Here is a 50,412-nt window from a genome sequence, read left to right on the forward strand (position 1 = left end):
TCCATCGTTACCATTTCCAGTTCGTATTGTTGCGGAGTCGGTTCTTGAAGCATATCGGAGTATCCATATTTCGATACCCCTATTAGATCAAAGGTCTAGCTCGAAAGCTAGACCTTTGTCAGCAGTCTGAGGCCAGCTTAGCTGGCCTTTTTTAATCCCGTCTCAAAATTACCCATCATTCCATCTCCCCACAATTAAACACGATATACTGCAAAAGTTTACATGATGTTAACGAAGGTAGGATGAAAATTCGTAAGCCATGGGGTTTCACTTTGGTCGAGTTGGTCATAGTGATGATATTGCTGAGCATTGTTTCGCTCTACGCGACGAGTCGATATATCGGTGCGGGGAGTTTTTCAGCACTCGCCATTCAAGACTCGGTTATTTCGGTTGCTCGCCAAGTGCAGCTTAATCGTATGCAGTCAAATACCAGTATTAGTAGTGATAGCTTTGTTTTGTCGATCGACAGTGATTGTTTTGGCTCAGTTAAAGGGTGTGCTCACCCTGAAGGTCGCAGTGATTGGGTGGCAAACTCGGAGGTGCGTTTTTCAGCGCCTGTCACTCAAGTTAGTTTTGATTTGCTTGGCAACCCTTTAGGACTGGCAAGTGGCGGCATTAATATCATGATTGTGGGAGAGGCTAGCCAAGCGACAGTGTCCATTTGCGCCAATGGCTTGATCTCTCGCTCAGGATGCTTGTAATGAAACGCACGCGTGGTTTTACTTTAATTGAAAGCATTGTTGTTATCGTTGTGATGGCGGTAGCGATGATTACGCTCAGCAGCTTTTTATACCCACAAATTGCGCGCTCCGCCGACCCTCATTATCAAACAAGAGCGACCGCTTTGGGGCAAAGTGTGGTGACTAAAATGCTCGCCAGCAAGTTTGATCAACAAAGTGACGATATTGGCGGGGTAGAACGCTGTACCAATCTTAGCGCTGGAAATGCCAAAGCGTGTACCTTGGCAGATGATTTGGGGCCAGAGAGTGGCGAAACTCCATCTAATTATAACGATATCGATGACTTTATCGGTTGTTGGACGCCGAATGGCGTATCGGGTTGTAAAGACCTATATACGCTGGTTTCCTCTGGTGAGGTGAGCAATTATCAAAACTTTAATGTTGATATCAAGGTCGCCTATGCAGTTGTCAAATCAACACAGATGGTAAAACAACTGTCAGTCACTGTGAGTGCTGGACAACAGACACCGATCACTTTTGTGGGCTATCGAGGTAACTACTGATGTTTGCGCGTGGTTTTACACTGATTGAGATGGTTATCACCATGATTGTTGGCAGTCTATTGGTGCTCGGTATTACAGGATTCATTGAGCTTGGCAGTAAGGGTTTTGCTCAGGGGGTGGATAGGCAACGAATACAAACTCAAGCTCGCTTTGCGATTGAGAAGCTGACTCGAGAGGCAAGGCACGCAGTGCCAAATATATTTGTGTCAGATGGCAATTGTCTCTCTTTTTTTCCAATTATTGAGTCTGGATTTTACGCAGTCTCTGGTAGTGATATTAACTTTATTGTTGGTGATACAACGGCCAGCGTCAGCCGTTTACGTGACCAGCAGTTAGTGATTAACCCAACTCAACTTCTTAGGCCAGGTGAAGATTTAAATAGTCTAGATAACAGTTTTCCATTATCCAGCATTGAAGAGGTTTCCGATATCGCTATCTCAGGCGCTACTTTCGTTATTCCAGCTCAAGCAACGAATCTTCTGGGTGGTTCGGTTGCTAATCGTCACTACATTACCGCCAATGAACGTAGAGTTTCTTATTGTATTACCGCTCAGCGCATTACGCGCGCCGAAGGATTGTCCGGTTTAGCGTTGCCTCTGACTGATGCGGCGGATGTTTTGGTGGATGGGATGATTTCATACACTCCTGCTAGTGTTCAACATACAGGAGTTGTGCATATAGACCTGACCTTTTCACAAAATGGCGAGTCAACTCACTTCCGACAAGATGTGCAGGTGCTCAATGTCCCATAAGCAAAAAGGTGGATTGCTGGTTGTTGTGGTATTCGTACTCGTGGTTATGGGGTTACTTGCTACTACATTGACTCGTATTCATTGGTCAAATAGCGATGCTCACACCAAAGATGTACTTGGTACGCAAGCGTGGTTACTCGCTCAGTCTGTAAATGAAGAAGTACTGACGCGTTTTTACCCACTCAATTCATCGTCCTCAGACGTTGCCAATCAATGCGTATCATCAATGCCTTGGCCAAATTTTGTGTCGGTTTCTGGCCGATTTAGTCATAGCGTTATGAACTGCCAACTCGTAGGGCTGACGTGCTCTTCGGTAGGAACTTTAGATGAGATGAATTACTACAAGTTATTTGCTCGGGTGCGCTGTGGTTCAGTGGAGAATGTAGTAGAGCGTACTGAGGAAATATGGGTAAGGGAGTAGTGATAATGAAAAAGATAAATACCACGGTGACTCTATTTCTTGCGAGCTTGTCGCTTGCTATGGCGGGATCTGCCCAGGCAAAGCTTGAAAAGCTGGACCCATGTTTGCTTGTTCCTGGGGTGGCTCAAACCAATAGCTATAGTAACCTAAAACCCTATGGCTCATTACATGGTATACAAGGAAACCAAATAATACTGAATCGCAGCGATATTCTTTCATTTGGCTTCGATGTTCATGGGAAATATTGTTTCTATGATGGAGATACCAGCGCAAGCAAATGTGTTATCTCTAATGATGTTGCTTATGAGGGGTTTCCGCTTGATTTAGGTGAGTTTCCCCGCTCATCACGTAACTTCACTTGTGATGCCGATAGTCACTGTAAATTGAGTCCGGGGTCATATAAGAAGGTCGTCGTTGAAGACTCTGCAACAATTGAGATGTCAGGGGGGTATAGCATCAGTCAGTTCGACTTTAATCCCCACTCAAATTTGGTTTTGAACAATGATACTCAAGTACATTATCAATACATTAACCTCAAAGGAAATGACATAAAAGTTAACCAAGTCGATGAGCATTCACTGTTATTTGTCGGCCATGGTTCAGAAGCATTTTTTATCATCGGTAGTGATCGTGACTCCAATGCAAATTCTTATAGCGGTATCAGAATTAATGCGCACGTTTATGTTCATGAGAGTGCAACCTCACGAATGGGGTTTGATATGCAGGCTAGGGACAATACTTTTTCAGGTGGTGTTACGGCGAATGCAGTTAATATCACTGGTATTGACAACATACTGAATGGCAAACCTGCCAAATGTCTGATTCCAACCCCAGACGTTGCCCGAATCGTTATTGAACCCACTAATATGTACTTGCAATGTGCTGATAGTAACCAAGTCTATGTTTATGTCTATGATGAAGACAATCAGCTGATCACAGAGATAGGTGATAACCAAGTTGAGTTGTACACCACTACTAAAGATTTACTCACTTTTTCTTCGCCTATCTTCGATGCCAATTTAGGCAGGTTTGTCTTTGATATTGTGGACAAGAAGAACAATGATTATGGACCGATAGCCGTAAAAGCTCATCTTGTGGGGGCGGAAAAGAGTGTTTTTGATACAAGTGATGTGGTGTTCGCTCCAGTGGTGTTTGCGATTAATAATGGCTCAATAAAAGAACTGATCGCGGGTAAGCCTGATAGCTTAAATATTCAAGCATTGGCTTGTGATACGAGCGATAAACCGGTAGTGGGTAATTATCAGCAAATCTTAGATAAATCCCATTTAATTAATGAGCAGTTTTCGCCTGGAGAGTGGGGTAACAACGTTGATGAACTGGAGTTTTCTGCTGATTTTAAAAACGGTCAAGCTAACGCGAGCATTCAGTTTGATGAAGCGGGAGAGTTTGTCGCAACCCTAAAAGATACGGTTAAGTGCAGTGATTTTGGTGCGGATGTTCAAGATTGTCCAGCAGATAGAGAGCAAGCCGTTATTGGTGAGCTGAAGTTTAAAGCCCGTCCCTGGACATTTGCCTTGTGTCGCAGTGATCTTTCTTCTTTGCCGAGCGGTAATATCACCGCCTCAACCAGTGCTCAGTTTGTTGCCGCAGGCCAAGAGTTTGCTTTAACCGCTTTGCCGATACGTTGGCAGAGCGGAGGAAAAATCAGTGGTGATGTCACGACTCTAAATCGTTACTGTAATGCTTCGCTTATCACGGAAAACTTTGCCAAAGGTGGTGCGGGTTCGATTGATGTGACGATTACTCATGAATTAAGCCAGCCGAGTATTGCCAGTGGTGGACATGCGGGAAGTTTAAGTGGGGTTAAAAGTAAGCCTTATACGAGTAGTGCAACAAGCGGGCATTACTTGTTTGATCAATTGAGCTGGAACGAGGTTGGGCAACTTAAATTAAAAGTTGATAGTGATAACTACCTCGCGATGGATATTCAGGCTGGGACTAAGAAAGTAGGCCGCTTTTATCCTCATTACTTTGCGATAAACAAAACTGAGTGGGTTGCCCCTGATCATCAAGGAGGTGTGACTTATTTAAGTCAACCATTTAAGCACGCGGAGGTGAAAGTAGCTGCGCTGGCTGTAGATGGGACGTCGGTAAAAAACTACCATTACTTTGATGAATCCTTACAGGCAAATTTAACGCTTTGGTCTGAGAGTAGTGCAAGTAAGAGTAATGAACTGATTTTAGATGTCTCTTCTGGAGCATGGCGCGCTGACTCTGACAGCACCAGCGGTTACTCTTATTGGGAACTTGAGTCGTCGGATGCGAAGGTACTACGTCGCGAGATTTCAAGTACGGGGATACGGATAACGACCAAAGAGAACGGCCCATTTAATCTTGGTAGTGGCTTTGCGACTACGGATTATGGTCTACAGCTCTCAGGCATCGACCCGGTATTTTTTGATGTCGCCAATACGGAAGATCTTCAACTATTCATTCATCAACCTAAATTGCGTTATGGGCGCATGGTATTAAGTAGCCTTGGCGGGGTATCAGGTGCTGAAATGAAAGTCCCACTCAAAGTTGAATACTGGGATGGCAGCAGCTTTATCACCAGTTTTGATGATGACGCATCCAAATTCGTTGCAGAGGATGGTTATCAGTGTAAGAGAACTGTTTGGCCAACGCCTGTGGTGACATCGGATTCAAAACTATCTGGTCCTGTGGGGGAAACGGCCATATCTGCGGGTATTTCCGAGTTGCTTACTGCAACAGCAGATAGCAGCGATAGCTCACTACGAGAACAAGTGCAATTTTGGTTGCGGCTCGATGACACGAGTACGACGACACATACTTCACCACAGGTTGGGGATCCAGAGGTAAGCTGTGGTACGTCTGGTGTTGCACAGCCATGGCTTCAATATAACTGGCATGGTCAAGGTGACGAAGATCCTTCAGCCGTGGTGACATTTGGGATCTATCGAGGCAACGACAAGATCATTTTTCGTAGTGAATCGGGCTTAACGAGTCAATAAATTCTGCTTGTAAGGTGTGTTACGTAAGGAAACTGTTAGAAATTGCGTGTTTCACTCCATCTTTCTTAGACAATGCCTTGCTGTGATGGCGAGGCATTGGTACATTTAGAACAATTTTTTATCTTCTAATTCTTTCAGGACGAACGAAGAATATGTTCAAAAAACTTCGTGGCATCTTTTCGAATGACCTATCAATCGATTTAGGTACAGCCAACACCCTTATTTATGTCAAAGGTCAAGGCATCGTCCTTGACGAACCTTCAGTAGTCGCTATTCGACAAGATCGTAACCGAGCAGGTAAAAGCGTTGCGGCTGTAGGTCATGCAGCTAAGCAAATGCTAGGTCGTACACCTGGCAATATTTCTGCGATCCGTCCGATGAAAGATGGCGTTATCGCTGACTTCTACGTAACTGAAAAAATGTTGCAGCACTTTATCAAGCAAGTGCATGACAATAGTGTGCTAAAACCAAGCCCACGTGTACTAGTGTGTGTACCATGTGGTTCAACACAAGTAGAGCGTCGTGCGATTCGTGAGTCAGCACTGGGTGCGGGCGCTCGTGAAGTTTACCTAATTGATGAGCCAATGGCGGCAGCAATCGGTGCTGGCCTACGCGTATCTGAACCAACAGGTTCAATGGTAGTCGATATCGGTGGTGGTACCACTGAAGTTGCCGTTATCTCATTAAACGGCGTGGTTTATTCATCGTCTGTGCGCATTGGTGGTGACCGTTTTGACGAAGCGATTATCAACTATGTACGTCGTAACTACGGCAGCTTGATTGGTGAAGCAACAGCAGAAAAGATCAAACATGAGATTGGTTCTGCATACCCTGGTGATGAAGTTCAAGAAATTGAAGTTCGCGGTCGCAACCTTGCTGAAGGTGTGCCACGTAGCTTCAGCCTAAATTCAAATGAAATCCTAGAAGCGCTGCAAGAGCCGCTAACAGGTATCGTTTCAGCAGTAATGGTAGCACTAGAGCAGTGTCCACCAGAGCTGGCTTCAGATATCTCTGAAAATGGTATGGTGCTAACTGGTGGTGGTGCGCTACTGAAAGATCTAGACCGTCTACTAACAGAAGAGACGGGTATCCCAGTGGTTATTGCCGAAGATCCACTAACTTGTGTGGCTCGTGGTGGTGGTAAAGCACTAGAAATGATCGACATGCATGGTGGCGATCTATTTAGCGAAGAGTAATCGCTGTTGCCCAGCTAGATGGCTGGGCACACAATATAGAAACAAGGAACTCATATTCAATGAAGCCTATTTTTGGCCGAGGACCTTCACTTCAATTACGCCTATTTTTCGCCGTGATTTTATCAGCCAGCCTTATGCTGGCTGATAGTCGTTTAGGTGCTTTTGCTCAGGTGCGCTACTTATTAAATAGTGTTGTCGCGCCGATTCAATACTTGGCTGACGTACCACGAGAGATGTTTGATGGTGTGTATGAACGATTCAACACCAGCCAAGGAGCAATGGAAAGTAACCGTGCGCTCAAGCGAGAAGTGCTGAGTTTAAAAAATGATTTATTACTTCTTGATCAATATCGAGAAGAAAACCAACGTCTGCGTAAATTACTAGGTTCATCATTCGTCAGAGATGAACGTAAAGTCGTCGCAGAAGTAATGGCTGTCGATTCTTCGCCATATCGCCATCAGGTGGTGATTGATAAAGGGCATATTGATGGTGTCTACGTTGGCCAGCCAGTGGCAAACGAGAAAGGCATTGTCGGTCAGGTTACCTTTGTCTCGGCGCACAATAGCCGCGTTTTGCTACTAACGGATTCAAACAGCGCTATCCCTGTCCAAGTTATCCGTAATGATATTCGTGTTATTGCCTCGGGCAACAGCAAAGTAGACAAGATTCATCTTGATCATATCCCGATTAGTACTGATATTCAGGAAGGGGATCTTCTGGTTACCTCTGGCCTTGGTGGTGTTTATCCAGAAGGTTATCCGGTGGCTTATATCGATAAAGTTGAGCGCGACAGCCATCGAGAGTTTGCCTTGATTGAAGCCGATCCCGTGGTGGATTTTGAGCGTTTACGTTACTTGCTGTTGATCTGGCCAAGTGATTCACGTCAAGAGAAAGTCCAGTTGGCGGAGCCAAGTAAAATGGTAGAGGTAACAACTGATGGGCAATAGTGTCATGAAGGGTAAAATGGTCATTTTGACCTCATTTATTATTGCCTTAACTCTACAAACGATTCCTTGGCCTGGCGTGCTTGATGTATTGCGCCCATCTTGGTTGCTGTTAGTGACTTGTTATTGGGTACTTGCCTTACCAAACCGTGTCAATGTTGGAACCGCGTTGGTGTTAGGTCTACTGTGGGATCTTCTGCTCGGTTCGACGCTTGGTATCCGTGGCATGATGATGTCGATTTTGATCTATATTGTTGCCATGAACTTTTTGGTGCTACGTAATATGGCGCTTTGGCAGCAAGCTATTGTGATTGGCTTACTATCAATGGCATTAGAAGTGATGATCTTCTTTGGTGAATACTTAATCCAAGATATCACTTTCAATCCGATGTCGCTTTGGGCTGGTTTGATTAACTGTATTCTATGGCCTTGGATGTTCCTGCTTATGCGACGTGTTAGACGTCATTGGCATGTGAGGTAATATGCAATCTTCTATACTTTTGGCATCGGGCTCTCCGAGACGCAAAGAACTTTTAGAGCAACTGGGTTATCAGTTTGCGGTTATACGTACCGATGTTGAAGAGAAACGTAAGAACGACGAGAGTGCTTTAGAGTATGTCTCGCGCTTATCACAAGATAAAGCACTCGCTGGTGTAGCATTGGCGCCTGACTCCATTGTGATTGGTTCCGATACGATCGTGGTATGCGATCAAGCGGTGTTAGAGAAACCGTTAGACTACACTCATGCCAAACAGATGCTAATGTTGCTATCGGGGCGCGCTCATCAAGTGATGACAGCGGTGACGGTAGCAAATAAACAAAAACAAGAAACGGTAGTTGTGACTACCGACGTATGGTTTAAACCGTTGTCAGAGCAAGAAATCGAACAATACTGGCAATCTGGTGAACCATGCGATAAAGCTGGCAGTTATGCGATCCAAGGAATTGGTGGGCGCTTTGTCACCCGAATCGAGGGCAGTTATTACGCTGTCGTTGGCTTACCGCTATATGAAACTGACCAGCTCTTGCACAAATTTTTATAATTCAAATTTGAGGTGCGCTCATGAGTGCAGAGTTGTTGATCAATGTAACCCCAAGCGAAACGCGCGTGGCAATGATCGAAGAAGGCGTCCTACAAGAAGTTCATGTTGAGCGTGAAGCGAAACGTGGCATTGTGGGGAACATTTACAAAGGCAAAGTCAGCCGTGTCTTACCGGGAATGCAAGCTGCATTTGTTGATATCGGTTTGGATAAAGCCGCCTTTCTTCATGCTTCGGATATCGTTCCGCATACTGAGTGTGTGGCTGAGAATGAAAAGCAGCAGTTCCAAGTTCGTGATATTTCTGAGCTAGTACGTCAAGGGCAAGATATTGTCGTGCAGGTGGTGAAAGATCCGCTAGGTACTAAAGGCGCGCGTTTGACGACCGATATCACCTTACCTTCACGCTATTTAGTCTTTATGCCGGGAGCAAGCCATGTCGGTGTGTCTCAGCGTATTGAGAGCGAGAAAGAGCGTGAACGCTTGAAGAAAGTGGTGGCTCACTATTGTGATGAAGATGGTGGTTTCATCATTCGTACTGCTGCTGAAGGTGCTGATGAGCAAGAATTATCGCAAGATGCAGCTTTCTTGAAACGCCTTTGGTCGAAAGTGAATGAGCGTCGTTCAAAGTATAAAACGCGTTCAACGTTGTATGGTGAACTTGGTTTGTCACAACGTATTTTGCGTGACTTTGTTGGTACCGAGTTGACTAAAATATTAGTCGATTCGCGTTTAGAGTTTGAGAACTTAAAAGAGTTTACATCTGAGTACGTGCCAGAATTAACCGCCAAGCTAGAGTTGTATGAAGGTGATAAGCCAATCTTTGATATGTACGATACTGAGAACGAGATCCAACGTTCTTTAGATCGTAAAGTTGAGTTGAAGTCTGGTGGGTACTTGATTATTGACCAGACAGAAGCGATGACCACGATTGATATTAACACTGGTGCTTTTGTTGGACGTCGTAATCTAGAAGAAACGATCTTCAATACCAACGTAGAAGCGACTCAGGCAATTGCACGCCAATTACGTCTGCGCAATTTGGGAGGCATTATCATCATCGATTTTATCGATATGCTTTCTGAAGAGCATCGCAAGCGTGTGGTTAGCTCACTAGAAAATGCATTGAGTAAAGATCGCGTTAAAACCAATATCAACGGATTTACTAGCTTAGGTTTGGTGGAGATGACGCGTAAGCGTACCAGAGAAAGCATTGAGCACGTATTGTGTTCGACCTGTCCAACCTGTGAAGGGCGTGGGCGCGTGAAAACGGTTGAAACCGTATGCTTTGAAATCCTGCGTGAGATTACTCGTGTCAACCGCGCTTATGATGCCGATAACTTTGTTGTTTACGCTTCGCCAGCGGTAGCTGATACCTTACAAGGTGATGAGTCACATGCGTTGGCTGAGTTAGAAGTCTTTATTGGTAAACAAGTGAAAATTCAATCAGAACCGCTCTATATCCAAGAGCATTTCGATGTTGTCATGATGTAGCAGGCACGCGTGAGCTCGACATTTAATCGTATCGCACAAAGTCTATTATGGGTGTTTTTGACAGTGATGGTGTTACTTGCCATTGCTGTCACCACACTTCGTATTGCTTTACCACAACTGAACCACTTCCAAAAAGAAATCCAAACTTGGGTAAATCAAGGAACCGGTTTGGAGTTTGAAATCGGTGACATTAGTGGTTTCTGGCGAAATACTCATCCCTCTATCTCGCTCGTGGATGTGCGAGCAAATACACCAAAAGGAAGTGGTATTGGCTTTGCTGCGCAAACCGTTGAAGTGGAATTTGACCTTTTTCAGTCACTTGTCCAGCTTGAACCGGTCGTGGCAGATTTAAGTGTACATGGGCTCAATGTTGATATCCGCTCTATTCAATGGATTAAAGAGAGCGATAAAACCGCCAAGCTCGATCCGCAAGGTGAGCAACGCAGTGTTGTCGAGCAACTTGATAAGTTGTTATTGCGCCAATTAGATCACTTTTCCCTCAAAGATTCGACTGTCCAATTCATGGCGATTGATGGCGCAGAGCGTCGTCTTGAAATTGCTCAACTAAAGTGGAACAACCAAGGCCGCCATCATACCGCAGAAGGTGAGATCACCATCCCAGACGCCAAGCTGAATTCACTGGATGTGAAAGCAAACTTTGTCGATCACGGCTCGCTGGTGGATGTCTCCGGCGAATTTTATCTCTCGGTCGAAAATGTTCTGATTACGCCGTGGCTAACGGAGTATTTGCAAGTTGAGACAGGGATTGAGAAAGGGGAAATTAGCCTCAATGCTTGGCTGACCTTAAATCACACTAAGCCGGTGAATGCCTACGTTGAAGTATTACCTTCCGAGTTAATCTGGCAGGAAGGTGGTCGTCATGAACTGATGTTTGAATCTGGCGTATTTGTCCTTGAACCGAAAAATAAAGGCTGGCAAGTAAATGCTCACTCACTTAACTTGCGCACCGATGATGACCAGTGGCCAGAGTTAGATATTGCCTTTAACTGGCAACCAGAGCAATGGCAACTCAATGCTTCTCAACTTGACCTACAAGCGATTTCTCCTTTAGCGAAACTCGCGCCTGAATCGGACCAAATTAGCCAATTGCTACATCGCTTTGAGCTAGGAGGGAGCTTAGAAGATATTCGTATACAAATGGGCAGTGGTGTTGAGTCGATAAAGTACTCGGCTAATTTAGTCAAAGGCAAGATTGAGCAATGGGAGTTACTGCCAGGAGTTCATCATCTTGATGCCAAAGTGAGTGGTAACTATCATCAAGCGCACATTAAAGCGTCATTGATTGATGACGTTTTACCTTATGGTGACGTATTCCAAGCGCCATTACAGATTAAACAAGCGGAAGTCGACATTGTTTGGCAAAACTTAGGCGAGCAAGGTTGGCGTTTATGGGCTGATAAAGTCACGGCAGCGACGCCAGATTTACAAGTGTTGGGCGCGTTTCGCTTAGATTTTCCACGCGGGAAAAGTCCATTTCTCTCTTTTTATGCCGAAGCTGACTTGTTCAATGCTGCTGAAACTTGGCGTTATTTACCGACGTTGGCTCTCGATCAAGATCTCACTGATTACCTTTCGACAGCGATACAAGGCGGCAAAGCGGATACGGCTAAATTGTTATGGTATGGCGAGCTCGGTGATTTTCCGTATCAGAATAATCAGGGCATGTTCCAAGCTTGGGTTGGCTTAAAAGACGCAACCTTTAGTTTTGATACGACTTGGCCTTCTATTACTGACTTACAACTCAATTTGCTGTTTCAAAATGATGCGATGTATTTGGATTCACGCAGTGCGACATTGCGTGGTGTTAAAGCAAGTCGTATTACGGGCCGCATCCCAGAGCTTGCGGAAAATGGTCATATCGAAATTGAAGCTTCGGTCTCGGGGGATGGTGATAAAGTTCGCGATTATATGATGGCTTCGCCATTGGTCGATTCAGTTGGTGCAGCGCTAACCGCAGTACAAGTTGATGGCAGAGTCACCTCTGACTTCAAGCTTAAAGTACCATTTGATGATTTTGATACCCGAGCTTGGGGTTACGCTGAACTGAAAGGGAACGACGTAACCATTGATGCGCCACCAATGGAGCTGGATAACGTTTCTGGTCGGATTGAGTTTGATAATGATGTGGTTAAAGCGGCTGGTTTATCTGCCAATCTACTCAAGCAACCCGTTTCGATTGATTTTAATGGTGAAAGCTCGAAATCCGGCTACAACATTGGTGTCGATGTCGTCGGTGATTGGTCAGTCAAACCATTAGCTCCTTATGTGGGTGCGCAGTGGCTCAAGCCTGTCTCAGGGCATGTGCCTTGGCAAACCAATGTTGAAATTCAGTTGAATGATGTTGGCTTTACTTATCAGATTGATGCCAGCGCTGATATGCAGATGTTAGCGAGTACTTACCCTTATCCTTTAGAGTGGAAGGTTGGAAAGAAAGGCAAAGCGAAGTTACAAGCCTCCGGTAACCAAGAAACTGTTACGGCTCGTTTGCAGTTACCAGACTTTAAGTATCAAACCGAAATTGATATCCGCCCTCAAACGCCAGTGCTAACCGCGACAAACTTAGTGCTGGGTAAAGGGAGCTTCAAAATAAGCCCGATAGTGGGCCATGATTTACAGATTCGAGCGAAGCAGTTTGACTTAGATGCATGGCTAAGTGCACTTACTCATCCTCAAACGGCACAAACATCGGCTTTAGCCAATTTGAATACCCCAACTATTCCAACCCCAGAGCGCGTTAGTATTGATGTTGATGATCTGCAACTGGCGAGCATGGAATGGAATGATGTTAACTTTGATGCTAAGCGCAAGAACCTTGGTTGGCAAATGAGTTTAGATAGCCAACAAGCTCAAGGTGAAGCGAGTTATATTGCACCGTATGATTTGTCGGTGAAGTTGGATCATCTACACCTATTTCTCCCAGAGGTTGAACAACAAGAGGTTCAGCGACGTAGTCTATTTGAAGCCGAAGACCCAAGTCAGCCATTGGTGTCTGACTTTGATCGTAAGCTTCATCAACAGTTACCGAATCTTACGCTCGCGATTGATGATTTATGGGTGCAGGGTTATAAATTGGGTCAAGCGCATCTCGATTTGCAACGTCAAGGAAATCGCTTACAGTGGCGAGATTTGTCACTCAAGAGTGGTAGCAGCCAAGTGAAGGTTGATGGTAGTTGGTTGCTTGATGGTGATAAAAGCCAGACGGAGATGAACCTAGCCATTTCAGGTGATAACAACAGTGAAGTGATGGAACGTTTTGGCGTGACATCAGGAATTCAGAAAGCACCTTTTGATATTCGTGCCACACTTAAATGGGACGGCGCGCCTTGGGGAATGCGAGTCAGTAGCTTGGCTGGAACGGTCGACTCTAAGCTAGGCAAAGGTTTGATCTCAGATGTGAGCGGAGCGGCGAGATTGCTCGGTTTATTTAGTCTGGACTCTATCATTCGCAAGATGCAGCTCGACTTCAGTGATGTATTTGATAAAGGGATGGCATTCAACTCGATTACTGGCAGCGGTGAGATAAAAAATGGCATCTTCTTGACCAATGACATTCGTATGGATGCAGTAGCGGGTGAGATGAATATCAAAGGCTTGGCAAACCTCAATAATCGCACAGTTGATGCGGCGGTTAACTTTGTGCCTGATATTACTTCTGGAATCCCAGTGTTGAGTGCATTTGCAGTGACACCTCAGACCGCATTATACGTCCTAGCGATTACCACGGTGATTTCTCCTGTTGTTGAAGTATTCACTCAAGTTGACTATGAAGTGAAAGGACCACTGGATTCGCCAATCGTAACAGAAGTTTCGCGTAGCAAAGGTGAGTTTAAATTACCGAAGAAATTGCTAGACGCTGTGGAATAAAGGAGCGCGACTCATGGATAGAGTTGGTTTGATACAGATGACTTCAGGACCAAACCCTCAAGCTAATCTGGCTTATATCGAACAACAAGTTGCAGCACTTGCCGAGCAAGGTGCGACTTGGGTTATAACGCCGGAAAACTCGGTGGTATTTGGCTCTCGTGCTGACTACCACCATTATGCTGAGTTAATGGGTGATGGCGAAATGCAAGCTCAGTTGGCGCAGATGGCCGAGCGTTATAACGTGTGGTTGCTGGTTGGGAGTATGCCAATTAGGCGTGAGACTGGAGTAACGACAACTCTACTGGTCTATAACTGTGATGGCGAGTTGGTTGCTGATTATGACAAGCTGCACATGTTTGATGTTGATGTTGCAGATAGCCATCAACGTTATCGAGAGTCTGAAACCTTTACCCCAGGTAAAGAGATTGTGTCATTAGAGACGCCTTTCGCGCACTTAGGCTTAACGATTTGCTATGATGTACGTTTTCCGCAGCTATACAGTGAATTAGCTCGACGAGGCGCGAATGTAATTGTAGTGCCGGCCGCGTTTACCGCGGTAACAGGACAAGCTCATTGGCAACCTCTATTAACCGCAAGAGCAATTGAGACTCAGTCTTGGATTGTTGCGGTAAACCAGACTGGCGTTCATCAAGGTGGACGACAAACTTGGGGGCATTCTATGGTGATTTCACCATGGGGAGAAGTCTTCGCAAGTTTGGATGGCGCTGCGGGTAATCTATTGGTAGAGATAGATTTAAAAGCAGTGACAGAGATCAGAGCGACCATGCCAGTAATGCAGCACAACCGCTTTGATAATCGAATTAAAATTTAAGAGCAAAATATGACAATTAATCACGTAGAAGAAGCCCTACTAAAACCTGCTGGTTTAACTGAGCAGGACATCGCGAGCACGCTCGAGAGTATCGCGACTCGTCAGATTGACTACGCTGATATCTATTTCCAATCCAGTTGGCACGAATCACTGGTTTTAGAAGATAGCATCATTAAAGACGGCTCATTTAACATCGATTGTGGTCTTGGTGTACGCGCAGTGACGGGTGAAAAAACAGGTTTTGCTTACTCAGATCAGATTCAGCTTGAAGGGCTTAAGCAAAGCGCTATTGCAGCACGTGGTATCGCTCAGCAGGGTCAGAATGGCAAAGTACAAGCGTTCAAACGCTTTGACAACCAAGCCTATTACGCAGCAGTTAACCCATTAGAAACTTGGGAAAAACAGCAGAAAACTGCATTGTTGAAAGAGCTGGACGCATACATTCGTACCAAAGAGCCTCTGATTCAAGAAGTTTCAATTAGCCTAAGTGGCGTGCATGAGCAAATGCTGGTTGCGGCGACGGATGGCACCTACGCAGGCGATGTTCGTCCACTGGTACGCCTTTCAATTACGGTTCTTGCGCAGCGTGGTGATCGTCGTGAGCGTGGTAGTGCGGGCGGCGGTGGCCGTTATACTTACGATTACTTCCTAACGTCGCAGCAAGGCCAGCAAGTTGCGTATCAATTTGCTGATGAAGCAATTCGTATGGCGCTAGTTAACTTGGAAGCCGATGCAGCACCTGCTGGCACTATGCCTGTAGTTCTAGGTTCTGGCTGGCCGGGCGTTCTACTGCACGAAGCGGTGGGTCACGGTTTAGAAGGTGACTTCAACCGTAAAGAGTCTTCAGTATTTAGCGGCCGTATTGGCGAGCAAGTGACTTCTAAGCACTGCACCATCGTTGATGACGGCACCTTAACTGACCTGCGCGGCTCACTGAACGTTGATGACGAGGGTGTAGCAGGTCAATACAATACACTGATTGAAAACGGCGTGCTAAAAGGCTACATGCAAGATAAATTGAATGCGCGTCTAATGGGTGTTGCGCCAACGGGTAATGGTCGACGTGAGTCATACGCGCACCTACCAATGCCTCGTATGACCAACACTTACATGTTGCCGGGTGAGCACACACCAGAAGAGATCATCTCTACGGTGAAAAAAGGCCTCTATGCACCAAACTTTGGCGGCGGTCAGGTGGATATCACATCGGGTAAGTTTGTGTTCTCAACTTCAGAAGCTTACTTAATTGAAGATGGTAAGATCACTCGCCCAGTAAAAGGCGCAACCCTGATTGGCTCAGGCATTGAAGCGATGCAGCAAGTATCAATGGTGGGTAATGACTTAAGTATCGACCGCGGCGTTGGTGTATGTGGTAAAGCGGGTCAAAGTGTGCCTGTTGGTGTTGGTCAACCAACACTAAAACTTGACTCAATTACAGTGGGTGGTACGGAGTAGCGTAATAGATACTTAGAACGCTTACGCTACGGATAACGGAACGCTTCGCTGCGAGATTTGGGAGGCGAGCGTCTTAACTATCTCGCTCTGATTAATAAACAAGGCTGACGCTATGACGTCAGCCTTGTTGTTTTTCAAGAAAGTAAAAATAACTAATTATCTATTTTTCCTGCAGCACAGCAGATGTTGTGCGTTCCCGCATCAGTGAGCTTTGCGTTCCGCTATTTAGATCCCCTCACGCTCGATTGGGCAACTCATACAACGCGCACCGCCACGCCCACGTCCAAGCTCGTTACCTGGAATAGGTAAAACAGTAATGCCCGCTTTGTCATATTTCTCATTGGTATAGACGTTGCGTTCATAGCCAATCACTACACCTGGTTTGACGGTGAGGACGTTGTTAGCATCATTCCACTGTTCACGTTCAGCTTCATAACTATCACCACCCGTAGTGATGATTTTCAGTGCATCTAAACCGAGCGCTTTTTCTATTGACCCCACCAGATTATTGGTTTGTTCGATATGCATTTGGTGATCATTTTTCGGCGTGAGACACCAGGTGTTCATGTCCTTACGGACAATTTCTGGATAGAGCGAGAATGTATCGATATCCATATGGGTCATCACCGTATCTAAGTGCATGCAGGCACGGTTTTTTGGCAGCTCAGTGACGATGACTTGCGAGGCTTGACCATGTTTAAATAGTGATGCGGCTAAGTTTTCAATCCCTTGTGAGGTTGTGCGCTCAGACATACCGATTAACACCGCACCTTTACCAATCACTAATACATCTCCACCTTCTATGGTGGCGTTATCGTAGTGAAGATCTTCATTGCCAAAATATTTAATAAAATCTTGTCCGGCAAACGTTGGGTGCCAATGATAAATAGCGCGTAGGTGGTTGGTTTCACGTTGGCGAGCCGGCATCATCATCGGGTTGAGTGAGACTCCACCATAGACCCAACACGAGGTATCACGCGTGAATAAGTGGTTAGGCAGCGGCTCAATGGCAAAATCGAGCGCGCGATTAAGCTTAGGTAGAATTGAAGCTGACTTAAATGGCAGTTCAGAATAGGCTAAGCCGCCAAGCAGAACGCAAGCTAAATGTTCGTTGTCCATTTCTGACAAGTAGTGGCGGAAATCACGGGCAAACATTGGGCCGTAACGAAAATCAGAGATTTGGGTGTTGAGCAGCCATTCGCGCGCTTCTGGTACATCTAGCGTTTCGACTAATAAATCGTGAAGTAACAAAACTTCAACGTCTTGCCCTCTGAGGGTATTGGCAAAAATATCATGCTCTTCACCAGCCGCATCCACTGCGAGTACATCATCAAACAATAATTCGTGACAGTTTGAGGGGGTGAGGTGGGTGAGCGCACGCTCTGGACGGTGGAGTAATACACGCTTCAACTGACCAACTTCTGAGCCTACATACAACTTACTCATTTTGTATCCTTACATTAAGTTCTACTACATTTATGACAATGTTAATGAAAAGATGCAAGCTTGTTTTGTGGTTTTAACTTCTGAGTGCTGTTGATTTAGTAACTTTTTAATCTGCTATATTGGCTATTTTGGCGGATAAAACTTAATGGCGCTTTTTGTAACATTTTACTTTCGCGAGTTTATATTCGTCTGTTAAGCCCATCGATACTGCATCGTTCGGCATTCAATAAGGTATAGATATGCATGAATTAAGTTAAAGCCGCTGACTAAGTCAATCTTTATGCACAATCTAGTGAGCGTTTAGTTATGCGTCCATAATTGATAAACACTCGCTTTGACTGAAATTGGTCTAATTGTGCAGGCGATACTTTATTCTGAAGTCGGCTTGGCGAGGATAAAGTAGTTAAATCAGAGCATTTGCATTCAAGATCGCCCATTTAAGGCTAAGATCGCAAGAAAGATCATCGCCAGCAGCGATTCTGGGTAGTATTTTTTGTTGAACCGTGCGATATTTCGTCGCGAGAAATCGTCAATATTGTTATCACACTCTGGAGCACAACTATGTCTCACGAAGATGAATATCTATCAGTAGAAGAATTAATTGAGATTCAAAAGGAAGAGACTCGCGATATTATCCAAGCATTGCTTGAAGATGGCAGTGATCCAGATGCGCTATACGAGATCGAGCATCATCTATTCGCTGAAGATTTCGACACGCTAGAAAAAGCGGTAGTTGAAGCATTCAAGATGGGTTTCGAAGTGTTAGAAGCTGAAGAAACTGAAGATGAAGATGGCAAAAAGCTACTTTGTTGTGACGCGACGATGGAATCTGTACTGAATGCAGAAGCGATCGATGCTCAAGTTGAAAAACTTGTCCACTTAGCTGAAAAATACGACATCATCTACGATGGTTGGGGTACTTACTACGAAGGCGAAGACGCTCTGTACTCTGAAGAAGATGAAGACGATGAAGATTACTAATCTGCGCGATTAGTATCGGAAACTGTTTTGCAAATACCAGCTTATCAAGCTGGTATTTTTGTATTTAAGCGGTATCTATACTCACTTGTATTCACTATAATCTAGCGAATATTGATCTAGCGCAAGTTTGTATAACATGGAATTCTCTCTCGCCGGACTGTGGCAATTATCTCCGCTTACCGATCTCTCTATCCCACAAGACGATCTCTCTTTTCCTGCGCCGCTTAGTGAGGTATTGCCAAATATGCTCTCTGAAGCCGCCATTACGGAGCAAGAGTGGCATTTAATGCATGACATTGAAGTTGATGAAGCGATGTTGGCATTTCCTGCGGTGGATCTTGTGATTGGTGGGGTCGATTATTATGCCGAGGTGCGGGTTAATGGCGTGGCGGTGTTTGACTGTGATGGCACACAAGCGATCTATAAGAAAGACGTGCGCCCCTATCTGCAATTAGGACGAAACCGCTTTGAAATCCTTTTTCTTCACCAAGATGACGACTGGCTGATTGATGAAGATGAAGTAGAGCAAGTATGCAGCTTGTGCGCTGGTGGGGAGTCAAAGCATGATGAGCGCATTGGTGTTTGGCAAGCGCCATATTTACAGTTTATTCGCCATGTACGTTTAGATTACGTCGCGACGGAGCAAATTTGGCATCATGGGGGAGGCTGCGAGTTTAAGGTCGATCTCTATTACACCACTTATGCTGCAGGTCTTGTATCGGCGTCAGTGAAATTCAATGGTATGACTTACCATCTGCCGATAGATGTACGAAATAACCATACCAGTGCACTGTTTCAAGTCGAAGCGCCGATCTACTTTGATGTTAATCAGCCCAACCCACAACATTTGTATCAATTGCAAGTGAGTTTGGATGGTCAAACTCGAGAGTATCAAGTGGGGCTGAGCGAAGATCTTTGCGCTCAGCACTATCCGGTGTAGCTCTAAGATTAATGAGCACAAGCGATATTGAATTCACGCTCTTGTTTTCGTAACCATACTTTTTCATGGAAGTAGTACGCACACGTATTTATGGTTGGCTCAATCGCAGCCATGATACCACCAACAAAAGCATCTCCGGTTAGCAGATAAACCACACCAAATGCGACACTGAAGTGAACGACAGCAAAGCTGGTTGTTTTGATTTTTGGATTACGAGCTAAGTTCTGCAGAGCGTGAGTCTTATTCCAAACTAATTCATGGAAGTAGAAGGCGACCGTGTTTACGCTTGGCTCAAGCATTGCAATCATACTACCAATCAAAATGTCACCAGTTAGTAGGTATGCAACGGTAAAAGCGATAGTAAAGTGAATGCTGGCAAAAGTAAGTGTCTTCTTCATAATCAATGTCATTAGTGGGTGACCATGATTTGATTATTGTCGATTTGTTTTGATAAAGATAATTGCTTAATTGTATTTATTTAATAGCTATTACCTATCAAAAAGGCGCTCAATGAGCGCCTTTTGTGTTTTAAATAAGTAGTTATTCACTACTAGATTAACCCTGTGGTTTGATCACCAACACGTTGACCGGTGACGCTTGAACTACTTTACTTGCCACAGAACCTAACACGGCTTTATCCAATTTGGATCGCTTATGGCTTGGCATAACGATCAAGTCTGCCGCGAGTTTGTCGGCATACTTTAAAATAGTCTTGTAAGCTTTACCTTCAGCGATATGGACTTTATACGCCACTTGGTCGCCAATTTGCTGCTTGGCAAACTGGTTAAGCTGCTTCTCGACATCTTTTCTCATCACCTCGGCAGCATCTTTAGGGAAGTAGCTCGCCACCATAGGCATATGAATTCCAGGCAACACCGTCAGTAAGTGCAATTGAGCATTGGATTGCTTGGCATGCCAAATCGCAGTTTCAATTGCGCGATCAGAAAAACCATTTTCGTTTAAATCGACAGGTACAAGAATCTGTTTATACATCACTTTCTCTCTTTAAGGCTCCATCCTTGGAGCCTATCGGTTTAAGCGCTCAGCGATTCCTTACGAGCACGACGTTTCTGGTTGGCACCAAGTGCGATGACAATCAATAGACATGGTAAGAATACCCACTCCTTCATCGGGCGATCGGCATCTTGTACGACATATTTAATTTGCCAATCGAAGTCAATTCCGGAAGCTTCAGCAGGACTACCAAACTCGACCATATCGACAATCATCTTGCCTTCATTTTCAGTCAGCATCAGACCCATTGAGCTAATGCGTTCTTCTGCGCTAGCTGCATCATCTTCAAATGGTAGGCGAACGGTTTTCTCTACCATATCGCCCGCTAAAGTTTCTCCGGCAACGCGTAGTTCAAGTGTTTGACCCACATCGAGTTGCTCGGCAATCTGTGCAATCTCGGTACCCGGCGAATAAACTTTTGCTGGATAGATCATGTCCCACCAGAATCCTGGACGGAAAAATGAGAAGGTCAGTACTAATAGCAGGATGGTTTCCCACCACTTAGTGCGTGTAAACCACCAACCTTGTGTTGCTGCTGAGAAAAGCAGCATTGCAATGATCGAAGAGATGACGGTGAGTAATAAGTGCCACCAACTGTCAATCCCCATCATTAACAACTGAGTATTGAAGATAAACATAAACGGCAGAATCGCAGTACGGATATCGTAGGTAAAGCCTTGGATACCTGTACGAATCGGGTCGGATTTAGCAATCGCAGCCGCTGCAAAGGCCGCAAGCCCAACCGGTGGCGTGTCATCAGCCAATATGCCAAAGTAAAATACAAACAGATGTACGGCGATAAGTGGAATGATCAAACCATGTTGAGCCCCTAGTGTTACGATTACCGGAGCCATTAGGGTTGAAACTACGATGTAGTTCGCTGTAGTAGGTAATCCCATACCGAGGATCAAACTGATCAGTGCGGTAAACAGCAGCATGAGAATCACGTTACCACCAGAGATAAACTCCACGAATTCAGTCATCACTAAACCGATACCCGTCAGAGTTACCACGCCAACAACCGTACCAGCTGCCGCGGTTGCGACACCAATACCGATCATATTACGTGCACCGGTAACTAAGCTTTCGGCTAAATCGATAAAGCCTTGTTTGGTTTGTTCACCGACATCACCGGTTTTTTCCATCATCGCCATGAGTGGGCGTTGAGTGATCAAAATAAAGATCATAAACACCGTAGCCCAGAATGCAGATAGACCTGGCGAGAAGCGTTCAACGGTTAGACACCAAACTAAAACCACAATTGGCAGTAGGTAGTGCAGGCCCGATTTTACTGTTGGACCGGGATCGGGTACTTCAGTAAGCTCGGCATCAATCTCAATGTTGCCCGCATCTGCGTATTTAGCAGACACTCGCAGCAGAGCAAGGTAGGCGACAAATAGTGCAACAGTCACTATTGGTGTTGCCGCATCGCCAAACACATCTTTCGTCCAGCCAATACCGTAGTAAACCACCGCACTGATCACGACTAGTCCTAAAATGGTGCCAGTAAATGAGAGTAAGTTTTGCAGTAGAGTCGGGTTATGACGGCGAGGTAAGCCAGTCATACCGGCTTTACAAGCTTCAAGGTGAACAATATAAATCAGTGCAATGTAAGAGATAAGCGCAGGTAAAAGTGCAGCTTTAATCACTTCAACATAGGAAATGCCGACATATTCGACCATTAAGAAAGCCGCCGCTCCCATAATTGGTGGGGTAAGCTGTCCATTGGTCGATGCTGCCACTTCAACAGCACCAGCTTTAGTTCCTGGGAAGCCAACGCGTTTCATCAATGGAATGGTGAAAGTACCGGTCGTCACCACGTTGGCAATTGAAGAGCCAGAAACTAAACCAGATAGTCCCGATGCCACAACCGCAGCTTTTGCTGGCCCCCCTTTCATATGACCCAGCATAGAAAAGGCAACTTTTATAAAGTACGCACCAGCACCCGCTCGCTCAAGCATCGCTCCGAAGAGGACAAATAAGAATACAAACGAAGTGGAAACACCAAGTGCAACGCCAAATACCCCTTCGGTGGTTAACCATAGGTGAGACATCGCTTTATTAAGACTCGCGCCTTTGTGTGCAATCACATCCGGCATGTGAGGGCCGGCAAAGGTATACAGCAGGAATACTGCCGCAACCACCATTAGCGGTGGGCCTAACGCACGGCGTGTTGCTTCAAGTAGCAGGAGCATGCCTATCACTGCGACCACAATATCAGGTTGCGTAGGGGCGCCAGAACGTTCGGCTAATTGGGTATAGAAAATATAAATATAGGCCGCAGAGAAACTACCTGCGAGTGCTAATACCCAATCAATAAGAGGGATACGATCACGCGGTGAGTTTTTCATTGCAGGGTAAGCGGTAAACGCTAAAAACACCGCAAACATCAGGTGAATCGAACGCGCTTCAGTGTCGTTAAGTACGCCAAAATTAAAAATAAACGGAAGTGGTGATGCGTACCAAAGTTGGAATAGAGACCAACATAGCGGAACAAACCATAGAATACGCCCTGAAATTCCCTTCGGTGAACGTGCCCCTGTATCGGCTTGGGCTACCATATCCTGCACATCTTGCGACGGTGTAGTAGTCTGCGTCATGGAGGTTATCCTTGTTATATTGGGTTCGTTTTTATTTATATAGAGCCTTACGCTTTTATCAGTGTAGCGACTGAGTCAGTGAAGCGCGGCAAAATTTGAATGTAAAAGGTCGGAGTTTCAGTTGTGAAACTCTAAAAGTATCTGGTGTAAATATCAGAGAGTAGTGGGCAAGGAGGGCGAACCTCCTTGCCGGTGTCGGTTACTTGATTAGACCAACTTCTTTGTAGTATTTCTCTGCACCTGGGTGTAGAGGAATTGAAAGACCAGCTTGCACCATGTCTTCTTTTTTAAGATTTGCGAACGCAGGGTGTAGACGTTTGAACGTGTCGAAGTTTTCAAACACGGCTTTAGCTACGTTATATGCAATCTCGTCGGAAACTTTTGCTGTTGTTACCATCGTTGCCGCAACACCAAAGCTGTTTACGTCTTTATCTGTGCCACGGTACATGCCTGCAGGTACTGTGCTAAATGCGTAGTAAGGATTGTCTCCAACGATCTTGTCAATGGCTTCGCCAGTTGCAGGGATCAGTTTTGCATCACATGACGTGGTCGCTTCTTTGATTGATCCATTTGGGTGGCCAACCACATAAACAAACGCATCAATCTTATTGTCACAAAGTGCTTGTGAACGCTCAGAGCCTTTTAGCTCAGAGGCAAGTTTAAAGCTGTCATTTGTCCAACCAAGAGCATCCATTACAACGCCCATAGTCGCACGGTCGCCCGAACCAGGGTTACCAATATTGACACGTTTACCTGCTAGATCTGAAACGTTTTCAATGCCTGAGTCAGAGCGAGCGATAATATTGAACGGTTCGGTATGTAGGGAGAACACTGCACGCAGGTCTTTGTATGGACCTTGATCAGCAAACTTGCTCGTACCGTTGTAACCGTGGTACTGCCAATCAGACTGAACGATACCGAAGTCCAACTCACCAGCACGAATGGTATTAACGTTATAGATAGAACCGCCAGTGGATTCTACTGAACAGCGAATGTTGTGTTCTTTACGACCTTTGTTAACAAGCTTACAAATTGCACCGCCAGTAGGGTAGTAAACACCAGTTACCGAACCAGTACCGATGGTAATAAACTCTTGCGCGTTTACTGCACCCGCACCCATAACTGCTGCTGCGATTGCGCCAGCTTGAATAAGTTTGTTAAATGCCATGAATGTTCCTTCCTTTATTCATTATTAGTCCTTCAGCAAGTATATCTGCTAAAAGAGTTTCCTATTTGGGAAACGGCATCTTTTTCAATCCTTTTGTTGAAAAAGTTGATAAATGATATCAAAAAACCGCAGATAATTACATGATTGTTAAAAAAAATAGCAAAAATAGCTAGTCGTTGCGGAGGGTGTATATTCTGCCATAGCAGGAAAAGTTCTTTTTACTCAGTCAGTTAAAATAATTGAGAGTTAGATCGGGGTTTTGACTAAGTTGTGAAATAAATCACACCTAAAAATAGATGTGATTAATCGTTTATGCTGCCGAGAGTCTATTCTAGCCTGCGTATTCAAATAGCTCACAGACGGATTTAAATAGTTGCTCGGTAGAAATAGAGAGGGTTGGGGTAATGAATATAGTATCGTCACCCGCAACAACACCCAGAATACCCTCAGATTTACCGAGAGAGTCGAGTAGGCGAGCGATAAGTTGTGCAGCCCCTGGACCAGTATGAATGACTACTAATGCAGCGTTGTAATCAACATCTAATACTAACTCGCGTAGTGAGCTTGAAACTGTTGGTACGCCAAGTTCTGCCGGTAAGCAGTAAACCATTTCCATTTTGGCATTACGCGTGCGTACTGCGCCGAATTTGGTCAACATACGAGAGACTTTAGATTGGTTAATATTCTCAAATCCTTCGTTTTTCAACGCTTCAACGATGTCGCCTTGTGAGCCAAAGCGCTCTTCTTTTAATAAGGCTTTAAAAGCACGTACGAGGTTATCTTGTTTTTCGGTATGACGCATAGTTCTCTATTTAACTCGCAACACTAAATTAAGTGCATAGTTTCGCATAATCATGCATTTTTCGCTAGTTAGTGGCGGAAAATAAGTTGAGAGTGTGACGGGAATAATGGCTGTGTTTGTTGACACTACTATTAGTTAAAACCTTGCTATTTAAAGGGATTGTCATGATATTATCGGTTTCCTTTTGTAGCACGAAAAACGCGAGTTGCGTGGCGTCGCAAAGCTGAAGTTAAATAATTGTAATTGGAAGTTAAATACTATAGCTTGAACGACAGAACTGTTTACAAATTACCCTACCAAAATATAGAAGAGACTACCTCTCAAGGAGAACTACGATGAAAGTAGCCGTAATTGGTGCCGCTGGTGGCATCGGTCAAGCCCTAGCCCTACTACTTAAAAATCGCCTTCCTGCAGGCTCAGATTTAGCTCTTTATGATATTGCGCCAGTAACACCAGGTGTTGCTGCGGATCTTAGTCATATACCAACACCAGTTTCGATCAAAGGTTATGCCGGTGAAGATCCTACGCCAGCACTTGAAGGTGCTGACGTAGTACTTATCTCTGCGGGTGTTGCTCGTAAACCAGGTATGGATCGTGCGGATCTTTTCAATGTCAATGCGGGTATCGTGAAAGCATTGGCAGAAAAAATTGCGGTTGTATGTCCAACAGCATGTATCGGTATCATTACGAACCCTGTAAACACCACAGTGCCAATCGCTGCTGAAGTGTTGAAAAAGGCAGGTGTTTATGACAAGCGCAAACTATTCGGCGTGACAACCCTTGATGTCATTCGTTCTGAAACTTTTGTTGCTGAGCTAAAAGATAAAGATCCAGGCGATGTGCGTGTGCCTGTGATTGGTGGTCACTCTGGTGTGACAATTCTGCCACTACTTTCTCAAGTTGAAGGTGTTGAGTTTACGGCTGAAGAAGTAGAAGCGCTAACGAAACGTATTCAAAACGCAGGTACTGAAGTGGTTGAAGCGAAAGCGGGCGGCGGTTCTGCAACGCTATCTATGGGTCAAGCCGCTTGTCGCTTTGGCCTAGCACTGGTTCGCGCGCTTCAAGGTGAAGAAGGCGTAGTTGAGTGTGCTTACGTAGAAGGTGCTGGTGAACATGCGCCATTCTTCGCTCAACCAGTGAAACTAGGTAAAGACGGTGTTGAAGAAGTACTGAGTTACGGTGAACTGAGTGCTTACGAAAAAGCGGCACTGGATGGCATGCTAGAAACCCTAAGCGGTGATATTCAAGTTGGCGTCGATTTCGCTAAGTAATTTGACCTCGCTTAACTGATAGTAAAAAGCCGATAGAGATATCGGCTTTTTTGATCTTTGCCCAAATACGTGCCGTACTTAAACCGAGGTTTCACAGGAGATGCGATATGGAACTTTCTGAGTTAAGACAAGGTATGCTTATTGAGAGCGCTCAAGGTAGTGGCAAAGTGTTGGTGATTGATGAGGTGACTCAATCGGTGTTGATTGAAAATCAGCAGAGTCACGAGCAATTCGCGGTGGGTGTTGAGGAAATTGTTGATGATCCTCAATTGCACTTAGGGTGCGATAAATATTACTAAGCGTATGAGATAGAGAAAAGGCAAGCCAAGTGGCTTGCCTTTTTTTAGTGATTTGAATGAGAGCTTACTTGCTACGATGAACTGACAAGTGGGCTAGCGTAATCAATGCTTGTTTGTATTCAGAATCAGGCAAGATAGCGAGTTCAGCGATGGCTTTATCTGCTTCTTCCACTGCTTTCGCGCGGGTGTACTCTAAAGATCCTGTTTGATCCATAGTTTGCAAAATCTCTTCTAAACGATCCATGCCGTTGGCTTTTTCGATCGCTTCGCGGATCATTGCAGCCTGTTCTGCGTTGCCATGTTGCATCGCATGCAGTAACGGCAAGGTTGGTTTGCCTTCAGCAAGGTCATCACCAACGTTTTTACCCATCTCTTCGCCGTCAGCAGTGTAGTCCATCACATCATCAATCAACTGGAAGGCAGTGCCAAGGTATTTACCGTAGTTCTGCATTGCCAATTCAACTTCGGCTGAAGAGTCAGTTAGGATCGCTCCAATTTGCGTCGCCGCTTCAAATAGACGTGCAGTCTTAGAGTAGATCACCTGCATGTAGCTTTCTTCGGTAGTATCGGGGTCGTTGCAGTTCATTAACTGCAATACTTCACCTTCAGCGATCACGTTTACCGCATCACTCATCAACTTAAGAATTTTTAGCGAGCCGAGCTCGGTCATCATTTGAAATGAGCGGGTGTAGATAAAGTCACCAACTAGCACGCTGGCCGCATTGCCAAACGCAGCGTTAGCGGTTGCTTTACCACGGCGCATATCAGATTCATCCACAACATCATCGTGCAACAGCGTTGCGGTGTGGATGAACTCAATAAAGGCCGCCGCAGTCGTGTGTGCATTGCCTTGATAACCAAGCGCACGAGCTGTCAGTACCGCTAAGAGTGGGCGTATGCGTTTGCCGCCACCACTGACGATATAGAAACCAAGTTGGTTAATTAGTGATACATCAGAGTTTAGCTGGGCTTGAATAGTTTCGTTCACTTTTGCCATGTCGTCGGCAGTAAGCGCTTGGATAGCTTTAAAATCCATTGTAATTCCGGCTGAGGTTAGAACCTGTCTGGTATTTATATCTAAATTGTTAACTGAATAATACACTAAAAAACGTTGATAAATACATGCTTTAAGGGCATGATCTCGGCACTTTTAATTGGCGACTAGCTTTTCGCCAATTTTTTCAAAATATGGCTTGTCATAGTGGCATTCATTCTGTAGAATCTGCGCCCTATTGATGATTAGTTTAGCGCACACCCTAGCTCATTATGTATGCAGGCTGTGCGGAAAAAGCGGAGTAAAATATGTACGCTGTTTTCCAATCTGGTGGTAAACAACACCGTGTAAGCGAAGGTCAAACTCTTCGTTTAGAAAAATTAGACGTTGAAACTGGCGCAACTGTAGAATTTGATAAAGTTCTTCTTGTTGCTAACGGTGAAAACATTCACGTTGGTGCACCTCTTGTTGAGGGTGGCAAAGTTGTAGCTGAAGTTGTACAACACGGTCGTGGCGATAAAGTTAAAATCGTTAAGTTCCGTCGTCGTAAGCACTCTCGTAAGCAGCAAGGTCACCGTCAGTGGTTCACTGAAGTGAAAATCACTGCAATCAACGCTTAATCGAATTAGGAGAGCTTAACAATGGCACACAAAAAAGCTGGTGGTTCTACTCGTAACGGCCGCGATTCAGAAAGCAAACGCCTAGGTGTTAAACGTTTCGGTGGCGAATCTGTTCTTGCAGGTAACATCATCGTTCGTCAACGTGGTACTAAGTTCCACGCTGGTAACAATGTAGGCCTTGGTAAAGACCACACTCTATTCGCTCTAACTGACGGTAAAGTTAAGTTTGAAGTGAAAGGTCCTAAAAACCGTAAATTCGTAAGCATCGAATCTGCTGAATAATCAGATTCTTAGCTTAGAACTAGGTTTCTAGCTGAATTTAAAAGCCCTGCCGATTCGGCGGGGTTTTTTATTTTTAGCAAGGGCAAATAACCAGAGGCTTTTAGTTTTTATAGCTGAACAGAGAAAACCTCTCGTTATTTGGTCCAAAGTAGGCGACCCAAGATCTCAGGTGATCGATCTATATATGGGATCTGCTAGAATTTATATCATTGTCAATTAGCTCAAATGAGCCTTGTAAGTGATATTGCAACGCACACAATGCGGAGTAACAAATGAAATTCGTTGATGAAGCGGTAGTTAAAGTTCAAGCCGGTGATGGCGGTAGTGGTGTAGTAAGTTTCTGGCGTGAGAAATTTATTACCAAAGGTGGTCCTGACGGCGGTGATGGTGGTGACGGCGGTGATGTTTACATCGTGGCTGACGAGAACCTAAACACGTTGATCGATTACCGTTTCCAACGCTTCTATGAAGCGGAGCGCGGCGAGAATGGTCGCGGCGGTAACTGTACTGGTAAACGCGGTAAAGACAAAGTGCTACGCGTGCCTGTTGGTACACGTGCGGTTGATATCCACACTAATGAAGTGGTAGCGGAAGTTGCGGAACACGGCAAGAAAATGATGGTTGCGAAAGGCGGCTGGCATGGTCTTGGTAACACGCGTTTTAAATCTTCAGTAAACCGCGCGCCACGTCAAAAAACACTAGGTACTAAAGGTGAGATTCGCGAACTGCGTCTTGAACTATTATTGTTAGCTGACGTTGGCATGCTTGGTCTGCCTAATGCTGGTAAATCAACTTTCATTCGCGCAGTCTCTGCAGCGAAGCCGAAAGTAGCGGATTACCCGTTCACAACATTAATCCCAAGTCTTGGCGTAGTAAGTGTTGTTCCTGAGAAGAGCTTTGTTGTTGCTGACATCCCTGGTCTAATCGAAGGTGCTGCTGACGGTGCAGGCCTAGGTATTCGCTTCTTGAAGCACCTAGAGCGTTGTCGCGTACTGCTACACATGATCGATATTATGCCGATTGATCAATCTGATCCGATCCAAAATGCATTAACGATCATTGATGAGCTAGAGCAATACAGCGAGAAACTGGCTGATAAACCTCGTTGGCTTGTGTTCAACAAAGTGGATCTAATGCCTGAAGAAGAAGCTAATGAAGTGATTCAAGGTATTTTGGATGCGCTAGGTTGGGAAGAAGAGTACTTCAAGATCTCAGCAGTGAACAAACAAGGCACGAAAGAGCTTTGTTACAAGCTAGCTGACTTTATGGAAACTCTACCTCGTGGTGAAGAAGAGATCAGCGAAGAAGATAAAGTTGATTTCATGTGGGATGATTACCACAAAGACGCGATGTCTGGTAAAGACGTTATTACTGAAGGTGATGACGACTGGGACGATGACGATTGGGATGACGAAGAAGATGACGGTCACGTTGTCTACGTTCGCGACTAATCCTCAAATAGAATTGAAAGCCGCAATTATTTGCGGCTTTTTTACGTCTTAAATCTGGTATCAAATCAAAGTTATTTGCGTTATTTTTGGTCACAATGTCATCCCGTCAAGGACGTGTTTGATTTTGGGAGTAGTAAAATCAGTATGGATACAAAGCAAAGAGCGGTTTCCCGCTTAATTGCACAAGCTGGCCAAATGCTGCTTGCTCATGGGGCGGAAAGTGCATTGGTTGGCAGCATCATGGAACGAATTGGTCTTGCCTGTGGCATGGATGAAGTTGAAGTTTCGCTTTCTGCAAGCTCGTTGGTCGTGACGACCGTTAATCGTGGACATTGCATTACTACGGCGAGACGCTGTGCAGATCGCGGTATCAACATGCGCGTGGTTACTCAAGTACAGCGGATCTGTATTATGCTAGAGCGCGGGATCATTGATGAATATCTTGCCCAGCATAAGATCAATCAGATCAGTCCAGAGCGTTATAATCGCTGGTTAGTGGTGGTGATGATCGGTTTGTCTTGTGCTGCATTTGCTCGCCTCGCGGGCGGCGACTGGGCAGTTTTTGCCATGACTTTTCTGGCCTCTTCAGTGGGGATGATTGTTCGCCAAGAATTTGGTCATCGCCATTTCAATCCTCTGCTTAATTTCGCTGTTACCGCTTTTGTCACTACAGCGATTTCTGTACAAGCCTATATCTACAATATTGGTAATTTACCTACGCTGGTAATGGCATCGTCAGTTTTGATGTTGGTACCGGGGGTACCTTTGATTAACTGTGTCGCTGACATGCTAAAAGGCTACGTTAATATGGGGATTGCCCGCTTTGTTATGGCGAGCCTGCTTACGCTTGCGACTTGTCTTGGCATTATTGCTGCCATGAGTGTTTTCGATGTGTGGGGGTGGCTATTATGAGTTTCTTCGAACTGCTGTTTGGTTTACTCAATGACATGTTCTTTGCGGCGATTCCTGCGGTCGGCTTTGCGTTGGTGTTTAATGTGCCAGTTAAAGCTTTAAAATATTGTGCATTAGGCGGAGCGATCGGTCACGGTTCGCGTTATCTGATGATGCACTTTGGAGTCCCGATTGAATGGGCCACCTTCTTTGCCGCGACCTTTGTTGGCATGATCGGTGTTCATTGGTCTCATAAACTATTGGCTCACCCGAAAGTCTTTACCGTGGCGTCACTGATTCCCATGGTACCGGGAGTGTTTGCCTTTAAAGCCATGATCGCGCTAGTTGAGCTCAACCACCGTGGCTTTGAGCCACAGTTATTAGAGATGCTGGCGACTAACTTTTTGAAAGCGATGTTTATTATCGCTGGACTTGCGGTTGGCTTAGCAATGCCAGGCTTGTTATTCTATCGCCGGCGCCCGATTGTTTAAACACATAGGCAACGCCCCCCTTTTACAGAAAGTTAGGCTCAATAAATAGGATAACGGAATGATTATTAGCATGATTGCCGCGATGGCAGACGAGCGTATTATTGGTAAAGACAATCAAATGCCATGGCATCTCCCAGCCGACTTTGCTTGGTTTAAGCGTTGCACACTAGGTAAGCCGGTTATTATGGGCCGTAAGACCTATGAATCAATTGGTCGTCCGCTGCCTGGTCGTCAGAATATCGTGATCAGCCGTGATGACACGCTTCTCATTGAAGGCGTTGAAACTGCAACGTCGATTGAGCAGGCGTTAGAGGTTGCTGGAGAGGTAGAAGAAGTGATGATCATTGGCGGTGGTGCAATTTACGCGGCATGCTTACCGATGGCTACGCGTCTCTACATCACCCACATTGATGCAAAGATTGAGGGTGACACCCAATTTCCAGCGTGGGATGAAAGCTTTATTGAGAGCTACTCAGAGAGCTACAGCGCTGATGAGAAGAATGTTCACGATATGCGCTTTACGGTTTTGGATAGAGAGTAGGGCGCGAAGCGTAGCTTCGCTTTGTATGGACGCTTCGCTGACGGATGAGAGAACACTGCGTTTACGGAAAGTAAATCGGAGCTTCACTATTAGATACGGGACAGTTTAGTTACTCAGAAACTGTGAGATGTTGATATCGCGAGTTCCCTCGCGATTCCGTCGTCCGTAGCATTGCGTTCCGTAATCCATGCGTTAACTATGCTAACGCAGGTTGAGTGAAAAACTGTTTGTCTTCCCAGCGCAGCATCGTGAGTGAGCCCCCCCAGACGCAGCCAGTATCTAGGCCAATTTCTTTGTCGCTTTGGTGCCCTTCAAGTGCCGCCCAGTGACCAAATATCACCGCTTTATCTAATCGGATTCGACTTGGTAGCTCAAACCAAGGTACAAGCTCATCACTGGTGACTTCTTGTGGTGGCAATTTGCAATCCATATCGAGCCTAGCATCGGCAAAACAAAAACGCATACGGGTAAAAGCGTTGATAATGTAGCGGTAGCGCTCAATGCCTTGCAGCTCGCTATCCCACCAGTCCGGTTGATTGGCATACATGTTTTCAATTAACCAAGTCCAATCTTGGCTTTGTAAGATTTGTTCCACTTCTTTAGCGTTTGCTCTAGCCGTGGCTAAATCCCATTGAGGGGAAATACCAGCGTGACTCATCACGAACTCTTCATGTTCCGCCATTAGCGGCTGGTGACGTAGCCATGTCAGAAGCTCATCTTTATCTTCAGCGGCAAAAATCGGCGCGGTTTGATCTTTGTCTTTAACGCGATGAATCCCCAGAGACACGGCGAGTAAGTGTAAGTCATGGTTGCCCAGTACGACTTTCGCACAATCACCGAGTTGTTTAACAAAACGGAGTGTTTCTAGTGATTTAGGTCCTCGAGCGACCAAATCACCTGCGAGCCAGAGTTGATCGTGAGCTGGATTGAATTGCACAGTGTTAAGTAGCTGCCTGAGCTCATCAAAGCAGCCTTGTATATCGCCAACGATATATGTTGCCACAGAATTTTCCTAGTTTAAGACATTGGGAATCGCGAGACGAAACGGCTCTATTTCAGCATGGAACTGCTGACCTTTTGCATCCAGCATGATGTACTGGCCTTGCATAACACCGACAGGTGTTTCAATCGCTGTACCGCTGGTATACGTATACTCGTCATTGCCTTCAATAAAAGGCTGTTGCCCAACCACACCTTCGCCTTCAACCGTGACTTGTTTGCCGTTGGCATCAGTAATCAGCCAGCGACGAGCAATCAGTTGTACCGTTTCAGTACTGAGATTTTTGACGGTGATAATATAAGCGAAGATATAGCGTTTTTCTGCTGGATCGGACTGTTCCGCAATATAGCGGGTATGAACTTGGACTTTAATACAAGGTTGAGAGATATCCATATAAACTCCTCGTAAAGCCAAACAAAAAGGGCGCGAGTGCGCCCTTAAAGATTATGCTTGATGGCTGCTGTTTGCATCCAACCAGTTAGCCATAGCAACAAATTGCTCTAACGTTAGGTTCTCTGGACGCATGGCTGGGTTTACACCTAGCTCTTCCAAAGTTTCTGTACTCATTAATGCTTTGTAGCAGTTGCGTACTGTCTTACGGCGTTGGTTGAAACCTTCACGACATACACGCTCAAGCCATTTTAGGCTTGTTGCTGGGTGCGGAAGTGTTTCGTAAGGCACTAGACGTACAACTGCCGAGTCCACTTTCGGTGGCGGAACAAACGCCGTTGGCGGTACTTCAAGTACTGGAACTACTTTACAGTAATACTGCGCCATAACCGTTAGACGGCCATAAGCTTTACTGCCCGGACCTGCTGCTAGACGGTTTACCACTTCTTTTTGCAGCATAAAGTGCATGTCTGAAATATCCGCATGGAATTCAAACAGGTGGAACATCAACGGTGTTGAAATGTTATATGGTAGGTTACCGAAAATGCGCAGCTTATTGTTTGGTTTCACCAATTGAGTGAAGTCGAAGCGCATTGCATCGCCTTCGTGGATAGTCAATTTATCAGCAAGTTCTGGGTGATTACGCAGACGCTCTGCAAGGTCGCGGTCAAGTTCGATAACAGTAAACTTATCCACTTCGCGGCCGACAGGCTCGGTAATTGCGCCTAAACCAGGACCGATCTCAACTAGGTTTTGACCTGGTCTTGGGTTGATAGCTGAAACAATACCATCAATGATATATGGATCGTTTAGGAAGTTTTGACCAAAACGTTTACGCGCTTTGTGCCCTAGATGGACATCATTTCTCATTGTTTCTTCTCTACTAAATCTATTGCGTGCGCCAATGCTGTTCGGAAGCTCCCTGTATCTGCTGAACCCGTGCCAGCAAGATCAAGTGCTGTACCGTGGTCCACCGATGTCCGAATAAATGGTAGGCCGAGTGTGATATTCACTGAGCGACCAAATCCTTTGTATTTTAGCACGGGAAGTACTTGGTCGTGATACATGCCAAGAACCGCATCCGCATCTTGTAAATACTTTTCGTTAAAGATGGTGTCAGCTGGAAGTGGACCAATCAGGTTAATGCTTTTTTCCTGTTTGATACGCTCTAAAGTTGGCGTAATTGTCTCTATTTCTTCTCTGCCTAAACAGCCATCTTCCCCTGCGTGAGGATTAAGCCCGCAAACATAGATGTTTGGCTGACGAATAGCAAATTTTTCTACTAAATCGGTATGCAAAATCTCGATGATTTTTTCTAAGCGCTCAGCTGTTACCGCTTTTGATACGCAAGCCAGTGGTATATGAGTAGTGACTAGTGCAACGCGTAAACCTTCAGTGGCGAGCATCATTACCACAAGTGGTGTATTTGATTTTTCAGCGAAAAATTCAGTATGCCCACTAAAAGCAACCCCGGCACGGTTGATCACACCTTTATGTACTGGACCTGTTACAACCGCATCGAATTCACCAGCCATACAACCATTAGCAGCACGCTCAAGAGTTTGTAGTACATAATGACCATTCGCTTCATCAAGTTGACCTGCGATAACACTAGTCGCCAAGGGAATATGATCAATAATGAGCGAGCCAGCTTGCTGTTTGGTTGCTGGTTGAGATGCATCGTAATCATGCAGAGTGACGTCTATACCAAGCAGTTCAGCACGCTGGGCTAACATTGTTTTGTCAGCACAGACCACAATTTGATGATCCCAACCCTCTTTAGAGAGGGCGAGGACTAAATCTGGACCGATACCCGCAGGTTCACCTGCGGTTACCACGATTCGCTTAATTGCCATTTTGCTGATCCTTTACCATCTCAACATAGGCACCAGCACGGATTTCTTGTAGCCATGCGCTGGCTTCTTCGTTGAACTTACGGTTAAACAGAATACGATAGGCTTTGTTCTTCATTGCTGAATCAGTACGGTCAACTTCACGGCGATCGAGAACTTCGACAATGTGCCAACCATGAACAGTTTTGAATGGCGCGCTAATTTGACCAATCGCTAACGTATCTACTTGGTGTTTAAATTCAGGGACGTAAATATCCGATGTTTGGTAACCTAGCTCACCATTTTGTGCAGCAGAGCCAGGGTCTTGGCTGTATTGCTGCGCTAGTTCACCAAATGTTGCTTCGCCAGCGTTGATTTGACGAATGATTTCGTTAAGTTGCTTTTGTACGCCTTCATCACTCAAAATGACGGTTGGCTTGATAAGAATATGGCGTGCATTAATTTCGGTTACAGCAACGGTTTCTAAGCCTTTCACATCTTCGATTTTTAGAATGTGGTAGCCCACACCGCTCGAGAATGGCCCAATAATACTACCTTTGTTTTGTAGCTTGATTTGATCGGCAAAGATGGTTGGCATTTCTTCTTTACGCATCCAACCCCAATCACCGCCTTGCAGTGCCTTAGGGCCTTTTGAGTAGGTGTAAGCTAATTTCTCAAAGTCTTCACCGTTCTTGATGCGTTTCACTAATTCTTCAGCTTGCGCCTGAACTTTGGCTTTGTCGTCACCGTCGTTCACACGCAGTTGGATGTGACCGATTTTATACTGTACGGTTGCGTTGGTTTCATTGGCTAATGCTTCGGCCAAATTATCCACTTCGGCTGGTAAGATATTGATACGGCGGCGAACTAAAGTATTACGTGCTTCACTCGCTGCAATTTCATTGCGTACTTGCTCACGAAACTCTGCATAAGAGATACCTTCTTCATTAATTGAAGCAATGAGCTGTTCAACTGTCTGTCCGTTGTTTTTGGCAATATCTGCGATCGCTGCATTTAGGCGATTGTCATCAATACGGATGCCGATACGTTCAGCTTCTTGTTGTTGAATGGTTTCAAGGATCAACTTTTCTTCAACTTGCTCAATCAACGCGCTTTTGTCTGGTAGAGATTGACCATTCTTTTTGGCATTGATCGTGAGTGTTTTGAGTGCGGTGTCGATATCACTTTGTAGTACCACACCGTCATTGACAATAATTGCCACTTTGTCCATTTCAACCATATCAGCATTGGCTGCACCGATATGACATGCCGCTACAAGGGTAAGCAGCGCCGTTTTCCAAGTTTTCATCAATAACCCTTAAATATTTGCTAGCCTAAAGAGGCTGGCTTGAAAAATTAATTATTTAGGAAGAATGGGCGACCATAGCCCAACGAGTTGCCTGAGCTGTCTGCTCCTGCGAGTCCTGAACCTGCGCCGATATTCGTACCAAAACCAACGATACCAAAGTTGATACTAAAGTTGTTTTCATACTCTGCATCTGCCTCTGGATAGCTAGCAAAACTCGGATCCCAACTGCGCAGTTGGTTGCTGTAAGTGAAACCGATATACCAGCAATCATCAATGTAGTTAAGACGAGCTAGCCATTCGATAGATTGCTCAGTGGTTAAATCATAAAAATACTGTGCGCTCGCATTCCAGTTTGGTGAGAAAGTGTAACCGGTTAATATGCCCGCTTGTGAGATACCATCACGGGTAATTGAGTTGATACTACAATTTGGATCCGCATCTTTATCACAAGAAACAATGCTATCAAGATCAACCGTTTGTGCAATGTACTCTTTGGTTACATAGCGGTAGTTACCTTGGATATAGCCGTTGCCAGAGCGATATTCAAGCGTACTGTTAGCCACTTGCATCTCGCTAGAGTCCACGTCGTATTGAACGCCACCATGATAGAAGAGGTAATCGTTAAAGTTGAAATCCATTTCAACTGCCCATGCTGAGTAGTTGGTAGAATCATCTTCACTGGTAATTGAGTTAGTTGTTTTAGACGATTTGTCTAAATAGAAAATCTGACCGAACGAGATATTCAAGCGCTCTTTGTACATGTCATCAAAGAAGCGAGTTGAAGCACCATAGCTAAACTGGTTTGCACTCGCAATTCTATCTACGCCACTGAACTTACGACTGCGAAATAGTCCATAGTAGTCAGTTTGTAGCAGCGTTGTATCGTACAGGTAGATATCGGATTGATCTTCTTTCGGTACATATAGGTACTGAACTTGTGGTTCTAATGTTTGTGTATAGCCACCAAATACATAGCTATCACGTTCAAGCACAATGCCTGCATGTGAGCGGAATTCAGGAATAATTCGCGTCACATTCTCTTTTAGGTTGTACTGCTCGAACTGTTGATCATTAAGATCCAAACCGTTTAAGTCTTGTTGATAGTAGGTACCTAGCATACGGGCTTCGGTCGTCCAAGAGCCCCAGGTCGTGTGGATTGGAATAGTAATACCAGGTTCAACGTGCACACGGGTTGCCGATGGCTTAGTGGTATCGTCAGTATCAAAACGTGATACGTGGCTAACGACATCGAAGTCTAAGAACGGCGCAATCTGTGGTGAATAGTAGTTAAACGATAGTTGTGGTAGTAAGCGATAAGGCAAATTACCTTCTTCGGTCAACACTTGGAAATCACGCGCTAAAAGCTTAGCGTCCCAATTTTGGGTACGGTACTGGACTTCACCTTCTTGAATCAGTTGGCCATCTTCTCGCTTACCAATGTTCGAATCGACATCGGAGAAATAGTCGATATCGCTTACTTTTGAGTAATCAATATCAAACTTCCAGTTTTGCGCGTAGATACCATCGTGGGTGTATTGGAAGCCCCAGCGATCGCCTTTGTCCAAATATTTTTTATCATCAGGCAAATATTCAGACTCGATTTGGCCATGACCAAAGTCGGTTAAATAGCGGAAGGTACTATTAAGTTGAGTCCCGCGTTTTTCCATGTACTTTAGAGTGGTTTCCAAATCATAGTTTGGTGCTAAGTTCCAATAGATAGGCACTTCAAACTCGACACCATCGCTTGAACCATAAGAGGCGGTTGGGTATAGAAAACCGGTCTTACGCGTATCACCAATGGGTACGGTTAGATATGGCAAATAGAATACGGGTACTTGTTGGATCTCGAAGCGAGGGTTAAAAAAGGTCGCCTCTTCTTCATTTTGGTCGATCTCGATACTCGATGCCTTCATGCGCCAAGAATTATCGCCTTCAGGGCATGAGGTAATTGAGCCATCTTCGATTTCGTACATGGCTTTGCCAGTTTTAGAGACGTAAACAGCTTCACCACGACCAGGTTCACAGAGGAACTGATATTTCGTGTTGTTTAGCTCAACATACTCAGTGTTGAGGTTATTAACCGCTTTATCTGAAATCGTTTTAACTTGGCCATCACTAAACGTTACATTACCTTCCGCCACAACGACATTATCTTGCTGGTGTAGCGTCACGCTGTCGGCTAGCATCCGCTTTTTGCCTTGTACAACAACGACATTACCGCTATAAGTGGCTTTGTCACCATTAACGCCTTCAAGGCTATCGGCTTCTACGTTAATTGGTAGCTGATTTGGATTTTCTGCGTCAGGTTGGTCGATCAAGCATTGATCTATAGCAGGTAGTTCCTGCACACTATCATCGGTTAGGGCTTCATTGGCTTGAATCTGCGGTGCAAATAGTGCGGCACTGATTGAAGCGGCTAGTAACGTACGTGGAAAACGTGACATCGAGTTTTACTATCCTGTTGAACTTGATAAATTCGGTGAATAGACAACCGAACAAAGAATAAAACGGTCTTTATCATAAAGGAATTTAAACCATCCGGCACTATCAGACCGCTTAACGATGAAAAAATTCATAGATTGAGAGCACATAATGCATAATTTGGGCAAAATTTTAGGTGCCATATTTGGTTTTTTGTTTGGCCACATTCCTGGCGCCATATTTGGTTTGTTTATCGGACATCAATTCGATAAAGCACGCCGATTAAGACAAGCTGGCTTCAACTCATCACCATTTAGTAGTGGTCCAAGCCAAGCACAAAAACAAGACGAGTTTTTTAAAGCCGCGTTTGCTGTGATGGGGCATGTAGCGAAAGCTAAAGGACAAGTGACTCGAGAAGAAATTCAACTCGCAAGTGCCATGATGGATCGTATGAATTTACATGGTGAGCAGCGCACAGCGGCACAAAATGCGTTTCGCGATGGTAAATCAACGGATTTCCCTCTCGATTCAGTATTGGCGCGAGTGAAGATTTCCTCAGGTGGTCGTTTTGATTTATTGCAGTTTTTCTTAGAGCTTCAGATTTCGGCAGCTTTTGCCGATGGTGATATCCATCCAAGCGAGCGTGAGGTATTGCATCGCGTGGCTGAAGGCTTAGGTTTCTCTACTCAGCAACTAGAACAGCGCCTGCGGATGCAGGAAGCTGCATTTAGATTTCAACGTGGTGGCTTTGATGGTCATGCAGGTAGTGGCCACCAACAATCAGGTAGTTGGCAACAAGCAACTTCTGCAAGCCAACTAAGCGATGCCTACAAGGTGCTTGGTGTGGATGAAGATGCGGATTCAAAAAGTGTTAAACGCGCTTACCGCAAATTGATGAATGAGCATCATCCAGATAAGTTGATGGCGAAAGGTTTACCGCCAGAAATGATGAATGTAGCCAAAGAGAAGTCGCAAGAAATCCAAAATGCGTATGATTTGATTAAGAAGATCAAAGGCTTTAAATAGCATTCCGTTTTATCGGCATGATTGAACGACAAAGGCGAGCTAATGCTCGCCTTTGTTATATGTTGACTGCGATTATTTACGTACCGCAATCGCTTCGATTTCAATACCAACATCTTTTGGTAGGCGAGCCACTTCTACGCAAGAACGCGCTGGGTAGTTGGCAACATTGTGCTCATCAAAGAAAGCACCGTAAACTTCGTTTACCGCGCCAAAGTCATTGAGATCTTTGACAAATACCGTCATTTTCACGATATCAGCAACGCTAAGGCCTGATGCTTCAACTACCGCTTTAACATTTTCAAGTGATTGGCGAGCTTGCACAGTGATCTCTGCTGAGACTTCACCTGTTACTGGGTTTACTGGAATTTGGCCTGAAGTCAGCACCATGTTACCTAGGTCAACACCTTGAACGTAAGGACCAATAGCGGCAGGAGCCGATTCTGTGTGAAGTACTTTAGTCATGTGAGGTTTCTCATTTATCTGATCTCATTAAGATAGTCAGTGTGCCTTTTATAAAACGCTAGGTAAAGATCAAAATACCCCGCGAGTGCGGGGTATGAATGTAGACAATATCGTGCTTGAGGCGATATTTAGCTTAACGCTCGGTAACAATTTCACGTGAGAACACTTTCTCACAGTATTTACACTTTAAGCGCACATCATTGTTTTTCTCGAACACTTTAAAACTACTTTCCACTGGTTCACCGTGAGTAATACAGTTGGTGTTTGGACAAGCAAAGACGTTGTTGACTTGCTCTGGTAGCTCTAACGCTAGCTTTCTGACGACTTGGTAGTTTTCAATTTGGTTTACGGTCGCATGCGGTGCATACAGCGCCAGCTTGCTTGCTTGCTCTTCACTGATAAATACGTTTTCAATTTTCAGCAAGTCTTTGTGTCCCAATGCAGACGAAGGCAGGTTTAAGCCGACAGTCACACGCTGGTTACTCTTATGCATGCTAAATAGTTTGAGTACTTTAATGCCTACTTGCGCTGGGATGTGGTCGATAACCGTACCGTTTTTAATTGCTTCAACCTGCAATTGAGTTTCTTTAGCCATGATGATTTTCCTCGATTACAGTGATGGGTTTAATACAAGTGCTAACAAGGCTTGGCGCGCATAAACGCCATTTTCTGCTTGCTGGAAGTAGTAGGCGTGCGGGGTTTTATCTACATCAGTAGTGATTTCATCGACGCGCGGCAGTGGGTGCAGAACCTTTAGGTTCTCGCGCGCACCTTCTAGCATTGATGCCGTTAAGATGTACGCCGACTTGATATGGGCGTATTCAGACTCATCGAAACGCTCTTTTTGTACACGAGTCATGTAGAGAATATCCAATTCAGGAATCACGCTTTCCATGTCGGTGTGCAGGCTGTATTCAATGCCTGCTTCATCAAGTTCTTCACAGATGTAGTCTGGCATCGCAAGCGCCTCAGGAGCGACGAAGAAGAAACGAATGTTGTTAAACTTCGCTAGAGCCTGAGTCAATGAATGCACAGTACGGCCATATTTTAGGTCGCCGACAAACGCAACGTTGAGGTTATCTAGGCGTCCTTGAGTTTCTGAAATGGTGTAGAGATCCAGTAAGGTTTGCGTTGGATGTTGGTTAGCCCCATCGCCTGCGTTGATTACAGGAACGCCATTGGAAAACTCTGCCGCAAGACGCGCAGCGCCTTCTTGTGGATGACGCATCACAAATGCATCGACATACGTTGAGATCACTTGTACAGAGTCAGCCAGCGTCTCACCTTTTTTCGCTAGCGAAGTATTTCCGCCATTATCGAAACCAATCACATTGCCGCCAATACGTTGAATCGCCGTTTCGAAAGAGAGACGCGTACGGGTTGATGGCTCGAAGAAACAGCTTGCGACGACTTTGTTTTTAATCAGATCTGGGTTTGGTTCAGCTTTTAGCTGACCAGCGGTTTGAACTATTAATTCGAGCTCTGCACGTGATAGCTCTGGAATCGAAATGATGTGCTTGTTGTAAAGCGTGTTGGTCATAATCGTCATCCCTACCTGACTAGAAGAATAAAATTTAGGCAATAAAAAAGCCTCCCAATAGGGAGGCTTTAAAAATCGGTGGAAACTGTAAAATAAACAGCCAGTAAGCAAATTAGCTTACCTTGAGTAAAGCGCATTGTAGAACACGAATTACGTGGCATTATTTACAACCTCCAGACAAATTGTCGTGCATTATACGCAGAAGATTGTCGAGCGCAAGCGATTACTTGGCGCTTTTTGAATCAGAATTTGTTGATTTTAGCGACCAAGTGTTGCAACCATCACCGCTTTAATGGTGTGCATGCGGTTTTCTGCCTCATCAAATACAATCGAGTAGTCAGACTCAAAGACATCTTCCGTTACTTCTAACCCTTGCATGCCGTATTTTTCCGCTACCTCTTTACCAATAGTGGTTTCGTCATTGTGAAATGCAGGTAGGCAGTGCATAAACTTCACCTGTGGGTTACCGGTTTTTTGAATCACATCCATATTGATTTGATATGGGGTCATGAGTGCGACACGTTCATCCCAAGCTTCGGCTGCTTCTCCCATCGAGACCCAAACATCGGTGTAGAGGAAGTCGCAACCTTGCACGCCTTCATCGACGTTTTCAGTTAGGGTGATTTTCGCTCCAGTCTGTTTGGCTATCGCTTGGCACGTGGCAACGAGATTTTCTTCTGGCCAAAATTGTTGTGGCGCGACAAGACGAATGTCCATGCCCATTTTCGCAGCGCCAACCATAAGAGAATTGCCCATATTGTTGCGCGCATCGCCTAGGTAGGCAAAGCTCATTTCTGACAGTTGCTTGCCTTGACCGTGCTCGAGCATGGTTAAGAAGTCGGCCAAGATTTGCGTCGGGTGGAACTCGTCTGTGAGACCATTCCAGACTGGAACGCCAGCGTGTTCTGCCAGCTCTTCCACAATCGCTTGGCCAAAACCACGGTATTCAATACCGTCATACATACGCCCAAGCACACGAGCAGTATCTTTCATCGACTCTTTGTGGCCAATTTGCGAGCCAGACGGACCGATATAGGAAACTTGTGCACCTTGGTCGAATGCTGCCACTTCAAACGCGCAACGAGTTCGAGTAGAGGCTTTTTCAAAGATCAGAGCGATGTTTTTTCCTTGCAGTTTTGGCTGCTCAGTACCGGAATACTTAGCGATTTTTAGATCCGCAGAGAGATCGAGTAAGAACTGGATCTCTTTAGGCGTGAAGTCGAGTAACTTAACGAAATTACGGTTGCGAAGATTGAAAGCCATACTCTAATCCTTGAGTTTGAATAAAACATAGACTTAGTTAAACATAAAAACGCATCGCTTGTGAATAATTATTTTAAATAAATGGCGAATATAGAATACTAATTCGCCATTTGTGGTTATATAGTCGATTGTTGGGGTTATAAATTTTCCTCCGCAAACTCCGCTAAGCGACTGCGTACCACACCATTGAGATGAATATTGGCGCTGCCTTCGAAATTTTTAAATCGCTCTACCATGTAGGTTAAACCGGACGTGACAGGAGTGAGGTAATGAGAGTCGATTTGCGCGAGGTTGCCCGAACAAACGATTTTGGTTCCTTCACCACAACGAGTGATGATGGTTTTAATCTGTGATGCGGTTAGGTTTTGGCACTCATCGAGTAAAACGAAGGCGTTTTGAATTGAGCGACCACGCATAAAGTTAATCGATTTAAATTGGATATTGGCTTTGTCGCAGATGTACTTTAGCGAGCCTTCAGTGCAGTGATCGTTTTTATGTAACGCTTCTAGAGTATCAGTAACGGCAGCAAGCCATGGCAACATTTTCTCTTCTTCGCTACCGGGTAGAAAGCCGATCGATTCGCCAATATCTGGGGTGTTACGGGTCACGATGATCTTATCGAACATGTGCTTTTCGATATTCTGTTCCAGTGCGGAAGCAAGTGCCAATAAGGTTTTGCCACTCCCTGCAGCCCCAGTGAGGATCACTAAATCAATTCCAGGGTCGAGTAGGGCATCGAGCGCCATCGCTTGGTAAATGTTTTTCGGTGTAATGTCCCAAGCGCGTCGGTGCATTAAGCGCTCTCGACTGAGATCTTGCAGGGTTATGGAATCGGTATCGATTTGCGCCACACGACCGACAAAGTCACTTTCATTATCAATCACATATTGATTGAGATAAGTGGGTTCAAAAGGTTCTCTGGCGAGAGTGTGATAAGTGCGGCCGGCGAGGTTTTTACTCTCTACCTGATCGACGTTAGACCAGAAGTCGCCGTCGATTTGTTGAAAACCTTTGGTGAGGTACTGAACATCATCGATGAGCTGGTCGCTGCGATAATCTTCCACAAAGCGCACGCCAGCGCCTTTGGCTCGAAGGCGCATGTTGATGTCTTTGGTGACTAAGATGACTTCACGTGGTGCCCGTTTATTTTGTAAATAAATCGTCGCATTGAGGATGCGGTTATCACCGGCTTTGTCGGCAAAGGCTTTGACGGTTTCTTGTAGTTCAAAGTCGGCAAGGATTGCGATATGTCCGGTGCCATCTTTGTCACGATTGATAGGGATACCCTCGGAAATTTCATCTGGAGTGGCGTCTTTGAATAGGGCTTCTAAAGCGCGAATTGCGACGCGCGCATCGCGAGCAACGTCGCGTTTACTGTCTTTGATTCGGTCAAGCTCTTCTAACACGGTCATGGGAATAACCACGTCGTGTTCTTGGAAAGAAAAAATGGCGAGAGGTTCGTGAAGCAGAATATTGGTATCGAGAACGAAGAGTTTTCTGTCCGTATCACCCATAAGCGTCTCCTGCCGCGAGGCGGCGTAGTGCTCACTGTTGTGAGGCTGACTAACTGCCTGCTAGCTTTTCGCTTTCACCACAACTTCGTTCTATTCTGTCGGTTGCGATGATAGTGACTCTACGCTCTGTTGTCTGACCGAGCGGGAGAGCCTACTAGCAAACCCGTGTTGATCGTCTTTTATACGCATGAGGGACGCAAAGAGTGAAAAACTAATCGCTACTCATGCGTTAATAAAAGTATATAGCTGATTTTATTAAAGTTGCAGTAATTGCAGTAAATTTCGCAAACTTTCTAACCTCTCGATGAGTGTTATCTGTACACAAACGATGTCTAATTGTGCGGCTTTGGTATATGCAACCAGCACGTTTATTTGTGCCACGGCTTTTTTGCACTTTGATGTCATTCATAAATGAAGCGAAAATTGTTTGGAAATGCGCGCTAGGCACGTGACCAATGTCACAGCTTCGAGTAATATTAGCGACCTTTTTTCGTGCCAATGCTGATCAATAAATTCCCCGTCAGCCGCCTTTGAAATGGCGCGAGAGCAGCTAAAATATATCCTAGTAACTTCAATACGACTTTATCGTGTCAGTGTTTTCATTAGATGAAATCGGTGACAAGACTTCGCACTTTTTAGCTTGAAGTCACGTGGGTATAAACAATAAATTGATTAAATGAGGTAGTCGATTCATGACATTTGCTTTGGGCCAACGCTGGATTAGCGATACGGAAAGTGAGCTAGGTTTAGGAACCGTCGTTGCATTGGATGCTCGTACAGTAACACTGATGTTTGCCGCATCAGAAGAGAACCGTGTATATGCCCGTAGCGATGCGCCCGTAACTCGAGTGACATTTAATGTTGGTGATGTAATTGAGAGCCAACAAGGCTGGTCACTGAAAGTAGAGCAAGTGGTCGAAGAACAAGGACTGCTTTCATACATTGGTTCGCGTGAAGATAACGAAGAAGAAGTGGTCTTACGTGAAATCATGCTCAGCAACCAAATTCGTTTTAACAAACCTCAAGACAAGTTATACGCTGGTCAAATTGATCGTATGGATAACTTTGTGCTGCGTTACCGTGCGTTAAAGAACCAGTACGAACAACATAAGAGCCCGATGCGTGGTTTATGTGGTATGCGTGCTGGCCTTATCCCTCATCAGTTATACATTGCTCATGAAGTCGGTCGTCGTCACGCGCCACGTGTGCTGTTGGCTGATGAAGTAGGCCTAGGTAAGACAATCGAAGCGGGCATGATCATTCACCAACAAGTGTTGGCGGGTCGTGCCGAGCGTATTCTTATCGTGGTACCAGAAACACTGCAACACCAGTGGCTGGTCGAAATGATGCGTCGTTTCAATCTACACTTCTCAATTTTTGATGAAGAGCGCTGCATTGAAGCGTTTGCAGAATCAGATAACCCATTTGATACCCAGCAATATGTGTTGTGTTCACTTGATTTCCTGCGTAAGAGCCGTAAACGTTACGAGCAAGCATTAGAAGGTGAGTGGGATCTACTGGTTGTCGATGAAGCGCACCACTTAGAGTGGAGTCAAGAGAAGCCAAGTCGTGAATATCAAGTAGTGGAAGGTTTAGCCGAACGCACAGCAGGCGTTCTACTTCTAACTGCGACCCCAGAACAATTGGGGCGTGAGAGTCACTTTGCTCGTCTACGTTTGCTAGATTCAGATCGATTCTACGATTACGAAGCATTTGTTAAAGAAGAAGAGCAGTACGCACCGGTAGCGGACTCTGTCAGTATGCTGTTCTCAGGGCAAGCGTTGCCAGATGACGCGAAAAATCAAATTACTGAGCTATTGTCAGAGCAAGATGTAGAGCCTCTGTTCCGCATTATTGAAAGCAATAGTGATGATGCTGAGAAAGCGTCAGCGCGCCAAGAATTGATTGATAACCTGATGGATCGTCATGGTACTGGTCGCGTTTTGTTCCGTAACACTCGTGCGGCAATCAAAGGCTTCCCAACCCGTAACGTACACCTACTGCCGATGGCTATTCCGCAACAGTACACCACCTCAATGCGTGTCGCGGGTATGATCGGCGGTAAGATGAGCCCAGAAGCGCGTGCACTGAAAAATCTATACCCAGAAGAGATTTTCCAAGAGTTTGAAGGGGAAGATTCAAGCTGGTGGCAGTTTGACTCTCGTGTGAACTGGTTACTGGAAAAGATCAAAGATAAGCGTAGCGATAAAATCTTGGTGATCGCATCGCGTGCCAGCACTGCGCTACAACTAGAGCAAGCGCTGCGTGAGCGTGAAGGTATCCGTGCTACCGTATTCCATGAAGGTATGTCGATTCTTGAGCGTGATAAAGCGGCGGCTTACTTTGCCCAAGAAGAGGGCGGTGCGCAGGTGCTTATCTGTAGTGAAATCGGTTCTGAAGGTCGTAACTTCCAGTTCGCCAACCAGCTAGTGATGTTCGATTTGCCATTTAACCCAGATTTGCTAGAACAGCGTATTGGTCGTTTGGACCGTATTGGCCAAAATCGCGATATCGATGTTCATGTGCCTTACCTTGAGGGTACTTCTCAAGCGATTTTAGCGCGTTGGTTTGATGAAGGTTTAAACGCATTTGCGGAAACTTGCCCAACGGGTCGTTCGGTATACGATCGTTTTTCTGATCGTTTGATTGAGATTTTGGCGTCTGGTACCAGTGAAGGCTTGGATGAGGTGATTGAAGAGTCAGCTCAAATGAACAAAGAGCTAAAATTGCAACTTGAGCAAGGTCGTGACCGTCTACTTGAGATGCATTCTAATGGTGGTGAGCGCGCGCAACAAATCGTTGAAAAAATCTCAGCAACCGATGGCGACACTAACCTCGTTACCTTCGCACTGAGCCTATTTGATACCATTGGTTTGGATCAAGATGATAAAGGCGAAAATGCTCTGGTTGTAACGCCTTCAGAGCACATGATGGTACCAAGCTACCCAGGCTTACCATACGAAGGTGCGACGATCACTTTCGATCGTGACACTGCTCTATCGCGTGAAGATATGCACTTTATCAGTTGGGAGCACCCAATGATCCAAGGTGGTATTGATCTGCTGATGAGTGAAGGTGTGGGGACTGCGGCAGTTTCGCTATTGAAGAACAAAGCGTTACCGGTTGGTACGATGCTACTTGAGCTTGTTTACGTCGTGGATGCGCAAGCACCGAAGCGCAGTGGTATTAGCCGTTTCCTTCCACAGACACCAATTCGTATGATACTTGATGGTAAAGGTAACGATCTTTCTGAACAGGTGGAATTTGAAAGTTTCAACCGCCAGTTGAGCCCAGTTGGGCGTCATATCGCGGCGAAATTGGTGACATCGGTACAAGCACAAGTGCATCAGTTGATTACCGCAGGTGACAAACTGGTTGAGAGCAAAGTTGAAGCGATTCGCAATCAAGCTCAACAAGAGATGCAAGTCAGCCTAAACGGTGAGCTAGAGCGTCTACAAGCACTGAAAGCGGTTAACCCAAATATCCGTGACGAAGAAATTGAAGCGATTGATGCGCAAATCACAGAACTAACAGGCTACATTAGCAAGGCGCAGTTCCAACTAGACTCGCTGCGTATGATCGTGGTTTCTCACCAATAATCCCATCTATTGCGAGCGGTAGTTTGAGTTCTATCGCTCGTCTCTTGGAGCAAGTAACATGGCAATGTTGGAATACAACCCACCACGTGATCCTTGGGTTGAGATCGTCTATGAAGATGAACAGATTTTAGCGATCAATAAACCATCGGGATTGCTGTCGGTTCCGGGGCGCTTACCTGAGCATCACGACAGTGCATGGAGCCGTGTGTTAGAGACTCATCCTGACGCACAAGTGGTTCACCGTCTTGATATGGATACGTCGGGACTCATGGTGCTAGCAAAGAATAAGCGTGCAGAGAGTGCGTTGAAAAAGCAGTTTCAATATCGCCTGACGCATAAGGTCTACTACGCTCGAGTATGGGGGCATGTCGAGCAAAGCGAGGGGGTGCTAGAGTTTCCTTTGATTTGTGATTGGGAAAATAGACCGCGTCAAAAGGTCTGCTTTGAGACAGGAAAACCGTCAAAAACGTTGTTCCAAGTGGCGAAATACGAACAGAACACGACTATAGTGAGATTATTACCTGTCACGGGGCGTTCACACCAACTTCGTGTGCATATGCAGGCGTTGGGACACCCAATTGTCGGTGATGAGTTTTATTCAGAAGGTGAAGCATTTAGCTGCTCTGAGCGTTTAGCGCTGCATGCTGCTGAGCTAAGCTTTTATCATCCTCGTAGCCATTGGCTACGTAGTATTTTTGTACCTTGTGACTTTTATCCGGAAGCAGAAGAGATGATCTTTAACTATTTCGATCCTGTGCGAAAATTACCAGACTATAAAACGCTGCCAAGGCCATAGTGTTTCGATGGACATAACTTAATCTACTTTAACGTAGTAAGAGTAATAGGCAGTGAAATAAGGAGAAATTTATGTCGCTGCCTACTGTTGTCTTTCTTGATCGCTCTACCATCCCTTCTCATATTGAGTTTCCTCACTTACCTTTTGACCACCAATGGGTCGAATACGATACCACTGAGCAAAGTCAAATTGTCGATCGCTTGAGTCACGCACAAATTGTGATTACCAATAAAGTTGTGTTGGACCGCAGTACGCTTTCTTTACTCCCCAATCTTGAATTAATTGCTGTTTCTGCCACTGGCTTTAACAACATTGATATCGATTATTGCCGTGAAGCGGGGATTGCAGTGGCCAATATTCGTGGCTATGCAACGCAATCCGTGCCTGAGCATGTCGTTGGTTTGATGTTTGCACTAAGACGCAATTTGATGGGGTATCACCGTGACATTACAGCCGGCGAGTGGCAGCGTAAGCAACAGTTTTGCTTTTTTACTCATCCGATTGGCGATATCGCTGGTTCAACGCTTGGCGTGATTGGCAGTGGCGAACTTGGGCAGGCAACAGCGACATTAGCTAAAGCTCTGGGGATGAACGTTATTTTTGCCGAGCGCAGAGGCGCGAGCAATTGCCGTGAGGGTTACCTATCTTTTGAACAGGTGTTGATGCTTGCTGATGTGATTACCTTACATTGCCCTCTCAATGATCAGACGCGCAATTTGATTGGTGCAAAAGAGCTGGCGAAAATGAAGCCAAATGCACTTTTGATTAATACCGGACGTGGTGGCTTAGTCAATGAACAAGCTCTTGTTGATGCGTTGCAAGCCCAACAGATTGGTGGGGCTGGTGTGGATGTATTCAGCCAAGAGCCAGCCGATGAGAGCAACCCATTGTTAGCCAATAGCCATTTACCCAATTTATTGTTAACGCCTCATGTGGCTTGGGGCAGTGATTCCGCGATTGAAAAATTGACCCATATCTTGATGGATAATATTCGCGCTTATATGAATGGCGAAGAGCAGAACCGAGTGGTTTAAGTTTTTCGTAAAGTTTTGAGACAAAAAAAGACCGGTCATTTGACCGGTCTCAGATTGATGACGAACCCCGCTTTTTCAAGCGGGGTTCTTTTTTGGAAGCGACCGTAGGTCGCGATCGCGATATTTTTTGTTATACCGTGCGCAGAAGCTTCCATTCATTACATAGGCATACAGAAGCAAG

44 protein-coding genes and 1 pseudogene are annotated in these 50,412 nt (G+C 45.2%); 27 read left to right on the forward strand and 18 right to left on the reverse strand.

Annotated elements, in window-relative coordinates; translation table 11 throughout:
* The first annotated feature begins 242 nt into the window (after positions 1-242).
* From IRQ95_RS17730 to tldD, 13 genes are all read left to right on the forward strand, one after another.
* Positions 243-701: a type II secretion system protein gene (locus IRQ95_RS17730; RefSeq protein WP_194438395.1), complete on the forward strand. Its 459-nt coding sequence runs from the start codon at positions 243-245 to the stop codon at positions 699-701.
* Complete coding sequence (locus tag IRQ95_RS17735; RefSeq protein WP_194438396.1) at positions 701-1,243, forward strand: prepilin-type N-terminal cleavage/methylation domain-containing protein; 543 nt, start codon at positions 701-703, stop codon at positions 1,241-1,243. The genes IRQ95_RS17730 and IRQ95_RS17735 overlap by 1 nt, the downstream gene beginning before the upstream one ends.
* Positions 1,243-1,995, forward strand: coding sequence for a PilW family protein (locus IRQ95_RS17740; protein WP_194438398.1), 753 nt, complete (start codon positions 1,243-1,245; stop codon positions 1,993-1,995). Before IRQ95_RS17735 ends, IRQ95_RS17740 begins: the two co-directional genes overlap by 1 nt.
* Complete coding sequence (locus IRQ95_RS17745; protein WP_194438399.1) at positions 1,985-2,416, forward strand: MSHA biogenesis protein MshP; 432 nt, start codon at positions 1,985-1,987, stop codon at positions 2,414-2,416. The genes IRQ95_RS17740 and IRQ95_RS17745 overlap by 11 nt, the downstream gene beginning before the upstream one ends.
* A 5-nt stretch (positions 2,417-2,421) precedes the next feature.
* Positions 2,422-5,409, forward strand: a complete 2,988-nt coding sequence (locus tag IRQ95_RS17750; protein ID WP_194438401.1) for a DUF6701 domain-containing protein — start codon at positions 2,422-2,424, stop codon at positions 5,407-5,409.
* Between the two features lie 152 nt (positions 5,410-5,561).
* Positions 5,562-6,605, forward strand: coding sequence for a rod shape-determining protein (locus IRQ95_RS17755; protein ID WP_075649431.1), 1,044 nt, complete (start codon positions 5,562-5,564; stop codon positions 6,603-6,605).
* Positions 6,606-6,664: 59 nt separating this feature from the next.
* Positions 6,665-7,552 carry a rod shape-determining protein MreC gene (gene mreC, locus IRQ95_RS17760; protein WP_194438402.1) on the forward strand — a complete coding sequence of 296 codons (888 nt, stop codon included), beginning with the start codon at positions 6,665-6,667 and terminating at the stop codon, positions 7,550-7,552.
* The gene (gene mreD, locus IRQ95_RS17765; protein WP_194438404.1) at positions 7,542-8,030 is read left to right on the forward strand and encodes a rod shape-determining protein MreD; all 489 of its coding nucleotides are present in this window, start codon (positions 7,542-7,544) and stop codon (positions 8,028-8,030) included. Before mreC ends, mreD begins: the two co-directional genes overlap by 11 nt.
* Position 8,031: 1 nt before the next feature.
* Positions 8,032-8,592, forward strand: coding sequence for a Maf family protein (locus IRQ95_RS17770; RefSeq protein ID WP_194438406.1), 561 nt, complete (start codon positions 8,032-8,034; stop codon positions 8,590-8,592).
* Positions 8,593-8,612: 20 nt separating this feature from the next.
* Positions 8,613-10,082: a ribonuclease G gene (gene rng / locus IRQ95_RS17775; RefSeq protein ID WP_194438408.1), complete on the forward strand. Its 1,470-nt coding sequence runs from the start codon at positions 8,613-8,615 to the stop codon at positions 10,080-10,082.
* 9 nt (positions 10,083-10,091) lie between these two features.
* The gene (locus tag IRQ95_RS17780; RefSeq protein ID WP_194438410.1) at positions 10,092-13,967 is read left to right on the forward strand and encodes a YhdP family protein; all 3,876 of its coding nucleotides are present in this window, start codon (positions 10,092-10,094) and stop codon (positions 13,965-13,967) included.
* Positions 13,968-13,980: 13 nt separating this feature from the next.
* Positions 13,981-14,799 (forward strand): carbon-nitrogen hydrolase family protein, encoded by an 819-nt coding sequence (locus tag IRQ95_RS17785; protein WP_194438412.1) that lies wholly within the window; start codon positions 13,981-13,983, stop codon positions 14,797-14,799.
* Between the two features lie 9 nt (positions 14,800-14,808).
* A complete protein-coding gene (gene tldD / locus IRQ95_RS17790; RefSeq protein WP_194438414.1) occupies positions 14,809-16,254 on the forward strand; it encodes a metalloprotease TldD in 1,446 nt (481 codons plus the stop codon).
* 225 nt (positions 16,255-16,479) lie between these two features.
* Here the strand turns inward: tldD and arcA are convergent, their stop codons facing one another.
* Entirely contained in the window at positions 16,480-17,700 is a 1,221-nt protein-coding gene (gene arcA, locus IRQ95_RS17795; RefSeq protein WP_075649423.1) for an arginine deiminase, read from the reverse strand.
* Between the two features lie 561 nt (positions 17,701-18,261).
* Between arcA and rraB the strand changes: the two genes are divergently transcribed.
* Positions 18,262-18,681, forward strand: a complete 420-nt coding sequence (rraB, locus tag IRQ95_RS17800; protein ID WP_194438416.1) for a ribonuclease E inhibitor RraB — start codon at positions 18,262-18,264, stop codon at positions 18,679-18,681.
* A gap of 136 nt (positions 18,682-18,817) precedes the next feature.
* Positions 18,818-19,621 carry a glycosyl hydrolase 2 galactose-binding domain-containing protein gene (locus tag IRQ95_RS17805; protein ID WP_194438418.1) on the forward strand — a complete coding sequence of 268 codons (804 nt, stop codon included), beginning with the start codon at positions 18,818-18,820 and terminating at the stop codon, positions 19,619-19,621.
* Between the two features lie 8 nt (positions 19,622-19,629).
* On the opposite strand, the gene IRQ95_RS17810 is transcribed toward IRQ95_RS17805, so the two are convergent.
* From IRQ95_RS17810 to argR, 5 genes are all read right to left on the reverse strand, one after another.
* A complete protein-coding gene (locus IRQ95_RS17810; protein ID WP_194438420.1) occupies positions 19,630-20,019 on the reverse strand; it encodes a DUF2061 domain-containing protein in 390 nt (129 codons plus the stop codon).
* Positions 20,020-20,176: 157 nt separating this feature from the next.
* A complete protein-coding gene (locus tag IRQ95_RS17815; RefSeq protein ID WP_194438422.1) occupies positions 20,177-20,614 on the reverse strand; it encodes a universal stress protein in 438 nt (145 codons plus the stop codon).
* Positions 20,615-20,655: 41 nt separating this feature from the next.
* Entirely contained in the window at positions 20,656-23,235 is a 2,580-nt protein-coding gene (locus tag IRQ95_RS17820) for a TRAP transporter permease (protein ID WP_194438424.1), read from the reverse strand.
* Between the two features lie 199 nt (positions 23,236-23,434).
* Positions 23,435-24,403: a TAXI family TRAP transporter solute-binding subunit gene (locus IRQ95_RS17825; protein WP_194438426.1), complete on the reverse strand. Its 969-nt coding sequence runs from the start codon at positions 24,401-24,403 to the stop codon at positions 23,435-23,437.
* A 331-nt stretch (positions 24,404-24,734) separates the two neighbouring features.
* Positions 24,735-25,205: a transcriptional regulator ArgR gene (argR, locus tag IRQ95_RS17830; protein WP_194438428.1), complete on the reverse strand. Its 471-nt coding sequence runs from the start codon at positions 25,203-25,205 to the stop codon at positions 24,735-24,737.
* Between the two features lie 335 nt (positions 25,206-25,540).
* On the opposite strand from argR, the gene mdh reads away from it, so the two are divergent.
* Together mdh and IRQ95_RS17840 are read left to right on the forward strand one after the other, a co-directional pair.
* Positions 25,541-26,476, forward strand: coding sequence for a malate dehydrogenase (mdh, locus tag IRQ95_RS17835; protein WP_194438430.1), 936 nt, complete (start codon positions 25,541-25,543; stop codon positions 26,474-26,476).
* A gap of 107 nt (positions 26,477-26,583) precedes the next feature.
* A complete protein-coding gene (locus tag IRQ95_RS17840; protein ID WP_194438432.1) occupies positions 26,584-26,775 on the forward strand; it encodes a hypothetical protein in 192 nt (63 codons plus the stop codon).
* A gap of 64 nt (positions 26,776-26,839) precedes the next feature.
* On the opposite strand, the gene ispB is transcribed toward IRQ95_RS17840, so the two are convergent.
* Positions 26,840-27,811 carry an octaprenyl diphosphate synthase gene (gene ispB / locus IRQ95_RS17845; protein ID WP_075649413.1) on the reverse strand — a complete coding sequence of 324 codons (972 nt, stop codon included), beginning with the start codon at positions 27,809-27,811 and terminating at the stop codon, positions 26,840-26,842.
* 266 nt (positions 27,812-28,077) lie between these two features.
* Here ispB and rplU point away from each other — a divergent pair, with 266 nt between their 5' ends.
* The 6 genes and pseudogenes from rplU to folA form a co-directional block, all read left to right on the forward strand.
* Entirely contained in the window at positions 28,078-28,389 is a 312-nt protein-coding gene (rplU, locus tag IRQ95_RS17850) for a 50S ribosomal protein L21 (RefSeq protein ID WP_075649412.1), read from the forward strand.
* Positions 28,390-28,410: 21 nt separating this feature from the next.
* Positions 28,411-28,671, forward strand: coding sequence for a 50S ribosomal protein L27 (gene rpmA / locus IRQ95_RS17855; RefSeq protein ID WP_027251812.1), 261 nt, complete (start codon positions 28,411-28,413; stop codon positions 28,669-28,671).
* Between the two features lie 272 nt (positions 28,672-28,943).
* Positions 28,944-30,122, forward strand: coding sequence for an Obg family GTPase CgtA (gene cgtA, locus IRQ95_RS17860; RefSeq protein ID WP_194438440.1), 1,179 nt, complete (start codon positions 28,944-28,946; stop codon positions 30,120-30,122).
* A gap of 144 nt (positions 30,123-30,266) precedes the next feature.
* Entirely contained in the window at positions 30,267-31,034 is a 768-nt protein-coding gene (locus tag IRQ95_RS17865) for a threonine/serine exporter family protein (protein ID WP_194438442.1), read from the forward strand.
* Positions 31,031-31,504, forward strand: a complete 474-nt coding sequence (locus IRQ95_RS17870; RefSeq protein ID WP_075649409.1) for a threonine/serine exporter family protein — start codon at positions 31,031-31,033, stop codon at positions 31,502-31,504. Before IRQ95_RS17865 ends, IRQ95_RS17870 begins: the two co-directional genes overlap by 4 nt.
* 49 nt (positions 31,505-31,553) lie before the next feature.
* Positions 31,554-32,045: pseudogene (folA, locus tag IRQ95_RS17875) on the forward strand (type 3 dihydrofolate reductase); the annotation flags it as partial.
* Between the two features lie 196 nt (positions 32,046-32,241).
* Here folA and apaH read toward each other — a convergent pair.
* Genes apaH through lptD form a run of 6 tightly spaced genes read right to left on the reverse strand, consistent with a single transcriptional unit; the run spans position 32,242 to position 39,020 of the window.
* Positions 32,242-33,048, reverse strand: coding sequence for a bis(5'-nucleosyl)-tetraphosphatase (symmetrical) ApaH (apaH, locus tag IRQ95_RS17880; protein WP_194438446.1), 807 nt, complete (start codon positions 33,046-33,048; stop codon positions 32,242-32,244).
* 9 nt (positions 33,049-33,057) lie between these two features.
* On the reverse strand, positions 33,058-33,438 hold the full coding sequence (apaG, locus tag IRQ95_RS17885; RefSeq protein ID WP_194438448.1) for a Co2+/Mg2+ efflux protein ApaG: 381 nt from the start codon (positions 33,436-33,438) through the stop codon (positions 33,058-33,060).
* Between the two features lie 51 nt (positions 33,439-33,489).
* Positions 33,490-34,305 (reverse strand): 16S rRNA (adenine(1518)-N(6)/adenine(1519)-N(6))-dimethyltransferase RsmA, encoded by an 816-nt coding sequence (rsmA, locus tag IRQ95_RS17890; RefSeq protein WP_194438450.1) that lies wholly within the window; start codon positions 34,303-34,305, stop codon positions 33,490-33,492.
* Entirely contained in the window at positions 34,302-35,291 is a 990-nt protein-coding gene (gene pdxA / locus IRQ95_RS17895; RefSeq protein ID WP_194438452.1) for a 4-hydroxythreonine-4-phosphate dehydrogenase PdxA, read from the reverse strand. Before pdxA ends, rsmA begins: the two co-directional genes overlap by 4 nt.
* Positions 35,281-36,576 carry a peptidylprolyl isomerase SurA gene (gene surA, locus IRQ95_RS17900; RefSeq protein ID WP_194438454.1) on the reverse strand — a complete coding sequence of 432 codons (1,296 nt, stop codon included), beginning with the start codon at positions 36,574-36,576 and terminating at the stop codon, positions 35,281-35,283. The genes pdxA and surA overlap by 11 nt, the downstream gene beginning before the upstream one ends.
* A 47-nt stretch (positions 36,577-36,623) precedes the next feature.
* Entirely contained in the window at positions 36,624-39,020 is a 2,397-nt protein-coding gene (gene lptD, locus IRQ95_RS17905) for an LPS assembly protein LptD (RefSeq protein ID WP_194438456.1), read from the reverse strand.
* Positions 39,021-39,168: 148 nt separating this feature from the next.
* On the opposite strand from lptD, the gene djlA reads away from it, so the two are divergent.
* Positions 39,169-40,023, forward strand: a complete 855-nt coding sequence (gene djlA / locus IRQ95_RS17910) for a co-chaperone DjlA (RefSeq protein ID WP_194438463.1) — start codon at positions 39,169-39,171, stop codon at positions 40,021-40,023.
* A 72-nt stretch (positions 40,024-40,095) separates the two neighbouring features.
* Here the strand turns inward: djlA and IRQ95_RS17915 are convergent, their stop codons facing one another.
* The 5 genes from IRQ95_RS17915 to IRQ95_RS17935 all read right to left on the reverse strand — a co-directional run bounded on the left by IRQ95_RS17915 (position 40,096) and on the right by IRQ95_RS17935 (position 44,802).
* A complete protein-coding gene (locus IRQ95_RS17915; RefSeq protein ID WP_075649400.1) occupies positions 40,096-40,485 on the reverse strand; it encodes a RidA family protein in 390 nt (129 codons plus the stop codon).
* 133 nt (positions 40,486-40,618) lie between these two features.
* On the reverse strand, positions 40,619-41,080 hold the full coding sequence (pyrI, locus tag IRQ95_RS17920; protein WP_075649399.1) for an aspartate carbamoyltransferase regulatory subunit: 462 nt from the start codon (positions 41,078-41,080) through the stop codon (positions 40,619-40,621).
* 15 nt (positions 41,081-41,095) lie between these two features.
* Positions 41,096-42,025 carry an aspartate carbamoyltransferase gene (pyrB, locus tag IRQ95_RS17925; RefSeq protein WP_194438466.1) on the reverse strand — a complete coding sequence of 310 codons (930 nt, stop codon included), beginning with the start codon at positions 42,023-42,025 and terminating at the stop codon, positions 41,096-41,098.
* A gap of 258 nt (positions 42,026-42,283) precedes the next feature.
* Positions 42,284-43,288 carry an ornithine carbamoyltransferase gene (locus IRQ95_RS17930; RefSeq protein ID WP_194438468.1) on the reverse strand — a complete coding sequence of 335 codons (1,005 nt, stop codon included), beginning with the start codon at positions 43,286-43,288 and terminating at the stop codon, positions 42,284-42,286.
* A 137-nt stretch (positions 43,289-43,425) separates the two neighbouring features.
* Positions 43,426-44,802, reverse strand: coding sequence for a PhoH family protein (locus tag IRQ95_RS17935; protein ID WP_194438469.1), 1,377 nt, complete (start codon positions 44,800-44,802; stop codon positions 43,426-43,428).
* A gap of 692 nt (positions 44,803-45,494) precedes the next feature.
* Between IRQ95_RS17935 and rapA the strand changes: the two genes are divergently transcribed.
* From rapA to IRQ95_RS17950, 3 genes are all read left to right on the forward strand, one after another.
* Complete coding sequence (rapA, locus tag IRQ95_RS17940) at positions 45,495-48,401, forward strand: RNA polymerase-associated protein RapA (RefSeq protein ID WP_194438472.1); 2,907 nt, start codon at positions 45,495-45,497, stop codon at positions 48,399-48,401.
* 58 nt (positions 48,402-48,459) lie between these two features.
* Positions 48,460-49,197, forward strand: a complete 738-nt coding sequence (gene rluA, locus IRQ95_RS17945; protein WP_194438474.1) for a bifunctional tRNA pseudouridine(32) synthase/23S rRNA pseudouridine(746) synthase RluA — start codon at positions 48,460-48,462, stop codon at positions 49,195-49,197.
* A 71-nt stretch (positions 49,198-49,268) separates the two neighbouring features.
* On the forward strand, positions 49,269-50,231 hold the full coding sequence (locus IRQ95_RS17950; RefSeq protein ID WP_194438476.1) for a D-2-hydroxyacid dehydrogenase: 963 nt from the start codon (positions 49,269-49,271) through the stop codon (positions 50,229-50,231).
* Positions 50,232-50,412: the final 181 nt, after the last annotated feature.

The sequence above is a fragment of the Vibrio fluminensis genome, assembly GCF_015278125.1.
Taxonomy (GTDB): domain Bacteria; phylum Pseudomonadota; class Gammaproteobacteria; order Enterobacterales; family Vibrionaceae; genus Vibrio; species Vibrio fluminensis.

What these genes read in the sequence shown, in the direction of transcription:
- IRQ95_RS17825 (WP_194438426.1), bottom strand. Translation starts at nt 24,403, where the DNA reads ATGGCATTTAACAAACTTATTCAAGCTGGCGCAATCGCAGCAGCAGTT.
- IRQ95_RS17815 (WP_194438422.1), bottom strand. Translation starts at nt 20,614, where the DNA reads ATGTATAAACAGATTCTTGTACCTGTCGATTTAAACGAAAATGGTTTT.
- djlA (WP_194438463.1), top strand. Translation starts at nt 39,169, where the DNA reads ATGCATAATTTGGGCAAAATTTTAGGTGCCATATTTGGTTTTTTGTTT.
- mreC (WP_194438402.1), top strand. Translation starts at nt 6,665, where the DNA reads ATGAAGCCTATTTTTGGCCGAGGACCTTCACTTCAATTACGCCTATTT.
- pyrB (WP_194438466.1), bottom strand. Translation starts at nt 42,025, where the DNA reads ATGACCAACACGCTTTACAACAAGCACATCATTTCGATTCCAGAGCTA.
- IRQ95_RS17750 (WP_194438401.1), top strand. Translation starts at nt 2,422, where the DNA reads ATGAAAAAGATAAATACCACGGTGACTCTATTTCTTGCGAGCTTGTCG.
- argR (WP_194438428.1), bottom strand. Translation starts at nt 25,205, where the DNA reads ATGCGTCATACCGAAAAACAAGATAACCTCGTACGTGCTTTTAAAGCC.
- surA (WP_194438454.1), bottom strand. Translation starts at nt 36,576, where the DNA reads ATGAAAACTTGGAAAACGGCGCTGCTTACCCTTGTAGCGGCATGTCAT.
- ispB (WP_075649413.1), bottom strand. Translation starts at nt 27,811, where the DNA reads ATGGATTTTAAAGCTATCCAAGCGCTTACTGCCGACGACATGGCAAAA.
- IRQ95_RS17770 (WP_194438406.1), top strand. Translation starts at nt 8,032, where the DNA reads ATGCAATCTTCTATACTTTTGGCATCGGGCTCTCCGAGACGCAAAGAA.
- IRQ95_RS17935 (WP_194438469.1), bottom strand. Translation starts at nt 44,802, where the DNA reads ATGGGTGATACGGACAGAAAACTCTTCGTTCTCGATACCAATATTCTG.
- IRQ95_RS17810 (WP_194438420.1), bottom strand. Translation starts at nt 20,019, where the DNA reads ATGAAGAAGACACTTACTTTTGCCAGCATTCACTTTACTATCGCTTTT.
- IRQ95_RS17865 (WP_194438442.1), top strand. Translation starts at nt 30,267, where the DNA reads ATGGATACAAAGCAAAGAGCGGTTTCCCGCTTAATTGCACAAGCTGGC.
- IRQ95_RS17840 (WP_194438432.1), top strand. Translation starts at nt 26,584, where the DNA reads ATGGAACTTTCTGAGTTAAGACAAGGTATGCTTATTGAGAGCGCTCAA.
- IRQ95_RS17730 (WP_194438395.1), top strand. Translation starts at nt 243, where the DNA reads ATGAAAATTCGTAAGCCATGGGGTTTCACTTTGGTCGAGTTGGTCATA.
- lptD (WP_194438456.1), bottom strand. Translation starts at nt 39,020, where the DNA reads ATGTCACGTTTTCCACGTACGTTACTAGCCGCTTCAATCAGTGCCGCA.
- IRQ95_RS17745 (WP_194438399.1), top strand. Translation starts at nt 1,985, where the DNA reads ATGTCCCATAAGCAAAAAGGTGGATTGCTGGTTGTTGTGGTATTCGTA.
- rsmA (WP_194438450.1), bottom strand. Translation starts at nt 34,305, where the DNA reads ATGAGAAATGATGTCCATCTAGGGCACAAAGCGCGTAAACGTTTTGGT.
- IRQ95_RS17950 (WP_194438476.1), top strand. Translation starts at nt 49,269, where the DNA reads ATGTCGCTGCCTACTGTTGTCTTTCTTGATCGCTCTACCATCCCTTCT.
- IRQ95_RS17735 (WP_194438396.1), top strand. Translation starts at nt 701, where the DNA reads ATGAAACGCACGCGTGGTTTTACTTTAATTGAAAGCATTGTTGTTATC.
- IRQ95_RS17805 (WP_194438418.1), top strand. Translation starts at nt 18,818, where the DNA reads ATGGAATTCTCTCTCGCCGGACTGTGGCAATTATCTCCGCTTACCGAT.
- IRQ95_RS17785 (WP_194438412.1), top strand. Translation starts at nt 13,981, where the DNA reads ATGGATAGAGTTGGTTTGATACAGATGACTTCAGGACCAAACCCTCAA.
- apaG (WP_194438448.1), bottom strand. Translation starts at nt 33,438, where the DNA reads ATGGATATCTCTCAACCTTGTATTAAAGTCCAAGTTCATACCCGCTAT.
- pyrI (WP_075649399.1), bottom strand. Translation starts at nt 41,080, where the DNA reads ATGGCTAAAGAAACTCAATTGCAGGTTGAAGCAATTAAAAACGGTACG.
- cgtA (WP_194438440.1), top strand. Translation starts at nt 28,944, where the DNA reads ATGAAATTCGTTGATGAAGCGGTAGTTAAAGTTCAAGCCGGTGATGGC.
- IRQ95_RS17930 (WP_194438468.1), bottom strand. Translation starts at nt 43,288, where the DNA reads ATGGCTTTCAATCTTCGCAACCGTAATTTCGTTAAGTTACTCGACTTC.
- rapA (WP_194438472.1), top strand. Translation starts at nt 45,495, where the DNA reads ATGACATTTGCTTTGGGCCAACGCTGGATTAGCGATACGGAAAGTGAG.
- pdxA (WP_194438452.1), bottom strand. Translation starts at nt 35,291, where the DNA reads ATGGCAATTAAGCGAATCGTGGTAACCGCAGGTGAACCTGCGGGTATC.
- rng (WP_194438408.1), top strand. Translation starts at nt 8,613, where the DNA reads ATGAGTGCAGAGTTGTTGATCAATGTAACCCCAAGCGAAACGCGCGTG.
- IRQ95_RS17870 (WP_075649409.1), top strand. Translation starts at nt 31,031, where the DNA reads ATGAGTTTCTTCGAACTGCTGTTTGGTTTACTCAATGACATGTTCTTT.
- IRQ95_RS17820 (WP_194438424.1), bottom strand. Translation starts at nt 23,235, where the DNA reads ATGACGCAGACTACTACACCGTCGCAAGATGTGCAGGATATGGTAGCC.
- rraB (WP_194438416.1), top strand. Translation starts at nt 18,262, where the DNA reads ATGTCTCACGAAGATGAATATCTATCAGTAGAAGAATTAATTGAGATT.
- mdh (WP_194438430.1), top strand. Translation starts at nt 25,541, where the DNA reads ATGAAAGTAGCCGTAATTGGTGCCGCTGGTGGCATCGGTCAAGCCCTA.
- rpmA (WP_027251812.1), top strand. Translation starts at nt 28,411, where the DNA reads ATGGCACACAAAAAAGCTGGTGGTTCTACTCGTAACGGCCGCGATTCA.
- mreD (WP_194438404.1), top strand. Translation starts at nt 7,542, where the DNA reads ATGGGCAATAGTGTCATGAAGGGTAAAATGGTCATTTTGACCTCATTT.
- IRQ95_RS17740 (WP_194438398.1), top strand. Translation starts at nt 1,243, where the DNA reads ATGTTTGCGCGTGGTTTTACACTGATTGAGATGGTTATCACCATGATT.
- IRQ95_RS17755 (WP_075649431.1), top strand. Translation starts at nt 5,562, where the DNA reads ATGTTCAAAAAACTTCGTGGCATCTTTTCGAATGACCTATCAATCGAT.
- rplU (WP_075649412.1), top strand. Translation starts at nt 28,078, where the DNA reads ATGTACGCTGTTTTCCAATCTGGTGGTAAACAACACCGTGTAAGCGAA.
- IRQ95_RS17915 (WP_075649400.1), bottom strand. Translation starts at nt 40,485, where the DNA reads ATGACTAAAGTACTTCACACAGAATCGGCTCCTGCCGCTATTGGTCCT.
- tldD (WP_194438414.1), top strand. Translation starts at nt 14,809, where the DNA reads ATGACAATTAATCACGTAGAAGAAGCCCTACTAAAACCTGCTGGTTTA.
- rluA (WP_194438474.1), top strand. Translation starts at nt 48,460, where the DNA reads ATGGCAATGTTGGAATACAACCCACCACGTGATCCTTGGGTTGAGATC.
- arcA (WP_075649423.1), bottom strand. Translation starts at nt 17,700, where the DNA reads ATGAGTAAGTTGTATGTAGGCTCAGAAGTTGGTCAGTTGAAGCGTGTA.